Origin of the sequence: Bradyrhizobium sp. WSM2254 (genome assembly GCF_000472645.1) — a bacterium.
GTDB lineage: Bacteria > Pseudomonadota > Alphaproteobacteria > Rhizobiales > Xanthobacteraceae > Bradyrhizobium > Bradyrhizobium niftali.
This window is the reverse complement of record NZ_AXAB01000049.1, coordinates 1-56,998: the sequence shown is the minus strand read 5'-3', so window position 1 is coordinate 56,998 and position 56,998 is coordinate 1. Positions and strand designations below refer to the sequence as shown.

The window sequence follows — 56,998 nt, the reverse complement described above, 5'->3', positions numbered from 1 at the left end:
GCGCTGTCGCCCGCGGATCGGCGAGTGCGGCCGCAATCGCTTCCGCCATCGCCTCGGCGTTGCTTGCCGCGAACAGGGCCGGGCTCTCCGTGCCGAAGATCTCTGGAATGCCGCCGACGCGCGCGGCGATCATGGGAATGCCGGCCGCGCCCGCCTCGATCACCACATAGGGCATGGAATCGCCGCGCGAGGGAACGACCAGCAGCCGCCCCTTGGAGAAGCCGTAGCGTGCCTTGACGTGGCCGATGAAGCGGATCGCGCTGGAGAGGCCGAGCCTATCGACCTGCGCCTTCAGCGCGGCCGTCTCCTCGCCGTCGCCGCCGAGCGTGAGGGTGACCTTCTTGCCGCCTTCGTGCAGGCGCGCCACGGCATCGACCAGCAGATCCGCGCCCTTGATGTGCCTGAACTCGCCGACATAGCAGAGGTCAGTGGCATCCTCGGTGGTGACAACAGGCTCGAATTCCTCCGGCGTCACGCCATTGAAGACGCAATGCACCACGCCCTTGGGCGTGCCGACGATGCGCTGATAGGTGTCGCGGGCAAAGGCGCTCTCGAACAGGAACAGGTCGGTCGCGCCCATCAACGACCGTTCGAGCCGCGCGTAGAATTCGCCTTTCACGGTGTTGAGTGGATAGTGCAGCGAGCCGCCATGCGGGGTGTAGATGCGGATGGTGTCGTCGGTGCGCCGCCGCATGCGGATGAAGGCGCCGGCCTTGGCGCCGTGGCCGTGCATGACGTCCGGCTTGAGCTTTGCGATCAGTCGCCGCATCCGCAGCCACACCAGGACATCGTCGGGCGACGGCTCGCGGCGGATCGCCATGCGGTGCATGCCGAGCTTCAGCCGCGGCGCGAGCTCGGTCAGCGTCTTGTCGGCGCGCTCGCCGCCGGTGAGGCTGTCGGCGAGAATCCCGACATGATGGCCGCGATCGACCTGGCCGTTGGCGACGTCGAGGATGTGGCGAAAGATGCCGCCCACGGGTGCGCGCACGGCGTGCAGGATGCGGAGCGGCCGGTCGGGAGAGGGGGGCATGATCTGAACCAGCGCTCGACGGCAAATGCCGAACAATTGTCGAAATATCGAGACGGATTAAGAGGCCTCGTGGTTAACAAACGGTGACGAGCGCGCGTGCGCTGATCGCGGGATTGCCCGATTAACCCAGCGGCAACCTTAATGGAGTGTAATCGCTCCGGTTGAGGTAGCTTGGCGGCGTTGCCCTGCGGGAGTATTCGATGCGTTTAGCGTTCTGGCGTGCCGGCAAGGTCAAGGCGGTGGTCGAACGGGCTGTTTCGAAGTCCAAAGCCGAAGCCAAGCCCGAAGCCAAGTCCAAGGTTGAAGCAAGGCCTGCGCCTGTTGTCACCCGGCAGGCGTCCGGCGAATCCGGCGACATCGATCTTCACGCGCTCGGTGCCGCGCTTGCGCGCAAGCGCGGCTGGATCATCGTGCCGACGGTGCTGGCGCTCGTCGCCTCCGTCGCCGTCGTCAATCTCGTGACGCCGCGCTACAAATCCGAGTCGCGTATCCTGATCGATGGCCGCGAGAACGTGTTCCTGCGTCCGAACAGCGACCGCAGCAACGAGGAGCGGCAGGCGCTCGACCCCGAGGCCGTCACCAGCCAGGTCCAGCTCGTGCTGTCGCGCGATCTCGCGCGCGAGATCATCAAGAAGAACAAGCTTGCGGAGCGGCCCGAATTCGATCCGGTGCTGCAAGGCATTTCACCGCTGAAGTCGCTTGCCGCGCTGATCGGCATCGGCCGCGATCCGTTCTCGATGACGCCGGAAGAGCGCGTGCTGGATGCTTATTACGAGCGTCTCCAGGCCTATGCCGTCGACAAGTCGCGCGTGATCGTGATCGAATTCCAGTCGGCTGACCCGGATCTCGCCGTGCGCGTCGCCAATTCGATCGCCGACGGCTATCTCGTGCTCCAGCAGAATGCGCGCCAGGACCAGGCGCGCAATGCCAGCCAATGGCTCGCGGGCGAGATCGAGAATCTGCGCAAGAAGGTTTCCGACGCCGAAGCCAAGGTCGAGGACTTCCGCTCCAAGTCGTCACTCTTCGTCGGCACCAACAACACCACGCTGTCGAACCAGCAGATGGGCGAGGTCAACACCCAGCTCAACAACGCGCGCTCGATGAGGGCAGATGCGGAATCCAAGGCGCGGCTGATCAAGGAGATGCTCCAGAGCGGCAAGCCGATCGAGGCGTCCGAGGTGGTGAACTCCGAGCTGATGCGGCGACTGTCCGAGCAGCGGGTCACGCTGCGGGCCCAGCTCGCCGAACAGTCGTCCACGCTGCTCGGCAATCACCCGCGGATCAAGGAGCTGAAGGCGCAGCTCGGCGACCTCGACAACCAGATTCGCGACGAGGCGGCCAAGATCTCCCGCTCGCTCGAAAGCGATGCGCGCATCGCCGGTGGCCGGGTCGATGGCCTGACCACGAGCCTCGAGCAGCTCAAGAAGCAGGCGACGTCGACCAACGGCCAGGACGTGCAGCTCCGCGCGCTCGAGCGTGAGGCCAAGGCGCAGCGCGACCTGCTGGAGACGTATCTTGGCAAGTATCGCGAGGCCAGCACCCGCGAGACCATCGACACAGCACCGGCGGAAGGCCGCATCATCTCGCGCGCCGTCGTCTCGAACACGCCGGCCTATCCGAAGAAACTTCCGATCGTGCTGATCGCGACGATCGCGACGCTGCTGCTCTCGTCCGGCGTCGTCGTTACCGGCGAGCTGTTGCGCCAGACCGCGCCGCGCGCCGTGGCTGTCTTTGCTCCGGCGCAGGCGCAAACGCAGGCGGCGGTTCGCCAGGAACCGTTCGTCCAGCCTGTGATCGAGCCGGTCGTCGAACCGGTCATGGAAGAGCCCGCGCCGCTTCAGCCGGAGATGACGGCCGATGCCGGTGTCACCGAGTTTGCCGAGATCGGGCATCTGGCCGACAGCCTGCGCGCCGCGTCGGCAAAAAAGATCACCGTGCTCGGCACCGCGTCAGGCGAAGCCGTCACGCTGTCGGCGCTGACGCTGGCCCGCCACCTGGCGCGCGATGCGCGGGTGGTCGTGGTCGATCTCGCCGCGTCCTCGCCGACGATTGCCGCGGTGTCCGTCGATGCCTCGGCGCCTGGCCTTGCCGAACTGATGCAGGGCGAAGCCTCGTTCGCCCAGGTGATCACCCGGGACAAGCTGTCGCGGCTGCATCTGGTGATGGCCGGCCGTCCCGGCTTCGACCGCAGCCTGCTGCAATCGCCGCGCGTGACGCTCGCGATCGACGCGCTGCTGCGGGCCTACGACCACGTGCTGCTCGATGCCGGCAGCGCCTCCGACCTTCCGGCGGAGCTGCTGACCGCCAATGCCCGCGCCGTCGTGGTGCCCGATGCGTCGATGGAGCCGGATGCGCGCACGCTGATGTGCGACCAGCTCAAGGCCGTCGGCTTCAGCGAGGTGACGATGCTGAGCAGGCCGGTGCAGCCATCGGATGCAATGGACACGCCGCGCGTGGTGGCGGCGTAGGCCTTTTACTCTCTCCCGCTTGTGGGAGAGGGTGCCGAGCGAAGCTCGGCGGGTGAGGGCTCACTCTTCGCGAGTTCGGAATCGTAGGGTGGGCTAAGGCGCACTTGCGCCGTGCCCACCACCTTTCAACGATTGCGGCAGAGGCGGTGGGCACGCTTCGCTTTGCCCACCCTACGCTACTACGAAGTCTACCCGAACGCCTGCCGCAGCCGTCGCGCCAGATCGAACAGCATCTGGTTCTGCTTCACCAGCCGCTTGCCGTGGCTGACCGAGGACATCGCCATTGCCGCAAGCTTGCCGCGCGAGGTCAGCGGCACGAAGCTGTCGAAAATGTCCTCGTCGTCCTTGCAGAACATCCGCTTGTACTCGTCCGAGCCGATGCCGAGGTCGAGTGAGCGGTAGCCGCGCTCGGCGTAGCGGTCGATGATGTAGCGCATCAGGATCAGGCCCGGGCTGTAGCGGGCGTGCTCGGACATGGTGTAGGTGTTGAACATCATCGAGAAGCGCTGGCCGTCGGCGACGCCGGCGAAGATCGCGATCACCTCGTCGTCGCATTCGAGCGCGTGGATGTCGATGACACGGCCTTCGCCGCGCGGCGACAGGCAGGCGCTGCGAACGAACTGCTCGACGCCCGGCTCGGCGAAGACGTCGGGCAGTTTCTGTTCGGCCATCCGCACCGGCTTGACGCGGAAGAACCAGTCGAGCAGGCGGGTGACGTCGGCGTCGGTGGTGGCGAGGTGATAACGATAGCCGGCGAGCGCCTGGAGCTTCTTCTCCTTGCTCTTGAGGCGGCGGCGGAACGAGTTGCTGATCCGCGATGCGGGCGGGCCGCCCGGCTCCATCACCAGCAGCGGGCAGCCGTTGATCGCACTCTGCCGCGGCAGCAGCGCGAACGGGTTCCGCTGCTCGTCCCAGCGCAGCGGCTGCTGCGTCAGCGAGAGCACGTCGACATGCTCGCGCAGCGGCGCAAGCAGCGCGTCGAGATCGGCGGCGACGGCCTGTGCCGCGAACTCGGCGTTCCACAGCCCCATGTTGTAGGTCGTATGCTTGCCGCCCATGAAGCAGGCCGTGCGCACCCCGTGGCCTTGGCGCAAGGAGAGCGGCAACAGCACCAGCGGCCTGCGCTCGGCGTCGCGGGCGATCACGATGAAGGGGCGGGCGCCATCGCGGCCGCCGACCAGCCGCTGCCAGGGACTGAGCAGGTCGAAGCGCTGGTAGGGCGTGAAGAGGTGGCCGCTCTCCTCGAAGGCGCGCCAGACCGGCTCGGCCTCGCCGGGATCCCGGACGATATCGACATGCGCGATACGGCTCGCTTTCGACCGCGCTGGCGCTTCTGCCGTCCGGCTTTGCATCGCCGCAGCCATGGTCATTCGCGAAACCTGTCGAGAAATCAAAAATGTACGTATTTCGGCCTGTGGCCGACCTTTGCAAAGAAATGTCAACAAAGGGTAATGACAATGGACGAGGGAACGGGCCGCCGGCGAGCGCGAAGGTGGGATATTGGCATCCGACGACAGATGGCTGGAACGGCTGCGCCTCGAGCTGACCTGGTTCACCGGCCAGGCTGCGCTGCGCAGTCGTGGGGCCGGCGCCATCCTGCGCTTTGCGCACGTGCGGCCGCGGCGGCGCGGCGGGTTTCAGCCGCTGCGCGAGGACGAGATCACGCCGCAATTCCTCGACCGTGCCATTCGGGCGCTGAAGCGCTGGAACTACGACATTCTCGGCATGGACGAGGTCTGCCGGCGTGCGGTGACGCTGCCGGAGAAGCGGCGCTTCGTGGCGCTCACCTTCGACGGCGCGCCTAAGGATCTCATCACGTTCGCCTATCCGGTGCTGACCCGCCACGCCGTGCCGTTCACGATCTATGTGCCCACCGCGTTTCCCGATGGCGTCGGGGAAGCCTGGTGGCTCGGGCTCGAGCAGGTGATCGCGCGCGAGAGCCGCATCAGCCTGATGATGGGCGAGAAGGAGCAGCGCTTCACCGTCACTGATAATGCCGAGAAGCGGGCGTTGTTCTCGCATCTCGAGAGCTGGCTGCGCTCGCTGCCGCCGGCGGATGTGTCGGCTGCGATCGCCGATCTCTGCACGCGCTACCGGATCGATCTCGTCAGGCTTTCGCGCGAGGCGTCGATGGATTGGGAGGATTTGGCGAAGCTTGCGGCCGATCCACTCGTCACGATCGGCAGCGCGACCGTGAACTATCCCGCTCTCGCCAACATGAAGGACACGGCGGCGCTGCGCGAGATGACGATGGGCAGGGTGGTTGCGGAAGCGGCCTTTCACCGCGAGATCAGGCATCTCGCCTTTCCGTTCGGCGATCGCGCCTCGTTCCGGCGCAGCCACGTGGTGATGGCGGAGGAGGCGGGCTTTGCCAGCGCGGTGTCGACCATACCGGGCATCGTGGATGCGGAAGGGCGAACCAATCTGCGCGCGCTGCCGCGGATTTCCTGGGACGGCCGGGTGCGCTCGCTGCGCATGCTGCGCGTGCTGGTGTCGGGAATTGCCTTTGCGCCGGTGAAACCGACGGGCAGCGCGACGTAGCAGCGTTACGTCGACTTGGCGCGATCAGGCCGCTGCATCCAGCTCACGATCGGCATCGCCGGCAGCACCCAGCCCATGCCGACCACCACGTAGTAGATCGCCTGCCGCCAGCCGGATTCGGCGATCCACGGCATCTGCGCCAGCGCCATGCCGAGCAGGGCCCAGACCGTGGCCAGCACCAGGAGCAGGATGGCGCCGAGGAACTTGCGGGTGCGGATCGTCATGACGGAATGCTGCGGCTTTCGCGTAACTTGCGCTGCGGGAGCGGGGGACTATAAGGGGCACGCAATCCGGTTCAAGCCTCTTGGTTCAAGTCTCTTTGGCACAAGGTTTGGTTTCGCCCTGAAATGACGACGAATTCCGCCCCGTCCGAGCCGTATCGCGCAGTGCGCTGGTGGCTGATTTCCGTGGCCGCGCTGATCGCGCTGATGGTGCTGGTCGGCGGCGCGACGCGGCTGACGGAATCCGGTCTCTCGATCGTCGAATGGAAGCCGGTGACGGGCAGCCTGCCGCCGCTCTCGGAGGTGCAGTGGGCCGAGGCGTTCGAGGCCTACAAGAAGATCCCGCAATATCGCGAGCTCAACGCGGGCATGAGCCTGTCCGAGTTCAAGGAGATTTTCTGGTGGGAGTGGAGCCACCGGCTGCTCGGCCGCTTGATCGGCGTCGCGTATCTCTTGCCGTTCCTGTTCTTCCTGTGGCGCGGTGGCCTGTCCGGTGAGTTGAAGCGCAGGCTGTGGCTGCTGTTCGCGCTCGGCGGGCTGCAAGGAGCGGTCGGCTGGTGGATGGTGGCCTCGGGTCTCACGGAGCGGGTCGAGGTGTCGCAATATCGGCTGGCGACGCATCTGGTGCTCGCGCTTCTGATCTTCGCCGGCATCGTCTGGACGGTACGGCGACTGGCCGACCGGCCGAAGATCGCAGGTCCCGCGCGGCTGCGGTTCACAAGTGCGCTGCTGCTCGTCGCGACCTTCGTGCAGATCTATTTCGGTGCGCTGGTCGCCGGCCTGCGCGCCGGGCGCGCCTACAACACCTGGCCGCAGATCGACGGTGCGCTCATTCCCTCTGCCGAGCGGCTGTGGTTCGAGACGCCGTGGTGGCGCAACATGTTCGACAATGTGCTGACGGTGCAGTTCGAGCACCGCATGACGGCCTATGCGCTGTTCGTGCTGGCGGCGCTGCACGCGTTCGATGCGGTGCGCTCGCGCGCAGGTTCAGCTGCGAGCGGCGCGCTGTGGCTGTTCGCGGCGGTGAGCCTGCAAGCGCTGCTCGGCATCCTCACGCTGCTCAACCAGGTGCCGATCGGGCTCGCGCTCGCGCACCAGGCGGTTGCGATCGTGGTGCTCACGCTTGCGGTGATGCAGGTGGAACGGCTGGCCTCGCGGCAGTCTGCGCAAGCCCAGCCGCGCGCGTTCCCGGTCAGTCAGCCCGGCTGACCACCATCGGCCCGGCTGATCAGCAATAGCCGTAGACGCCGCACGCGTAGGGCAGGCGCCAGAAATAGTCGACCTGCTTGCCGCCGTAATACGAGCCCTGATAGTCGTAGTCCCAGGGGCGGCCGTAATAGCCCGGCAGCGTGTGAGAGCCGGGCAGGAGCGGTGTGCCCGGCAGATTGCGGATGTAGCTGCCGATGCCATAGGCCGGCGAGATCAGGGCATCCGGATCGGTCTCCACGTAGACCTGTGGCGCCTCCTGCGGCGGCGCGGCGGCCTGCCGCTTCGGCGTGGCGCGAAGATCGGCGGCGAGCGCGCTTGAGAGCGTCAGCATCGCCGCAAGGGCAGGCAGCATCCAGCGCAGCATCGTCGGCTCCGAATCAAAGGGCGATCCAAAGACGATGTATGCGGCAGATGTGGTTAATGACTGTTAACCGGATCTGTGCGGCGCCTGGACAAATCTCACCGGCCGTCATTCCGGGGCGGCTCGCAGAGCCGAACCCGGAATCCAGAGATGAGCATATGACGTCGAGGTTCCGGGTTCGGTGCTTCGCACCGCCCCGGAACGACGAGGAAGACTACCCGCCCAGCGCCTGCTCCAGGTCCGCGATCAGGTCTTCCTTGTCCTCGATGCCGATCGAGAGCCGCACCACGTCGGGGCCGGCGCCGGACTTCACCTTGGCGGCGTCGTCGAGCTGGCTGTGCGTGGTCGAGGCCGGATGGATCACCAGCGAGCGGGTGTCGCCGACATTGGCCAGATGCGAGAACAGCTGCAGCTTCGACACCAGGCTGACGCCTGCGTCATAGCCGCCCTTGAGGCTGAAGGTGAACACGGCGCCTGCGCCCTTGGGCGCGTATTTGCGCGCTAGCTGGTTGTACTTGTCGCTGGCAAGGCCCGCATAGCTCACCGAGGCCACCGCCGGATGGCCGGCGAGGAATTCGGCGACCGCCTTGGCGTTGTCGCAGTGCTTCTGCATGCGCAGCGGCAGCGTCTCGATGCCGGTGAGGATCATGAAGGCGTTGAACGGCGACAGCGCCGGCCCGAGGTCGCGCAAGCCGAGCACGCGGCAGGCGATCGCGAAGGCGAAATTGCCAAAGGTCTCCTGGAGGCGGATGCCGTGATATTCCGGCCGCGGCTCCGACAGCATCGGATATTTGCCGCCCGCCGACCAGTCGAACGTGCCGGCATCGACGATGATGCCGCCGAGCGAATTGCCGTGGCCGCCCAGAAATTTCGTCAGCGAGTGCACGACGATGTCGGCGCCGTGGTCGATCGGGCGGATCAGGTAGGGCGAGGCCAGCGTGTTGTCGACGATCAGCGGCACGCCCGCCTTGCGCGCGACCGTCGAGATCGCCTCGATGTCGGTGATGCTGCCGCCGGGATTGGCGATGGACTCGATGAAGATCGCCTTGGTGCGCGGGGTGATTGCGCGCTCGAAGCTGGCGATGTCATCGGAATCGGCCCACACCACGTTCCAGCCGAAGCTCTTGAACGCATGCGTGAACTGGTTGATCGAGCCGCCATAGAGCTTTCGTGCGGCGATGAACTCGTCGCCGGGCTGGAGCAATTGCTGCAACACCACGACCTGCGCGGCGTGGCCGGAGGCAACGGCCAGCGCGGCCGTGCCGCCTTCGAGCGCCGCAACGCGCTCTTCCAGCACCGCGTTGGTGGGGTTGCCGATGCGGGTATAGATGTTGCCGAACGCCTGCAATCCGAACAGCGAGGCGGCGTGGTCGGCGTCGTTGAAGACGAAAGAGGTCGTTTGATAAATCGGAGTCGCGCGCGCACCGGTCGTCGGGTCGGGCTGTGCACCGGCATGCACGGCGAGGGTTGAAAATCCCGGAAGGCGATCGCTCATTGAGGGCGTCCTGTTCTTGTGGTCTGAAATCGCGCGGCATGCTGATCGGCGCCGCTGCTGGCGTCAAGGCGCGACTTCACAACGGAATGATCGTGCTGCGTATTGTCGCGTTCGCGAAACGAATCCTTCGCAGTTGCGTCAGCTTTGCTCGCTCTTGTTTTTGGCGGCACGATCGGATGCCGCGGTATCGCCACCGCCGACGCTCATCCGATTGAGGGATAGCCGCATGCCTTGCGTCGGCGCCGGCGCGCGCTTGGAGCTGAGCGTGCGCGAATTGACGCCCATCCAGGAGATCTCGGACGACAGGCGGCCATATTCGATCTTGGGGCAGCGGTTCATCACGACCTTGATGCCGGCCGCTTCCGCCTTCGCCGCCGCAACGTCGTCACGCGCGCCGAGCTGCATCCAGATCACCTTCGGCAGCGGATCGAGCCTCAGGGCTTCCTCGACCACGGGCATGATGTGGCTGGAGTTGCGGAAGATGTCGATCATGTCGACGGGACGGCCGATGTCGGACAGCGAGGCGACGAAGGGCTTTCCGAGCAGCTCCTTGCCGACATGGCCGGGATTGACCGGAATCATGTCGTAGCCACGCTGCGCCAGATATTTGAACGCGAAATAGCTCGGCCTCACATTGACCGGCGAGGCGCCGACCATCGCGATCGTCTTCACGCTGTTGAGGATGGCGCGGATGTAATTGTCGGGATAGGCGTCGTGGTTCATCTTTTTCTTTCTCTGACCCTCATGGTGAGGAGCGCGGCACGCGCGTCTCGAACCATGAAGCCACAGTCGGGCCTCTATCCTTCGAGACGCCGCGTTCCGCGGCTCCTCAGGATGAGGAGTTGACTATTCATCCCGCCATGTCGGCGCACGCTTCTCGATGAAGGCGCCGATGCCTTCCTCGGCGTCGCGCGCCATCATGTTCTCGGTCATCACCTCTGCCGCATAGCGATAGGCGTCCGCAAGGCTCATCTCGGCCTGGCGATAGAACGCCTCCTTGCCGAGCTTGACCGTGTAGGCGGATTTCAGCGCGACCTGTTCCGCCAGCGCAATCGCGGCGCCGCGCTCGGTACCGGCTGCCACGACGCGATTGACGAGCCCGATCTCGCGGGCGCGGTCGGCCGGGATCGGCTCGCCCGTCAGCAGCATCTCCATCGCTTGCTTGCGCGGCACGTTGCGTGACAGCGCCACCATCGGCGTCGAGCAGAACAGGCCGATGTCGACGCCCGGCGTGGCGAAGCTCGCCTCTTCCGAGGCGATCGCGAGATCGCAGCTTGCGACGAGCTGGCAGCCGGCGGCGGTCGCGATGCCCTGGACCGCGGCGACCACGGGCTTTGGCAGATGCACGATCGCCTGCATCATCGCGCTACAGGCGTGCATCATCTCGGCGAAGAAGGCGCGGCCGCGATCGGGATCGGCCCGGCGCGCGGTCAATTCCTTCATGTCGTGGCCGGCGGAGAAGGCCGGACCGTTGGCGGCGATGACGGCGGCACGGATGCGCTTGTCCTCGGCAATTGCGTTGAAGCTCGCATGCAGCTGGCCGATCATCGCCTCCGACAGGCTGTTGCGCGCGGCGGGGCGGTTCAGCGTGAGCACGGCGACGGTGCCGACGATCTCGCGCAGCAGGATCGGCGGTTCCGGGGAGGGGGTGCGGGCGGGCTGGACGGACATTGAAGCGTTTCCAGTTGGATTATTGCAATTGGATGATGCAGATAACCTAATGTAACAGCGGACGTGAAGCGAGGGCGAGGCGGAGCATGGCGTTAGCGAAAATGAGCGTGGCGGAGGTCGAGCAGTTTCTCCGCGGCGAGTTTCCCCAGGCCTTCAGCGGCGACGACATCACGATCGAGAGCGCGGACGGCCAGACCTGCCTGCTGCGCCAGCGCTACAGCGAAAGGATGCTGCGGCCGGGCGGAACCGTGTCCGGCCCGACGCTGATGGCGCTCGCCGATTTCGCGATGTACGTGGTGCTTTTGTCCGCGATCGGGCCGATCGGGCTCGCGGTCACCACCAATCTCAACATCAACTTCCTGCGCAAGGGCCAGCCCGGGCAGGACGTCCTGGCCGAGGCTCGGCTCCTCAAGCTCGGCAAGCGGCTGGCGGTCGGGGAGGTGAACCTGCTGTCGGGCACCTCGCCCGATCCGATCGCCCATGTCACCTCGACCTATTCCATTCCAAATGTTTGAGCTTTTAGCAGGTAATATAGCACCATATTTTTAAGCTATTGATTTTACGTATGTAATTTCCGTCTTCGGGCATTGACCGTTGCGCGTCTCTTCTCTAGAAAACCGCGCAGTCCGGTGCGGTGTTCGCGCCGATATCTCCCGTCCACGGAAACTCCGATATGAAAACCTTTTCGGCAAAGCCGGCTGAGGTGACGAAGAAGTGGGTGCTGATCGACGCCAAGGGTCTGGTCGTCGGCCGTCTCGCCACCATCGTCGCCATGCGCCTGCGCGGCAAGCACCTCCCGACCTACACCCCCCACGTTGATTGCGGCGACAACGTCATCATCATCAACGCGCAGCATGCGGTCCTCACCGGTCGCAAGCGCGAGCAGAAGACCTACTACAAGCACACCGGCTATGTTGGCCACGTCAAGGAGCGCACCGCGCGCCAGATCCTCGAGGGCAAGCATCCCGAGCGCGTGCTCGAGAAGGCCGTCGAGCGCATGATCCCGCGTGGTCCGCTCGGTCGCGTGCAGATGGGCAATCTCCGTGTCTACGGCGGTGCCGATCATCCGCACGAGGCGCAGACGCCCGAGAAGCTCGACATCGCCAAGTTGAACCGCAAGAACACGAGGGCCGCATAACATGGCCGAATCCATTCAGTCGCTCGACCAGCTCTCGCAGCTCAAGACGGCGGCGGCGCCCGACGCGCCGAAGCACGAGAAGAAGGTCGACAAGTTCAACCGCGCCTATGCCACCGGCAAGCGCAAGGACGCGGTCGCCCGCGTCTGGATCAGGCCGGGTGCCGGCAAGGTCACGGTCAATTCGCGTGAGGTCGAGGTCTATTTCGCCCGTCCCGTGCTGCGCATGATGATCGAGCAGCCGTTCTCCGTGGCCCAGCGTTCCGGCCAGTACGACGTGATCTGCACCGTCGCTGGCGGCGGTCTGTCCGGCCAGGCCGGCGCCGTCCGTCACGGCATCTCCAAGGCGCTCACCTATTTCGAGCCGGAGCTGCGCACCGTGCTCAAGAAGGGCGGCTTCCTCACCCGCGACTCCCGCGTGGTCGAGCGCAAGAAGTACGGCAAGGCCAAGGCCCGCCGGTCCTTCCAGTTCTCGAAGCGTTAATCGCTTCGATCACATTCGCCGCGAAAGCGGCTTCAATGAGATGCAAAAGGGTGCTGATTTCAGCGCCCTTTTTGTTGTTCGTTTGTATGCAAATTGACGACGTGTTTCCCGAAAACTTGCGGCCGCGTGAAAACCTGAATGGAACCCGCGGGAACCTAGCGTCGCATTCGGAAGGGCGCGCAAATCGGCTGGGCCGATCGCGTAACTGCTATGTTTTCAAGGGGGCCGACATGATGTCGCTCGATAGCATCACGCTCTATTTGGTTGCCACCATGGTCGCCGCACTGCTCGGCGCCATGATGGTGTTCTTCGGTAAGCAGGAGAACAGTCCTGCGCTGAAATGGTGGGGCACCGCCTATCTCCTCGGCGCGGCCTCGGTCGCATTGTGGACGGCGGCAGGCGACAGGCTGGGGCCGCATCTCTATCTGGCATTAAATGCCGTCGGCTTCGTTGCCTGCGGCATGGTGTGGAATGCGGCGCGCGTCTTCCACGGCCGCAAGCCGAACTGGCCCGGCCTCGTGCTCGGCGCGCTCGCCTGGGCCGCTGCCGCGACGCTGCTCGATCCCGCGGCGTCGATGCTGCGCATGATCATCGGCGCCGGCATCGTCTCGGTCTACGCCGCGCTGACCGCGAGCGAGCTCTGGGTCGAGCGGCGCAAGAGCCTGCAACGGCGCTGGCCGGCCTTCGTGGTGCCGGTGATGCACGGCTGCGTGCTGATGCTGCCGATCCTGCTCGGCAGCTTCCTGCGCCCGCACGATGCCGGCTTCTCCTCGAGCATCTGGGTCACCGTGTTCGCGGTCGAGCTCGTGCTCTACGCGGTCGGTACCGTGTTCGTGATCTTCATGCTGGTGTCGGAGCGTACCGTCACTGCGCACCGGACCGCCGCGTCGACCGATCCCCTGACCGGCATGCTCAACCGCCGCGGCTTCTCGGAAGCCTGCGGCCGCGTGATCGACCGCGAGGCCAAGGCCGGGCGTCCCGTGACCGTGATGATCTTCGACATCGACCACTTCAAGTCGATCAACGACCGCTTCGGCCATCCCGCCGGCGACGAGATGCTGAAACTGTTCTCGACCGTGGTGGTCAGCAATCTGCGCATGACCGACCTTTCCGGCCGCATCGGCGGTGAGGAATTCGCGGCGCTGCTGCCGTGTTCGCTGGAGGAGGGCGTGCTGGTTGCCGAGCGCGTGCGCGAGGCGTTCGAGACCTCCGGCATCGTGGTCGATGAAGGCCCGGTGGACACCACCGTCAGCATCGGCGTGGCCGGTGGTCCGGCCGGCACCGAGCTCGAGGTGCTGCTGGCCTCGGCCGACACGGCGCTCTACCAGGCCAAGCGCGGTGGCCGTAACCGCGTCGAGGCGGCGGAGGAGCTGCCGCTGTCGCTGGAGAACTGGCGCCGCCAGAGCGCCGCGCGGATCGGCGCGCCGCAGGCGCGTCCGGCCACGGCTTGAGGCAAAGGGCCCTGCGGTAACCCTCTGTTTACCATTCGATCCCTACCATTCCGGTCATGGAATCGATCCGTCGACAGACCCCGCAGACCGCCCTGATGTCGCTCGAAGCCCAAGCCGCCTCGGCGCGAGGCGGCTTCGCTTGTCTGTTCTCGACCGCAGAGGAATACGAGACGGCGCTGATCACCGAGCGCCGCGCCCAGGGACGCTACACGCAGAGCCGCAGCTATTGGCCGCTCGTGCTGTTCGTCGGTTGCGCGCTCGTCGTGGCAGGCATCGTTCTGCTGTTCGCCTGACAGACCTGCAGTTTCCGGCCAGCCAGGGCGCCGTTTCGGCGCCTTTTTCTTTTGGGCGGGGTGCGGTAGACACGCCCATCAAGCAAGAAGGGTGGAAACTGATGATCACCGAGATCGCGCAAATCGACGTCAAGCCGGGCAGCGAGAAGGATTTCGAGGCCGCCGTGGCCAAGGCCAAGGCCGCGTTCGGCCGCTCCAAGGGCTTTCACGGCTTCGAGCTGCACAAGTCGATCGAGAAGCCGCAGCGCTATCGTCTGATGGTGAAGTGGGCGACGCTGGAGAACCACACCGTCGATTTCCGTGGCTCCGAGAACTTCACCGAATGGCGCGGCCTCGTCGGCCAGTATTTTGCCGCGCCCCCCGAGGTCGAGCACACGGAGACCGTGCTGGCGACCTGAGGGGCCTCTATTTCAGGCGCATGATCTCCGCGCAAACGCGTTCAGCGTTTGTCGCGAGGGAAAACCGCGGCACACTTTGCGCTAACGCGGCCCTTCGGGTCCGGATCATGCTCTAAGCCGCCCCTGCCAGAGGCGGCGCCTCATATGTCTTGAAATGGTCGATCATGACCTTGGCGATGGCGACCAGTGGCAGCGCCAGCGCCAGGCCCCAGATCCCAAAGACGACGCCGAGCAGGATCTGGAACGCGAACAGCGTGGCCGGCGGGATGTCCAGTGCCTGCCGCTGCAGGATTGGCGTCAGTACATAGCTCTCCATCGCGTGCACGCCCATGAACAGGAGGAAGGCCGACAGTGCCGGAATCCAGCCCGAGGCGAGGCTCGCGAGCACCACGACGACGCCGGCAATGATGGCGCCGACGGTCGGAATGAAGGCGAGGAGGCCCGCCTGAATCCCCAGGATGAACGAGCCCGGGATGCCGATGATGGCAAGCCCGATCCAGGTCACGACGCCAACCGCAATCATCACGACGATCTGCGCGATCAGCCAGCGTTCCAGCGTCTCGCTGATGCGGTCGATGATCAGGGTGACGCGGGTGCGATGCCTCGCCGGCGCGAGGAACAACAGGCCGTCGTGATAGACGCTGGGCTGGGCGGCGAAGGACAGCCCCAGGAACAGCACGATGAAGATGTTTCCCACGCCGTGGATGGTGCCGAGCAGCAGCTTGAAGGTCTGGCTCACGATCGCTCCACCGCTGGAGGCCAGCGCGCCGGCGCCGGGCAAGGGACCGCGCGGGGGCGCTGCGGGTGAGGATGTCGAGTCCGATGCCGGATTGGCCGAGGCGTCAGACGCAGCGTTGCCGAGATCGAAGAAGCTGGTGTCGATCCCGTGGTTTTCCAGGAAGGTCTTCACGTTGCCGATCTGCGACTTGATGGTCTTGCTCAGCAGCGAGGCCTGCTCGGCGATGGTGGCGCCGCCGAGATAGGCGACGCCTGCGAGCAGCACCGCAAGCACGACGCAGACGATCGCGAGCCGGACCGGATGCGGCAGGTGCACGCGGCGGCCGAGCGCGTTGGTCAGTGCGTTGAGGGCGACACCGAGCAGCATGCCGGTGAAGATCAGCAGCAGGGTGGTCGCAAAATACCAGGTGAAGACCAGCATCGCCGTGAACAGCACGACGCCGATGCCGCCGACCGAAATTGCCCAAGCCAGATCGGTGCGGGTCGTGGAGCGTTGGTCTGCGAGGATGGTCACATCATGTCCTTTTCGGCGGCTGCGGGCGGGGCACTCTTTCGAGAAAAGCGCTTCCGATCAAGACCGCGTCAACGCGCTGGTTTGACGCTGCCGCGCGAACGGTGCAGAGCGATGAGGACAGAACAGGTGGGGGGCGCTTGAGTTTCATTAGCAAGTGGGTCGGTCTGCTCGGGCTTCTGGCGGTGATCGTGATCGGCGACCAGATCCGGATCAGCCGGCCCGGCCACAAATATCGCCTCACGGTCGAGGCGACGACGCCTGACGGGATCAAGACGGGGTCCGGCGTTCTGGCTGTCGTGCCTGACCGCAACTATAACCGCGGCGGCCGCACCACGATGCGCGGGGAGGCTGTGTTCGTCGACCTCGGCCGAGGAAAGAACCTGGTGGCTTTGCTGGCGCATCAGCAGGGCGGCAAGCTCGACCTCGACGACATCAACTACGTCGCACTGCGTGCTTATGGCGCTGCGCGCGGCAACCGCGTCTCGTTCAACGATATCAGCCGGCAGGCCGGCATTGTCCCGGTGCAGGGGGAGCTGATCCCGGTGCTCGTCAGCTTTGGCGATCCCCGAGATCCCCAGACCGCGCGCCCTGTCGCCGGCGACCATGCGGATACGGTTCTGGGCGACGGCTACGCCGTCCGCGGCCTCACCGCCGAGGTGGTGCCCAACGGCTTTTGGCCGATCGATTTCGGTGGCGTGCTCGGGGAGCCCGTGACGCGCGGAATCGAGGCGAAATTGCCCTGGTTGGGCGTGCCCGGTGAGGCGGCGGCGACTGCGCTGAAGGCGGCCGGCCTGCCCGTCGTGGGGACAACCGAGGCCCGGGAGGCATTTGCGCGAAAATAGCATTGCCGTCCCGCGATCCCTTCTGTTGAATTTGTTCCACCCCAAGGGCATGTTTGGAGAATCTTCTCACGCGGGAGGTCGGAACGGGAGATGAGAAAGCCGGTCGTCGGCGTGATCGGGAACGCCCATCGCGTCGAAAATCGATTTCAGGTCCAGATGGTCGGCGAGCGCAATTTGCGCGCTGTGGCCGAGGTTTCCGGCGGCCTGCCGATGATGTTTGCGGGAGCGCCCGACATCACCGATATCGGCGCGCTGCTCGACGTGGTCGACGGGATCGTGCTCACCGGCGCCCGCGCCAACGTGCATCCGACCCGTTTCAATGTCGACCCGTGCGAGCGGCACGAGCCCTACGACATCCACCGCGACGAGGTGGCACTGGCGCTCTCCGTTGCCTGCGTGTCCCGCGGCATTCCGCTGTTCGGGATCTGCCGCGGCCTGCAGGAGATGAACGTCGCCTTCGGCGGCTCGCTGCATCCGGAGATCCGCGAAATCCCCGGCCGCATGAATCACCGCATGCCCAGGCTCGAGAACGGCGAGATTCATCCCGATCCGACCGTGGTGTTCGCCGACCGTCACGACGTCGACCTGACGCCCGGAGGCGCCTTCGCACAGCTGCTCGGCTGCGAGAAGATCAGGGTCAATTCGCTGCACGGCCAGGGCATTCTCGATCCCGGCAAGCGCGTGCTGATCGAAGGCGTCGCCGAAGACGGCACCATCGAGGCGATCCGCATCGCGGAAGCCCCGACCTTCGCGCTCGGTGTGCAATGGCACGCCGAATACGACCCCCAGCGCAATCCGATCAACCGCAAGCTGTTCGAGGCGTTTGGTGAGGCGATGGTCGTACGCCAGCGTGCGACCGCGTAGCGCGCATCGTGCGGCGGGGAAGGCGTGCCCCGTTTGATGAGCAGGCGGGATCGTTCGAACCGCTCTTGAGGTTGCGATCCCTGGCGGTTGACCGCGCGTCAGCCGTGCGTGAAGTCGCCGGGTCTTAGTCCGAGCGCTTTAACGGCGACTTCCGGAAGCGGTCCATATGCTTCGACCCGCTCATTCGGGGCCATTATGGCTGCGATGATCGCGGTGGCCCTTGCCGGATCTCCTTCGGCCACAAAGAAAACCGAGCGGACGGGCGCGCCGCCGCCCAAAGGTTCAGTTGTCACCAGCACAACCTGACCATTTGCCATTGTCTCCTATACCTCCGTTACGACCTCGTTTCCATGATCGTATGGATCGACCGCCACCAAAGTGGCGGTGCAGCAGCGATCGGCGCGCCGGAGCTAATCCTCCAGTGGTATTGCATCGTGTCGGCACAAACGCCACCTGACTGAGTTGTAGAAGGCACAATCGCTCCGGGAGTGAGAGCGTGGCCAGCCGAAGGGTAAACCTGGACCTTCCCGTCATCGCGCGCTTCGAGGTACGTCGTCGCAACTACCTTGCGCCGGACGGCTCGATCCAGCGGCCGCTGCCTGCCTTCGCCTCCGACGCCAAGCGTCTGGTTGCGCTTTACCGGTCGATGGTGCTGCTGCGCCTGTTCGACCGAAAGGCTGTTGCATTGCAGCGCACCGGCCGGCTTGGGACTTACGCCGTTTCGCTCGGTCAGGAGGCTGTGTCGGTCGGGATTGCCAGTGCGATGCGGGAGGACGACGTGCTGTTGCCGTCCTATCGCGACAATGGTGCGCTGCTCTGGCGTGGCGTCAAACTGGAGGAGATCCTCCTGTTCTGGGGCGGCGACGAGCGCGGCAATCAGTTTTCAGGACCGGTTCACGATTTCCCATTTTGCGTTCCGGTCGGCTCCCAGGCGCCGCATGCCGCCGGCGTCGCCTATGCCCTCAAGCTTCGCAAGGAATCGCGCGTCGCCGTCTGCCTGTTCGGCGATGGCGCCACCTCGAAAGGTGACGTCTACGAAGCGATGAACTTTGCCGGCGTGCATAGATTGCCGCTCGTTTTTGTGGTGGCCAACAATCAATGGGCCATCTCGGTACCACTACGTCTGCAGACGGCTTGCGAAACGCTGGCCCAAAAGGCGATCGCCGCAGGCTTCACCGGTGAGCAGGTCGACGGGAATGACGTGGTGGCGGTGCGCGCCGCGGCTGAAGAGGCCATTGCCGCCGCCCGTGACGGCAATGGTCCTCGCTTCATCGAGGCGGTCACCTACCGGCTCGGTGACCATACGACCTCCGACGACGCAGCGCGCTACCGTTCGGCCGAGGAAGTCCAGGCGCGTTGGAAGGAAGAGCCGATCGCGCGGCTGCGGGCCTATCTCGTCGCCCAGAAGATGTGGGGCAAGGCAGAGGAGGAGCAACTCGCCGCCGAATGCCATGAGCACGTCGAGGCGGCGGCCGAACGCTATCTGGCAACCGCACCGCGCCGCCCGGAAACGATGTTCGATCACCTCTATGCCGATCTGCCCGAGGTCTATGCCGCGCAGCGCCGCGAACTCGCGGGAGAGCACGATGCCTGAGGCGACGTTGGTGGAAGCCATCAATCTGGCGCTCGGACGCGCGATGCAGGATGATCCCGACGTTGTCGTGCTTGGCGAAGATGTGGGCGTCAATGGAGGCGTATTCCGCGCCACTGCAGGCCTGCAAAAGCGCTTTGGACCGGAGCGCGTCCTCGATACGCCACTTGCCGAGCTACTGATCAGCGGGCTCTGCGTCGGCATGGCGGCGCAGGGGCTGAAGCCCGTGGGCGAGATCCAGTTCATGGGGTTCATTTACCCTTGCCTCGACCAGTTGGTGAATCACGCCTCGCGATTGCGCAACCGGACTCAGGGACGGCTCACCTGTCCAATGGTACTGCGCACGCCGCACGGGGCCGGCATCCGCGCGCCCGAGCATCATTCCGAAAGCACCGAGGCGATGCTCGCCCATATTCCCGGCTTGCGCGTCGTCATGCCGTCGTCGCCGGAACGCGCCTATGGACTTCTCCTTGCCGCCATCCGCGACCCCGATCCCGTGGTGTTTCTGGAGCCGACGCGCCTCTACCGCGCGGCCAAGGGCGAGGTCGAGGACAATGGCGAAGCCTTGCCGCTGGATGTCGCCTTTGTCTTGAGGGAGGGGCGCGACCTCACGCTGATCAGCTGGGGCGCCATGCTGAAGGAGACCATGGCTGCAGCCGATGCGCTGTCGACTGACGGGATCGCCGCCGAGGTCATCGATCTCGCCACGCTAAAACCCTATGATGAAGACACCGTGCTCGGTTCGGTCGCAAAGACCGGCCGCTGCGTGATCGTGCACGAGGCGGCGCGCACCGGCGGATTCGGCGCCGAGATCGCCGCGACGATCGCCGAGCGCCGCCTGTCGTCGCTGCTTGCGCCAGTCACCCGCGTCACCGGCTACGACACGATCGTCCCCATGGCACGCCTTGAGCAATATTATATGCCTTCGGTCGAACGCATCGTGACTGCCGCCCGCAAGGTCTGCCAGTTCAGCTAGATTGCAATGGAATCTTGGCCCATGCGCCAGTTCACGCTGCCGGATCTTGGAGAGGGGCTTGAGGAGGCGGAGATCGTCAGCTGGTATGTCGGCGAAGGCGATCACGTCGTCACCGATCAGCCGCTCGTTTCCGTCGAAACCGACAAAGCGGTCGTCGAGATCCCGTCGCCGTCGAGCGGGCGCATCGCGCGCGTGTTTGGCACCAAGGGCGATATCGTGAAGGTCGGCATGCCGCTCGTCGAATTTGCCGAGGGCGCCGAACAGGACACGGGCACCATCGTTGGCGAACTCGGCGGCGACGAGGCCGCGCGGGCGGCAACGATCGCTACTGCACAACCGGCCGGACCGCAGGTGTTCCCCGCGGTCCGCGCGCTCGCGCAAAAGCTCGGCGTCGCGCTCGAGCTCGTCGAGGGCACTGGTCCCGGCGGTACCGTTACGCGGGCCGATGTCGAGCGGGCTGCCAAGGGCACGTCCGACACGGGGCCTGCCGAGCCGCTGCGCGGGATGCGGCGCGCGATGGCGCAACGCATGGCGGCATCCCATGCCGAGATCGTCCCCGCCACCGTCACCGACGAAGCCGACATCGACGATTGGCGGCAGGGCGAGGACGTGACGATCCGCCTCGCGCGGGCGATCGCTGCCGCCTGCAAAGCCGCCCCAGCGCTCAATGCCTGGTACAATTCAGGTACGGGAGAACGGCGGCTGATCGACCGCGTCGATCTCGGGATCGCCGTCGATACCGAGGGTGGCCTGATTGTTCCCGTGCTGCGCAATGTTGCCGCGCGCGAGGTATCCGACTTGCGGGCTGGCCTCGATCGCCTGCGGGCGGACGCCATCGCGCGCGCGATACCTCCGGAAGAACTGCGCGGCGCCACGATCACGCTGTCGAATTTCGGAATGATTGGAGGCCGGTTTGCCAATCTGATCATCGTGCCGCCGCAGGCGGCAATCGTAGGTGCTGGCCGAATCTCGGAACGGGCGGTCGCGCATCGGGGCCAGCTCGCGGTCAGGCGCCTTTTGCCGTTGTCGCTCACCTTCGACCATCGTGTTGTGATGGGCGGCGAAGCCGCGCGTTTCCTGGTTGCACTCAAGTCGGATCTCGAGCGGGCTTCATGAACCGCGCGACTGCACCGCAGGCAGCAAAAGTCTCTCGACCGACCTGCACCATTGCACTGCACAACGACGCGCGTGATCCCTCATCCCGATCCGGGCATTGAGGTTCCGAAGCGGAACACCATATCTTCGGCAAGGGAGCCCTTGCCGTGCAGATCATAAAGGCGGCCCTCGTTGCGGCGATCGGCATCGTCGCTTTGTCCTGTCTCCTTCCCGGCTCAGCGGAGGAGAATCGCCGTCTTGCACTCACTGTCACGATCGATGGAGCCATTGGCCCGGCGTCGGCGAGTTACGCGAAGGAGGCCTTGGTCAAGGCAGGCGAACGACACGCCGAGATCGTGATTCTGAGAATGAATACGCCCGGTGGTCTCAACTCCAGCATGCGCGAGATCATCGCGGATGTGCTGGCCTCGCCGATCCCTGTCGTCGGCTACGTCGCCCCCTCCGGCGCCCACGCGGCGAGCGCGGGGACCTATATCCTTTATGCGACCCACATCGCGGTGATGGCGCCGGGCACCAATATTGGCGCCGCGACGCCGGTGCAGATTGGCGGGCCGCTGCCGGGACTTCCGAGCGGACCAGCGGACAAGGATGGCAAAGACAAGAAGGACGAGCCGAAGGACGCGATGACGGCGAAGGTGACGAACGATGCCGTCGCCCTCATCCGCAGCCTCGCCGAGCTGCGTGGCCGCAACGCGGACTGGGCCGAGAAGGCGGTCCGTGAGGCCGCCACGCTCTCCGCCAACGCCGCGCTGGAGGCTCATGCCATCGATCTCGTCGCGCGCGATCAGGCCGAATTGCTGAGACAGCTCGATGGTCGCGTGGTCGAAGTTGCAGGCGGCAAGACGCAACGGCTGGTGACGAAGGATGCCGTCGTTGAAGCCATCGATCCCGGACCGATATCCCGCTTCCTGGCGGTGATTACCGATCCGAACGTGGCGTTCATTCTCCTGATGGTCGGCATCTACGGCTTGATCTTCGAGTTCATGTCTCCCGGTGCCGTCGCCCCCGGAGTCGTCGGCGCGATCTGCCTGCTGATCGGCCTCTATGCGCTCAATCTGCTGCCGATCAATTATGCCGGTCTCGCCCTGATGTTGGTTGGACTCGTGCTTCTCACCATCGAAGCCTTCAACCCGACCGTGGTGATCGGGCTCGGAGGGATCGTCGCTTTCGTGCTGGGCGCGCTGATGCTTTTCAGGGGCGAGGCGCCGGGCTACCACCTGTCGTGGTGGGTGATCGGCATCACTGCGGCTGTGTTCGTTGGCTTTGCGCTCGTCGTGCTTGGTTCGCTCCGGCGCGTCGGTAGGGCTCCTGCACGGGTCGGCGCGCAGGCCATGCGCGGCTTGCCCGCCGAGGTTCTCGACTGGAATGGGAACGAAGGTCATGTCTTCGCCCATGGTGAGCGCTGGCAGGCGCGCGGCGCCGAAACGTTCAAGCCCGGAGAGAGGGTCGAAGTCGCCAACATCATCGACCTGACGCTGCTGATACGGCGCGCACCAACAGGCGAGGGAGGTACGTCATGATGCTGGAATATCTGACTTATGCGGCGCTCGCGTTGCTTGTCATCATGTTCCTGTCCCAGGCTATTCGAATCCTGCGCGAATACGAGCGTGGCGTCATCTTCACGCTCGGCCGCTTTACCGGCGTGAAGGGCCCGGGCCTCATCATCCTGATTCCGATCGTGCAGCAACTCGTGAAGGTGGATCTGCGGGTGATGGTGCAGGTCGTGCCGCCGCAGGACGTGATTTCGCGGGACAACGTCTCCGTCAAGGTCAACGCCGTTCTGTACTTCCGCATCGTCGACCCCGAACGGGCCATCATCAAGGTCGGCGATTACATGGCCGCCACCAGCCAGCTCGCCCAGACCACCTTGCGCTCGGTGCTCGGCAAGCACGAACTCGACGAGATGCTGGCCGAGCGCGACAGGTTGAACGCGGACATCCAGGAGATCCTCGACAAGCAGACCGACGTCTGGGGCATCAAGGTCACCGGGATCGAGATCAAGGACATCGATCTCAACGAAACCATGGTGCGCGCGATTGCCAAGCAGGCCGAGGCGGAGCGGTTGCGGCGGGCCAAGGTGATCAATGCGATGGGCGAGCAGCAGGCTGCCGAAAAGCTCGTCGAGGCCGGCCGGATTCTCGCGCAGGAGCCTCAGGCGATGCAGCTACGTTATTTCGCGGCCCTGCATGACATCGCGGGCGAACGGTCGTCGACCGTCGTCTTCCCGCTGCCGATGGGCCTGCTCGACCATTTCTTGCCGCGGCGGGACAACCCGTAGCCATAAGCGGCGGGATGACCCATCTTCGGCCTCAATGGGCGTATCGAATGTCGATCCCTACTTAAACGGAGAACAATTCGATGACGAAGCCTACCGCCAGTCCGGCCGGCCGCCGCCAATGTCGGACATTCATGCTCACCGTTCCGTTGGTCGCCCTCGCACTTTGGTCGTGGGGGATCGGTGCGGCGCAGGCCGCGGAGCCGGGCAAGGACGCTTCGGCTGCCAGTCTGCCACGCATTCTCGTGCTTGCGACGGGCGGCACCATCGCAGGCCAGGCCGACCCGCGTGCGACCGGCGCGTACAAATCCGGCCAGATCACCGGCGAACAGCTGATGCAGTCGGTGCCAGGGCTGGACAAGCTCGCAAAGCTGAACGCCGAACAGATTTCGTCGATCGGGTCCCAGGACATGAACGACAAGGTCTGGTTTGCGCTGGCCCGCCGCATTCAGGAGGCCTTCGACAAGAACGAGGCCGACGGCGTCATCATCACCCACGGCACGGATACGCTGGAGGAGACCGCGTTCTTCCTCGACAACGTGGTGCGCGGCGACAAGCCGGTGGTGATCGTCGGCTCGATGCGGCCGGCCACTGCGGTCAGCGCTGATGGCCCAGGCAATCTCTACGAGGCGGCGCAGGTCGCCGCCGATCCGCGCTCGCGCGGCCGCGGCGTGATGGCCGTGCTGAACGACAAGATTCAGGGCGCGCGCTCGGTCACCAAGACCAACACCACGAGCATCGAGACCTTCAGCTCCCCCAATGACGGCCCGATCGGCTATGTCGACACCGCGGGCGGCATCCGTTTCATGGGCCAGGCTGCCGGTCTCAAGCGCGCGACCTATCAGCTTCCGGCGGGCGAGCAATTGCCCCGCGTCGAGATCGTCTACTCGCACGCCAACATGGACGCCGTTCCGATCGAGGACGCCATTTCCCACGGCGCCAAAGGCATCGTGCTGGCCGGTGTCGGTGACGGCAATACGTCGAAACCGGCCCTCGATGCGCTCGAAGCGGCCGCCAAGAAGGGCATCCTCATCATCCGCTCCACGCGGGTTCGGTCCGGCTTCGTCACGCGGAACGTCGAGGTCGACGATGACAAAAATGGTTTCGTCGTCTCCGAGGACCTCAATCCCCAGAAGGCGCGCGTTCTCGCCCAATTGCTGATCGCGAGCGGCGTGACGGGTCCGGCCGAGCTCCAGCGGGCCTTTACGGCGACGTGGTGATCGGACCCATGTGGGTCCTGCTGATTCCGGCAAGGGCCGATCACAAACGAAAAGGCGCTCCTCGCGGAGCGCCTTTTGCCTGTCGCATTCAGTTCGGGCCGCTTAGCCCGAATAGTACATGTCGAACTCGACCGGGTGCGGGGTCATTTCGAAGCGCTCGACTTCGGTCATCTTCAGCTCGATGTAGCTGTCGATGAAGTCGTCGTCGAACACGCCGCCGGCCTTGAGGAAGGCGCGGTCCTTGTCGAGGTTCTCGAGCGCCTCGCGCAGTGAGCCGCACACCGTCGGGATCTGCTTCAGCTCTTCCTTCGGCAGATCGTAGAGATCCTTGTCCATCGCCGGACCCGGATCGATCTTGTTCTTGATGCCGTCGAGGCCGGCCATCAGCATCGCGGCGAAGCCGAGATAGGGATTGGCGAGCGGATCGGGGAAGCGCACCTCGACACGCTTGGCCTTCGGCGAAGCGGTGTAGGGGATGCGGCAGGAGGCCGAACGGTTGCGCGCGGAGTAGGCGAGCAGCACGGGAGCCTCATAGCCCGGGACCAGACGCTTGTAGGAGTTGGTCGACGGGTTGGTGAAGGCGTTGATCGCCTTGGCGTGCTTGATGATGCCGCCGATGTAGTGGAGGCAGGTCTCCGACAGGTCGGCGTATTTGTTGCCGGCGAACACCGGCTTGCCGTCCTTCCAGATCGACTGGTGCACGTGCATGCCCGAGCCGTTGTCGCCATAGACCGGCTTCGGCATGAAGGTGGCGGTCTTGCCGTAGATGTGGGCGACCTGGTGGATGCAGTATTTGTAGATCTGCAGATGGTCGGCCATCAGCGTCAGCGTGTCGAACTTCATGCCGAGCTCGTGCTGGGCGGAAGCGACCTCGTGGTGATGCTTCTCGACCTTGACGCCCATCTTGGCCATGGCGCCGAGCATTTCCGAGCGCATGTCCTGCACGGAATCCTGCGGCGGCACCGGGAAGTAGCCGCCCTTGGTGCGGACGCGGTGGCCGAGATTGCCACCTTCATATTCGGTGTCGGTGTTGGTCGGCAGCTCCGAGGAGTCGAGGCGGAAGCCGGTGTTGTAGGGGCTGGAGGAGAAGCGCACGTCGTCGAACACGAAGAACTCGGCTTCGGGACCGACGAAGACGGTGTCGCCCACGCCCATCGACTTCACCATCGCCTCGGCCTTCTTGGCGATGCCGCGGGGGTCGCGGTTGTAGGGCTCGCCCGTGGTCGGCTCGAGCACGTCGCAGGTGATGACCATGGTGGTCTCTGCGAAGAACGGATCGATCGTCGCGGTCACCGGATCCGGCATCAGGCACATGTCGGACTCGTTGATCGCCTTCCAGCCGGCGATCGAGGAGCCGTCGAACATCGTCCCTTCGGCAAATATGTCTTCATCGATCATGCTGACGTCGAACGTCACATGCTGCCACTTGCCGCGCGGATCGGTGAAGCGCAGGTCGACGTACTTGACGTCGTTGTCCTTGATCGATTTCAGGACGTCTTTGGCGGTCTTCATGCATACCCCTTTTGGCTCTGCGGGTCGGTTTCCAGATGAGCAGGATTATTCTCGCTTTTGGCGAGTTCGCGCGCGACCGCACAAACGAATTCAGGCCGCCGAAGCAGCCTTATTTCTTGTCAGAGTGTCGCAAAATGCGGGATAGCACCCGGCTCAGATAGCGTCCAGCCCGGATTCGCCGGTTCGGATGCGGATCGCCTCTTCGATGTTGGAGACGAAAATCTTGCCGTCACCGATGCGACCGGTCTGCGCGGCGCGGCGGATCGCGTCGATGGCGCGCTCGACCAGATCGTCGCCGATCACGATCTCGATCTTCACCTTCGGCAGGAAGTCGACGATGTATTCTGCGCCGCGGTAGAGTTCGGCGTGGCCCTTCTGCCGGCCAAAGCCCTTGGCTTCGGTGACAGTGATGCCCTGAAGGCCGACTTCCTGAAGCGCTTCCTTCACCTCGTCGAGCTTGAACGGCTTGATGATGGCTTCGATTTTCTTCACTGCGCGCCTCCCGGCATTTCGATCAAATAGCAACGTCTCGTCAGGATGCGCTTTTCTCACGCACGATCTTGTCCTCGCTATGCCGGGATCCCTGACCAGTCCGGCACCAACGGCCGGTCACACCCTGATAGACGTCAGTGAGCACGACGAACCGAAGCGGCTTCCTCGAAAGCAGGGTCTATGCCAAGTTGCAAATGCCCTGATTATTGGAGCGTTATCAGCCTTTTAACGAGCATCTCTGATAGGTGGAGCCGACCGGCCCAAAATACCGAAGACTACGAAATAGGCAAACGGTTCAATCTATGTGCAAATCGACGTTCCGCCGGTCGGATCGGCACGGAAGATGCCTGCTGAAGAGGCGTTTGTACAGGGAAGTGGCATGGAAGTTCTGACCAACGCCGAAATGCAGCGCGCCGACCAGCTCTCGATCGCGGCCGGCACGCCCGGCTTCAAGCTGATGCTGAGCGCGGGCCAGGCGGTCGCTGAGGCCGCCCATGCGCTGGTGGAGGAGGGGCCGATCCTGATCGTGGCCGGCCCCGGCAACAATGGCGGCGACGGTTTTGTCGCAGCCGCCGAGCTCGCCGCCCAGGGCCGCGAGGTCTCGGTGATCCTGATGTGCGAGCGCGACCAGCTCCAGGGCGATGCGGCCTCCGCCGCGCGCGGCTGGAAACACCCGGTGCTCCCGTTCAATCCACAGGCGATCGGAAAGCCGGCGCTGATCATCGATGCGCTGTTCGGTGCGGGCCTCAGCCGCACCGTCGACGGCGAGGCGCGCGCGATGATCGAGGCGATCAACGCCAACGGTGCCTTGGTGCTTGCGGTCGATCTGCCGAGCGGCATCAACGGCACCAGCGCCGCCGTGCTGGGCGCTGCAGTCAACGCCACCGAGACCGTCACCTTCTTCCGCAAGAAGGCGGCGCACCTGCTGCTGCCGGGGCGGATGCATTGCGGTCGCGTGCGCGTTGCCGACATCGGTATCGATGCACAGGTGCTGGACGAGATCAGGCCGCAGACCTTCGAGAACGATCCGGATTTCTGGGGCGCGGCCTTTCCGGTGCCGCGGATCGACGGCCACAAATATGCGCGAGGGCATGTGCTGGCGGTCTCGGGCGACGCAGCCGCGACCGGTGCGGCGCGGCTCGCCGCGCGCGGCGCGTTGCGGGCCGGTGCCGGCTTGGTGACGCTGGCGAGCCCGCGCGATGCGCTCGCGATCAATGCGGCGGCGCTGACTGCGGTGATGGTTCGCCCCGTCGACACCGCGATCGAGTTTGGCGAGCTGCTCGGCGACAAGCGCTACAACACCTGCATCATTGGCCCCGGCACGGGCGTCGGCGATCGCACCTGCGATTTCGTCCACACGGCGCTTACCGCGCAACGACACCTGGTGCTGGACGCGGATGCGCTGACGAGCTTTGCCGCGAATCCCGAGCGCCTGTTTGAATCGATCAAGTCCTCGCAGGACAGTGCGGTGGTGCTGACGCCGCACGAGGGTGAATTCCCGCGCCTGTTCTCCGATCTCAGCAACAAGCATCCCGGCCGCTCCAAGCTCGAGCGCGTCCGCGCCGCCGCCGAACGTTCCGGCGCCGTGGTGCTGCTGAAGGGGCCGGATACCACCATCGCCGCGCCCGACGGCCGTGCCACCATCGCCGCCAACGCGCCGCCCTGGCTGGCCACAGCGGGCGCCGGCGACGTGCTCTCCGGCGTCATCGCAGGGCTTTTGGCGCAGGGTGTGCCGGCCTTCGAAGCCGCCAGCATCGGCGTGTGGATGCATGGCGAGGCGGCAAGCGAGGCGGGGCCGGGGCTGATCGCGGAAGATCTCACCGAGACGCTGCCGGCCGTGCACCGGCGGATCTATAATGCGCTGGGGATCGAGTACTAGTGCTGAGGCAGCTCGCGCTGACCGACATGGGCGCGGCCGCGCAGGTCCATCGGATCGCGTTTGACCAGGCGATGCCCCGGCTCGTCGGGCTGCACACGCCGGAGGAGGATCGCTGGTTCTATCGCGAGCATATTTTCAAAACGTGCCGCGTGTGGGGCCGCTTCGACCAGGACGCACTCAGCGGGCTCATTGCCTTCCGCGATGGCTGGGTCGAGCAGCTCTATGTCCTTCCCGCTGCCCAGGGCCGCGGTGTTGGCACCGAGCTCCTCGATGTGGCCAAGCGTGCCTGCGAACGGCTGGAGCTCTGGACCTTCCAGTGCAACGAATGCGCGCGACGCTTCTACGAGGCCCGTGGATTCGCGTTGGTCGAGCAGACGGACGGGGCGCGGAACGAGGAGAAGGAGCCCGACGCCCGCTACGTCTGGGCGCGCGCATAGCTCACTCCACCGCGTACCAGCGCACCAGCCGCGGCGCGGCCCAGTCGGTCACGACGGATTCGATCAGCCAGCGTCCGGGTGAGGTCGCCGCGAACGCGATCCGCTGGGTCTGGCCGGGCTCGACCGCGAGCGTGTCGAGCCAGTAGGGCTTCCAGCCATCGTCGAGGCGGTCGAGCAGGCGGAAGTGGTGGCCGTGCAGATGGAAGACGGCGGTGAGGGGCGCGGGGTTCTTGAGGGCCAGCACGACGGTGCGGCCGGTCCTGGCGCGGAAGGCGGGCGCCGAGGCGGCCGAGAAATTCGCAGGCCGCGCCCAGCCAGTATCGGCTGCACCGAGCGCGACATCGAACCGCAGGGCGCCTCTGAGATCGAGCTGGTCGGGCAGGGCATTCGCAGGGAGCGGCTGTGGCGGCGACAGCGGCGCGCGCCGCTCCATCGTGCCGGAGATCGTGAGGTTTCCGATCGGGCGGGCCTCCTTGCCGTCATGCAGCTGAAAGGGGGCCGATGTGGCTGCATCAACAAAGGCGTCGGCACGCGCGCCGGGAGCCAGCACCAGGGCGCCATTGCGCGCCGGGAACGGTTCGGCCGGCTGTCCGTCCAGAGCCATCACGCGGACGTCGTGACTTTCCAATTTGATTGCCAGAACAGTGCGTTGGGAGCCATTGATAAAGCGCAACCGCAGCCGCTCATTGGCCGCGGCTGAGAGTTCGCATGAAGTCTGCCCGTTGATCGTATAGAGCGGGGTCGTGTCCTTCGGGTCACGGCCCGGGGGCAGCGCTGTCCCGTCCGGCCGCAGGCGCCATTCCTCGATCAGCAGAACCTCGTCACGATCGACGGCGATGCGGCTCGTCTCCTCCGCGATGATCGGAAGTGGGCGCGCCGGTTGCTTCAGGCCGTCCTCGAAGAGACGAAAGTCGGTCAGCAGGGTACCGGCGTTTGGTATTGAAATAATTGAAGTTTCAGTCGCATCCGGCGCGGTCGGCGCGCGCCCCCGCAGCGGGTCGGCCGCAGCCGGGCCGTTGATGCCGTACCAGACTGGCGCAAGTGGCACAGGCAGGTCGTTACGGAACACCACCTCGCAGCGGTCGCCACGCTTGAGATGGACGCTCCTGGTATGGCTTACGGCGGCCAGCTCCCAGACGGGTGTAGGCGGCTGACCCGGCCTCAAGGCCAAGGTCGCCAGGCGGGCCTGGAGGGCGAGCTGGGCAGTCACGGGTGGGGCTGCGCCACCGGCCATCAACCCGGCCGCCGAGGCTCCGAGGCCGCCAAGAAGGCCGGCCAAAACCTCACGCCGATTGGGGTCAATGATCCGCGGTTTCATGGCCCGATCCGGACCACGCCGCGCTGGATAAGTCCAGCCATCGTGCCTACTTGAAGCCTGCCGCCATCAGGCCATTTTTTTGCTGCGAACAGTCAGGCGCATGCTATAAGCCCGGCCGCCCGCGGCATCGCGGCCGGTCTTGATGCAAATTCACGCGGGCGTGGCGGAACTGGTAGACGCGCTGGATTTAGGTTCCAGTGACGAAAGTTGTGGGGGTTCGAGTCCCTCCGCCCGCACCAAGCGCTTTCAGCGTTTGCACGGATTACCGAAGGGCCTCGCTTCGTGCGGATGTTTTCCGTCGGGAGCAGGGCTCTGATGAACCACCGGCATTGAGGCGTTTGCCTCGCGCCGGATCGATTAATGACAGCGTCCCGACGCATGCGTGCCGGGACCGAACGAGAAGAAGATTGGACGCCATGCAGGTCACAGAAACCCTCTCGGAAGGTTTGAAGCACGAGTTCAAGATCAGCGTTCCCGCGTCTGATCTCGACGCCAAGGCCGGCGCCAAGCTCGTCGACCTCAAGGACAAGGTTCGCATCAACGGCTTCCGTCCCGGCAAGGTGCCGGTCACCCATCTCAAGAAGGTCTATGGCCGCTCGGTGATGGCCGAGACCATCGACCAGACCATCCGCGACACCAACACGCAGCTGTTCTCCGAGCGCGGCTTCCGCCTCGCGACCGAGCCGAAGATCACGATGCCGAGCGAGCAGGCCGAGGTCGAGGAGCTGCTGAGCGGCAAGACCGATCTGACCTACACGGTCGCGATCGAGGTGGTGCCGTCGATCGCGCTCGCCGACTTCAAGACGTTCCAGGTCGAGAAGCCCGTGGCTGACGTTACCGACTCCGACGTCGACGAGGCGATCAAGCGCATCGCCGACAGCAACCGCGGCTATACCGCGAAGGCCGAGGGCGCCAAGGCCGAGTCCGGCGACCGCGTCACCGTCAGCTTCAAGGGCACCATCAACGGCGAAGCCTTCGAGGGCGGCACCGGCGAGGGTATCCAGGTCGTGATCGGCTCCAACACCTTCATCCCCGGCTTCGAGGAGCAGCTCACCGGCATCGGCGCGGGCGAGACGCGCACGCTGAAGGTGTCGTTCCCCAAGAACTACATGAACGACAAGCTCGCCGGCCAGCCGGCCGAGTTCGAGACCACCGCAACCTCGATCGAAGCGCCGCAGGACATTGCGATCGACGACGAGTTCGCCAAGACGCTCGGCCTCGAATCGCTGGACAAGCTGAAGGAAGCCGCGCGCGAGCGTCTGGTTGCCGAGTTCGCGGGTGCGACGCGCCAGCGCGTCAAGCGTGCGCTGCTCGACCGTCTCGACGAGGCGCATCGCTTCGAGGCGCCGCCCTCGCTCGTCGACGAGGAGTTCAATCTGATGTGGAACTCGGTCAAGGCCGAGATGGACTCGGCCGGCAAGACCTTTGCCGACGAGGACACCACTGAAGACAAGGCGAAGGAAGAGTACCGCAAGATCGCCGACCGCCGGGTGCGGCTCGGCCTCGTGCTCTCCGAGATCGGCGAGAAGAACAAGATCACCGTGACCGACGACGAGGTCGGCCGCGCCGTGATCGAGCGCGCTCGTTCGATGCCCGGCCGTGAGAAGGAAGTCTGGGACTATTACCGCAGCAACGCCCAGGCGCTGGCCCAGCTCCGTGCACCGATCTACGAGGACAAGGTCGTCGACTTCATCCTCGAGCTCGCCAACGTGACCGAGAAGAAGGTCTCGCGCGAGGACCTCTACAAGGACGACGAGGCGGAAAAGACCGCGGCCTGAAGGCTTTGAGACAGTCTTCTATTAAGGATGATCAGCGGAAGGGCCCGGCTAGCCATGTGGCTGGCTGGGCCTTTTTGCGAGAATCAGCTTCAAGTGCCCGGCGGATTAAGCCTTAATTCGCTCCGCACTTGTCTGGCGCGAATTGGGCTATATCTGTCGGTACACACTGTACCCAAATTACTACGCTACCAACTTCCTGCATCACGGGCGTCCATCGGCCTTCCGGCAAATCCAGCCAAACTGGCAGCCAAGAGTGGCGATGTCCGCCTCCGAAAACCCTAGGTGACTCATGCGCGATCCGGTTGAAACCTACATGAACCTCGTGCCCATGGTGGTCGAGCAGACCAACCGTGGCGAGCGCGCCTACGACATTTTCTCGCGCCTGCTGAAAGAGCGCATCATTTTCCTGACCGGTCCGGTCGAGGACGGCATGTCGACGCTGGTTGTCGCGCAGCTGCTGTTCCTTGAAGCGGAAAATCCGAAGAAGGAAATCTCGATGTACATCAACTCGCCGGGCGGCGTGGTGACGTCGGGCCTTGCGATCTACGACACCATGCAGTTCATCCGCCCGCCGGTCTCGACGCTGTGCACGGGGCAGGCGGCTTCGATGGGCTCGCTGCTGCTCGCCGCCGGCGAGAAGGACATGCGCTTCTCGCTGCCGAACGCGCGCATCATGGTGCACCAGCCGTCTGGCGGCTTCCAGGGTCAGGCCACCGACATCATGCTGCACGCGCAGGAAATCCTGAACCTGAAGAAGCGGCTCAACGAGATCTACGTGAAGCACACCGGCCAGACCTACAAGACGATCGAGGATGCGCTGGAACGCGACAAGTTCCTGACCGCCAACGACGCCAAGGAGTTCGGCCTGGTCGACAGGGTCATCGACAAGCGCGCCGAAGAGCCGGCAGCAGCGAAGACCCAGTAGCACTACTGGTCGGCAACGGCGATCCCTCGGGGTCGCCGGGGACCTCCAGGGGAGCGTTCACGTTTAGAACTCGTGTGCGCATCGCAAAACGCCGTTTTGTGCCCTGCGACAGGCTGAAAGTTCCGCTTTCGTGCTTGTTTTTCGTGGCAATCCAGCAACGCCGGGGTGATTTCGATCACTTCGCCCGTGCCAAGACCTGAAATCACGGTATTGTCACGGGTAGCCGGCGAGCCCCGATTAGCGAATTCTTGATAGTCGGGTGACAGCATGGTTGGCTACGAATGATCCGCTATGATCGCGGAAGAATCGAGTGACCGCGATTCGCACGGGATGTAACGCGTAGGGTCTTTTTTGGTACGGAATTTGCTCTATTTGAGCTTCATACCGACCGGTGTGTCGGGATGGAGCGATCGAGCGGAACGGGATCGAACCGCGGACGGAGACATGAATGAGTAAGGTCGGCACGAGCGACTCCAAGAACACGCTATATTGCTCGTTCTGCGGCAAGAGCCAGCACGAAGTCCGCAAACTGATCGCGGGTCCCACGGTCTTCATTTGCGACGAGTGCGTCGAGCTTTGCATGGACATCATCCGCGAGGAGAACAAGTCCTCGCTGGTCAAGTCGCGCGACGGCATTCCGACGCCGAAGGAAATCTGCAAGGTGCTGGACGATTACGTGATCGGCCAGAGCCATGCGAAGAAGGTCCTGTCGGTCGCGGTGCACAACCACTACAAGCGCCTCAACCACCAGACCAAGCACAACGACGTCGAGCTCGCGAAGTCGAACATCCTGCTGATCGGTCCGACCGGTTCGGGCAAGACGCTGCTCGCGCAGACGCTCGCCCGCATTCTGGACGTGCCGTTCACGATGGCGGACGCGACGACGCTGACCGAAGCCGGCTATGTCGGTGAGGACGTCGAGAACATCATCCTGAAGCTGCTCCAGGCCGCCGACTACAATGTCGAGCGCGCCCAGCGCGGCATCGTCTACATCGACGAAATCGACAAGATTAGCCGCAAGTCCGACAATCCCTCGATCACGCGCGACGTGTCGGGTGAGGGCGTGCAGCAGGCGCTGCTCAAGATCATGGAAGGCACGGTGGCTTCGGTCCCGCCGCAGGGCGGCCGGAAGCATCCGCAGCAGGAATTCCTGCAGGTGGATACCACCAACATCCTGTTCATCTGCGGCGGCGCCTTCGCGGGCCTCGAGAAGATCATCTCGGCGCGCGGTCGGTCGACCTCGATCGGCTTTGGCGCCCAGGTGCTCGCGCCGGAGGACCGCCGTACCGGCGAGATCTTCCGTCACGTCGAGCCTGAGGATCTGCTGAAGTACGGCCTCATCCCCGAGTTCGTCGGCCGTCTGCCTGTCGTGGCGACGCTCGAGGATCTGGACGAGACCTCGCTGAAGAAGATCCTGACCGAGCCGAAGAACGCGCTGGTGAAGCAGTATCAGCGCCTGTTCGAGATGGAGAACATCGAGCTGACCTTCGCCGACGAGGCGCTTGGCGCGGTCGCCCGCAAGGCGATCGAGCGCAAGACCGGCGCGCGAGGCCTGCGTTCGATCCTCGAGGCGATCCTGCTCGAGACCATGTTCGACCTGCCGGGTCTGGAAGGTGTGGAAGAAGTTGTGATTTCGCGCGAAGTCGTGGAAGGCACGGCCCGTCCGCTCTACATCTACGCCGATCGATCCGATCGTGCCGTCGAGAACGCCAGCGCCTGATTTGCGGCGCTGGAACGCTCCAATCGTCCTGAGAGGTGACGGCTGCGGAATGCATCTCCGCAGCCGAGTTTGCGTCGCTTACCCGTGTGCGTAAGCGCCTGATGGCGCGCGTTTTTCAATGACTTGACACCCCCCGGGTCGATAGCCACCTAATGTCGGCGGCGAGCGTGAATTCTCTTCAAGATTCGCCTCAGTTCCGATCCGGCAAGCCCGGTCCGCCCTTCGAATGGTAGACCGGTTTTGTGGATCACCTCGGCACCTTGTGGCGGTTGCGCATGAGCATGGCGGGCTGCGTGCAAGGGGGCAAAGCAAAAGGAAAAGGCCATGACTAATCCAAAACCCCGGCCAACCATCGTCCATGGCGAGACGCACGCTTATCCCGTGCTTCCCTTGCGCGACATCGTCGTCTTCCCGCACATGATCGTGCCGCTCTTCGTCGGCCGCGAGAAGTCGATCCGCGCGCTCGAAGAGGTGATGAAGAACGACGCGCTGATCATGCTCGCAACGCAGAAGAACGCGTCCGACGATGATCCGGCGCCCGATGCGATTTACGAGACCGGTACGCTTGCCAGCGTGCTCCAGCTCTTGAAGCTTCCCGACGGCACCGTGAAGGTGCTGGTCGAAGGGCTCGAGCGTGCGCGCGTGCAGAAATACACCGATCGCGCCGACTACTATGAAGCGACCGCCATTGCGCTGGCCGACACCGATGCGAAGTCGGTCGAGGCGGAGGCGCTGGCGCGCTCGGTCGTGTCCGACTTCGAGAGCTATGTGAAGCTCAACAAGAAGATCTCGGCCGAGGTCGTCGGCGTCGTGCAGGCGATCACCGATTTCGCCAAGCTCGCCGACACCGTCGCCTCCCATCTCGCCGTCAAGATCGCGGATCGCCAGGGCATCCTGGAGACGCTGTCGGTCACCACGCGCCTCGAGAAGGTGCTGGGCCTGATGGAGAGCGAGATCTCGGTGCTCCAGGTCGAGAAGCGCATCCGCTCGCGCGTCAAGCGCCAGATGGAGAAGACCCAGCGCGAGTATTATCTCAACGAGCAGATGAAGGCGATCCAGAAGGAACTCGGCGACGACGACGGTCGCGACGAGCTCGCCGATCTCGAAGAGAAGATCTCCAAGACCAAGCTCTCCAAGGAAGCGCGCGAGAAGGCGCAGCACGAATTGAAGAAGCTGCGCCAGATGTCGCCGATGTCCGCGGAAGCGACCGTCGTGCGCAACTATCTGGATTGGCTGCTGTCGATCCCGTGGAACAAGAAGTCCAAGGTCAAGAAGGACCTGGAATCGGCGCAGGCCATCCTGGACTCCGATCACTACGGTCTGGAGAAGGTCAAGGAACGCATCGTCGAGTATCTCGCGGTGCAGTCGCGCGCCAACAAGCTGACGGGACCGATCCTGTGCCTCGTCGGACCTCCCGGCGTCGGCAAGACCTCGCTCGGCAAGTCGATCGCGAAGGCGACCGGGCGCGAGTTCGTGCGCGTCTCGCTCGGCGGCGTGCGCGACGAGGCCGAGATCCGCGGTCACCGCCGCACCTATATCGGCTCCATGCCCGGCAAGATCATCCAGTCGATGCGGAAAGCCAAGTCGTCCAATCCGCTGTTCCTGCTGGACGAAATCGACAAGATGGGCGCCGACTTCCGCGGCGATCCGTCCTCGGCTTTGCTCGAGGTCCTCGACCCCGAGCAGAACGGGACCTTCAACGACCACTATCTCGAGGTCGACTACGATCTGTCCAACGTGATGTTCATCACAACCGCGAATACGCTCAATATTCCCGGCCCGCTGATGGACCGCATGGAGATCATCCGGATCGCGGGCTACACCGAGAACGAGAAGGTCGAGATCGCGCGCAAGCATCTGATCCCGAACGCGGTGTCCAAGCACGGCCTGGACTCCAAGGAGTTCTCGATCGACGACGACGCGCTGCTGCTGCTGATCCGTCGCTACACCCGCGAAGCGGGCGTGCGTAACCTGGAGCGTGAGCTCTCCACACTCGCCCGCAAGGCGGTGAAGGAGCTGATGATCTCCAAGAAGAAGTCGGTCAAGGTCACCGAGAAGTCTCTCGAAGAGCTGCTGGGTGTGCCGAAGTACCGCTTCGGCGAGATCGAGAGCGAGCCGCAGGTCGGCATCGTCACCGGCCTTGCCTGGACCGATGTCGGCGGCGAGCTGCTGACGATCGAAGGCGTCATGATGCCCGGCAAGGGCAAGATGACGGTCACGGGCAACCTGCGCGACGTGATGAAGGAATCGATCTCGGCGGCGGCGTCCTACGTCCGCTCGCGCGCGATCGTCTACGGCATCGAGCCGCCGCTGTTCGACCGGCGCGACATCCACGTGCACGTGCCGGAAGGCGCGACGCCGAAGGACGGTCCGTCGGCGGGCGTGGCGATGGCCACCGCGATCATCTCGGTGATGACCGGAATCCCGGTCCGCCACGACGTCGCGATGACCGGCGAGATCACGCTGCGCGGCCGCGTGCTGCCGATCGGCGGTCTGAAGGAGAAGCTGCTGGCTGCTGCCCGCGGCGGCATCAAGACGGTGCTGATCCCGGAGGACAACGCTAAGGATCTCACGGAGATTTCCGATGCGATCAAGGGCGGCATGGAGATCATCCCGGTCTCGCGGCTGGATGACGTCGTCGCCAAGGCCCTGGTGAAGAAGCCGGTGCCGATCGTCTGGGAAGAGGACACCAAGGTGACGGTGAAGCCGGACGGCGACGAAGCCGCCGGCGGCCTGACCGCTCACTGATCTCCAGCGAAAGATGATAAAACGGCGCCTTCGGGCGCCGTTTTTGTTTTGAGGCAAGGGAACGATGGCGATGCAGATCGACGGGCAATGCCATTGCGGGCAGATCACCTTTGAAGCCGAGATCGACCCCGAGGCGGTCTCGATCTGCCATTGCCGGGACTGCCAGACGCTGACGGGATCGCCGTTCCGGGTCACCGCGATCTGTTCCGCCGGCGACGTCAGGCTCACCGGCGGCACGCCGAAAATCTACGGCAAGCGGGGCGACAACGGCCGGATGCGCTTCCAGCATTTTTGCGCCGATTGCGGTTCCCCGCTGTTCACCAGCGGCGAGGGCGACCAGGCCGATGATTGGGGCATCCGCTGGGGCAGCATCCGCCAGCGCGACGCTCTGAGGCCCAGCCGGCAGATCTGGTGCCAGTCGGCGGCGGTCTGGATCGACGCCGTGCCGGCGCTGCCGGGGAGGCCGGGGGATTGATGTTCCGTACTTGCCCACCGAGGGCGGGTAGGGATAAAGAGGCGGCGAGGGGCGGTTAGCTCAGCTGGTTAGAGCATCTCGTTTACACCGAGAGGGTCCGCGGTTCGAATCCGTGACCGCCCACCAGATACGCTTGCTGATGCGGTCTATCCGGCCATCCGCGTCGGGTTATGTGATCCCTGGTCAAGGGAATGCTTCCAGGAGCGAAGGTGTCGTGATGGCCTACATGATGACGAAGACATCCCGTGGCTAAGGCATATATCTTCGGTGCGGGTGGCCATGCGCGCGTGATCGCCTCGTTCCTCGATGTAGCGCCGGTCTTTGTCGTTCGCAGCCTGGACGGCCAGGCGGCGCTGCCGGGAAGCATGATGTCCGAGGACGAGTATTTCCGTGAGCTCCCGCTCGGGGATGCCTACCTCGGAATAGGAGCCAACGCGGCGCGCGAACTCTGTGCATCGCGCTTGCGGGCAGCCAAGGTGAATATGCCGCCGTGCATCGCTCCGACAGCCTTTGTCGCGAAGGATGCCGAAATCGAGAGCGGCGCCGTGATCGGGGCCGGTGCTGTCATCGGCTCCAGAGCCCTGATCGGGCGCGACACGATCGTCAACACCCTTTCCAGCGTCGACCACGATTGTGCTCTCGGTGCGCTGTCCCAGGTGACGGTCGGCGTGACGTTCGGCGGCGGGGTCAGGGTTGGCGCCAATTGCTTCTTTGGCATGAAGAGCGGCGTCCTTCCGAACAGGATCATCGGCGACAATGTTCAGGTCATGGCTGGCAGCCTGATCAGTACCGATGTCGAGCCGAATGTCATGATGGGCGGAAATCCGGCGCAGCTCGTCAAGCGCATCGCTTGAGGCCCCGCGATCGGCGCGGGCCGCCGGCTTGCGGAATATGCACCATTACGAAGCGTAAACGGCGCGCGAGTGCGTGCGATGAGGTTCCGATGCAACAGCCCAGCGGTGACGCGCAGAACGCCGACCAGATCGCCTATTGGAACGGACCGAGCGGGCAGCGCTGGGCCGACCGCCACGCGGCGCAGGAGCGGCTACTCGGACCGATCGCCGATGTCCTGATCGCACGGGCCAAGCCGAAGCCGGGCGAGCGCGTCATCGACGTCGGCTGCGGCTCCGGTGCGACGACGGTTGCGTTTGCAAAGGAGGTGACGCCGAACGGATTTGCGCTCGGGCTCGACGTCTCCGATCCGATGCTGTCGCAGGCACGTGCGCTGGCGCCGAATGGCCTTCCGCTCGAGTTCGTGTTGGCGGATGCGACGGTCCATCCGTTCGAGCCGGCGAGCTTTGATCTGCTCGCATCGCGGTTCGGCGTCATGTTCTTCGCCGATCCCATCGCGTCCTTCACCAATCTTCGTCGTGCGCTGAAGCCGTCCGGGCGGCTTGCCTTTGCCTGCTGGCGCGAGCCGAAGGAAAATCCCTGGATGATGGCGCCGCTGATGGCGGTCTACAAACACGTGCCGAAGATGCCGCCGGTCGGGCCGGAGGAGCCGGGCCCGTTCGCCTTTGCATCGGAGGAGCGCGTGACGCGCATCCTGAAAGGTGCAGGCTTCGTCGATGTGGCAATGGAGCCGCACAATCTCGCGATGGATGTCGCGATCGGCGGCGGTCTCGATGCGGCCGTCGAGGGCTCGCTCCAGATCGGGCCCGCCAGCCGTGCGCTGCAAGGGCATCCGCCGGAGACGTATGAGGCCGCAAAAGCCTCGATCCGCGAGATGCTGGCGCCGTTTTTGAAGGGACAGTCGGTGGCGCTGCAGGGCGCGATCTGGATCGTGACGGCGAAGGCGGCGTAGGCGCGCTGTTCAAACGCCGCTGTAGCGCAAGCTGCGCGACCACATACTCAGCGTCGTCCCGGCGAAGGCCGGGACCCATAACCACAGGGAGAAGTTGTAGCGCGACGCTGACAACTCCAAGTCTTCGCCAAACTTCTCCCTGTGGTTATGGGTCCCGGATCTGCGCGCGCTTGAGGCGCGCTTGTCCGGGACGACATCGGCAGTTGAAGCTGAGCAAATGCCGCCTCACACCACATCATCCGGCGCCAGCGCACAGCCATTGTCCGGATGCGTCTCGATCTGAAGCGTGGTGTGGCCGATGCGGAAGGACGCCTTCAGCAGTTGCGCCGTCTCCATCAGGAACGCATCGCCGCTACCTGCGGGCATGACGAGGTGGCAGGTCAGGGCCGTCTCGGTGGTCGAGATCGGCCAGACGTGAAGATCGTGGATGGCGGTGACGCCGGGCCGTTCCTGTAGAAAGGCCCTGATGGCGGCAAGGTCGGTGCCCTTGGGGGCGGCCGCCATCGACATGTCGATGGAGCCGCGGAGCAGGCTGGTCGTGCTCCAGAGGATGGTGGCGCAGATGACGAGGCTGGTGACGGGATCGAGCCAGAGCCAGCCGGTCCAGATGATCAGCGCCGCCGAGACCACGACGCCGAGCGAGACGGCGGCGTCGGCGGCCATGTGCAGATAGGCGCCTTCGATGTTGATGTCGTCCTTGCGGCCGCGCGCGAACAGCATGGCGGTGAAGCCGTTGACGAGGATGCCGATGCCGGCGACCACCATCACGGTCACCCCCGCGACCGGCTCCGGCTCGCGCAGGCGCAAAATCGCCTCCCAGCCGATCGCGCCGGTCGCGACCAGCAGGAACACCGCGTTGGCCAGTGCCGCCAGGATGGTCGAGGCACGCAGGCCATAGGTGAAGCGGCCGCGCGGCGCGCGCCGCGCCGCGATCGAGGCGCCCCACGCCACGACCAGGCCGAGGACGTCGGAAAGATTGTGCCCGGCGTCCGCAAGCAGCGCGGTGGAGTTGCCGATATAGCCGTAGACCGCCTCGGCCACGACCAGCGCGACGTTGAGCGAAATGCCGATCGCGAACGCCTTGCCGAAACTGGCGGGGGCATGGACATGCGCGTGGCCAAGACCGTGATCATGGCCGTGGTCGTGACCATGGCCATGATCATGGGCATGGCCGGCATGGTCATGATGATGGCCGTGATGGTCGTGGCTGCCCAAATCTAGCGCTCCCCGGAAGCTGCCAAATCAGGCGCCATTGTAGGCGTTTCGGTAGCCCCGTCACGCCGGAACAGCACGTAGAGCGCCGGCAGCACCAGGAGCGTCAGCACGGTCGAGGAGATGATGCCGCCGATCACCACGGTCGCAAGCGGCCGCTGCACCTCGGCGCCGGGGCCTGTGGCGAGCGCCATCGGCACGAAGCCGAGGGAGGCGACGAGCGCGGTCATCAACACCGGGCGCAGGCGGGTCAGCGCGCCCTCGCGCACGGCCTCCGCAATGGGACGTCCCTCGCTGCGCAGCCGCTCGATAAAGGCGATGATGACGAGGCCGTTGAGCACGGCGACGCCCGACAGCGCGATGAAGCCGACGCCGGCGCTGATCGACAAGGGAATACCGCGCAGCAGGAGCGCGGCGACGCCGCCGGTCAGCGCCAGCGGCACGCCGGAGAACACCAGCGCCGCATCCGCCGCCGATCCCATGCCCATGAAAAGCAGCAGGAACACCAGCAGCAGCGCCACCGGTACGACGATGGTCAGTCGCTTGGTGGCGGAGACCAGCTGCTCGAACTGTCCGCCCCAGCCGATCCAGTAGCCGGGCGGCAGCTTGACCTTCTCCGCAACGACGGCCTGGGTCTCGGCGACGAAGGAGCGCAAATCGCGTCCCCTGACATTGGCCATCACGACGACGCGGCGCTTGCCGTTCTCGCGGCTGATCTGGTTCGGGCCGGGTGCGATCTCGATTGCCGCAACGGAGGACAGGGGGACGTAGCGCAGTGCCGTTCCCGATGCCCCCGGCCAGGCGGTCTTGGTGACGGCCGCGGTATCCTCGCCCGGCGGCAGCGGGATCGGCAGCGACTTGATCGTGTCGGGGTTGGCGCGCAGGCTCTCCGGCAGCCGCACCACGATGTCGAAGCGGCGATCTCCCTCGAACAGCTTTCCGACCGGCTTGCCGCCGATCGCGATCTCGACCAGGTTTTGCACCTCGCTGAGGCTGAGGCCATAGCGCGACAGCGCCTGACGGTCGAGCCTGACGGTGAGGATCGGCAGGCCCGCGACCTGTTCGGTCTTGACGTCCGCGGCGCCCTCGATGCCGCGGACCACGCCGTTGACCTGCTGGGCGATGCCGGCGAGCACGTCGAGATCGTCGCCGAAGATCTTGACGCCGACGTCGCTGCGAATGCCGGCGATGAGCTCGTTGAAGCGCATCTGGATCGGCTGGGTCATGCCGTAAGCCGAGCCGGGCAGGGTGTTGGCGGCGCGCTCGATCTCCTCGATCACTTCGTTCTTCGGCTTGGCGGGATCGGGCCATTCCTCGCGCGGCTTCAGCGTGACGTAGGTGTCGGCGACGTTCGGCGGCATCGGGTCGTTGGCGATCTCGGCGGTACCGATCTTGGAGAAGATGGTGGCGACCTCCGGAACCTGCTTGACCGCCGTCTCCAGCCGGAGCTGCATGTCGACGCTCTGGGTCAGGCTGGTGCCGGGAATCCGGATGGTCTCGATGGTAATATCGCCTTCATCGAGGCTCGGAATGAATTCGCCGCCCATGCGCGTCGCGGCGAAGACGCTGCCGGCGACGATCAGCAGCGCGCCGAGTGCGACGCTGCTGCGGTAGCGGACGGCGCGGTCGAGCAGGGGGACGTAGAGCCGCTTGGCCGCCCGCATGAAGATGTTTTCCTGCTCCGAGACCTTGCCGGTGACGAAGATCGCCACCGCGGCCGGGACGAAGGTGATCGACAACAGCGCCGCGCCCGCGAGCGCCATCAGCACGGTCAGGGCCATCGGCGTGAACATCTTGCCTTCGGTCCCCGTCAAGGTCAGGACCGGCAGGTAGACCACGGCAATGATGAGCGTGCCGAACAGGCTCGGCTTGATGACCTCGCTGGCACCAGTGCGGATCGTCGCCATCCGTTCCTCGAGCGACAGCAGCCGGCCACGCCGGTGCTGCTCGGCGGCGAGCAGCCGCAGGCAGTTTTCGACGATGATGACCGCGCCGTCGACGATGATGCCGAAGTCGATGGCGCCCAGACTCATCAGATTGGCGCTGACCTTGCTCTCGACCATGCCTGATATCGTGAACAGCATCGACAGCGGGATGACGCAGGCCGTGATCAGCGCGGCGCGGATGTTGCCGAGGATCAGGAACAGCACCGCGATCACCAGCGCCGCGCCCTCGACGAGGTTCTTCTCGACGGTCTGGATGGTGGCTTCCACGAGATGCGTGCGGTCGTAGACGGCGCGCGCGACCACGCCGTCGGGAAGCGATTTCGCGATCTCCGTGAGCCTCGCCTTCACGCGCTGGGCCACGGTGCGGCTGTTCTCGCCGATCAGCAGCATGGCGGTGCCGAGGACGGTCTCGCTGCCGTTCGTGGTCGCAGCGCCCGAGCGCAGGTCCTGGCCTTCCTGGACGTCGGCGACGTCGCGGATACGCACCGGCACGCCGCCGCGCGAGCCGATCACGACGTCGCGGATCTCCTCGATATTGGCGACCTGGCCGGGCGCGCGGACGAGATATTGCTCGCCGTTGCGCTCGATATAGCCGGCGCCGACATTGGCGTTGTTGGCGGCCAGCGCCGTCATGATGTCGCGGAAGCCGAGCTTGTAGGCCATCAGCCGGCCGGGGATCGGCAGGACGTGGAATTGCCGCTCATGACCGCCGATCGAGTTGACCTCGATCACGCCGGGGATGGTGCGCAGTTGCGGCTTGATGATCCAGTCCTGGATGGTGCGCAGTTCCGTCGGCGTGAACTCGGCGCCGGACGGCGACTTCGCGCCGGCCTTGGCCTCGACCGAGTAGACATAGATCTCGCCGAGCCCAGTCGAGATCGGCCCCATCGCGACCTCGGTGCCTGCAGGCAGTTGGTCCCTTGCCTGCTGGATGCGCTCGTTGACGAGCTGGCGCGCAAAATAGATGTCGGTGCCGTCCTGGAATACGACGGTGACCTGACTCAGACCGTAGCGCGAGATCGAGCGGGTGTAGTCGAGCCTGGGCAGGCCGCCCATCGCGGTCTCGATCGGGAAGGTGATGCGCTGCTCGGCTTCGAGCGGCGACAGGCCCGGCGCCCGCGTGTTGATCTGGACCTGGACGTTGGTGACGTCGGGCACCGCGTCGATCGGCAGGCGGGTGAAATTCCAGGCGCCGAAGGCGCCGGCCGCGAGCGCGAACAGGACCACGAGCCATCGTTGACGAATGGAGAAGGCGAGGAGGGCGTCAATCATGGTCGGCGTCTCCCTTGCCCATCTCCGCCTTGACCACAAAACTGTTCTCGGCGACGTAGCGCTCGCCGACGGAGAGCCCTGCGCGGATCTCCACGAATTTCGGATCGGAGTCGCCGAGCTCCACGGGGCGCGCCTCGATCTTGTCGCCGTCCTCGCGGACGAACACGATGGTCCTGTTCTCCAGCGTCTGGATCGCACTTCGGCGCACGGCAACTGCGACGTTGCGGGCGGCGAGGATCAGCCGCGCCGTGACGAACAGGCCGGGGCGAAGCCGGCCATCGGGATTCGGCAGCACCACGCGCGCCAGCGCGGTCTGGGTCTCGCTCGAGCCGATCGGCGCCATGTAGGAGATCGCGCCCTTGATCTCGCCGCGGCCATCGTCGGGATCGATCAGCACCTCGTCGCCCAGGCGGACGCGCCGGAGGTCCTGCCGGTAGATCGACAGATCGACCCAGATGCTGGAGAGGTCGGCGACGACGAAGGCCGGTTTCTGCTCGGAGGCGTATTCGCCGAGCGAGATCTGCCGCTCGATGACGGTGCCGGCGATCGGCGCCTTCAGCTCATAGACGGTGAGGCTCTGGTTGCTCTCGATCGCAGCGAGCAGGTCGTCCCTTGCGACCCTGTCGCCGATGCGCTTCTGGATCGATTTTGCAATTCCGGGAAAGCGGGGTGTGACCTGAACGACCGCCTCCTGGTTGGCGCGCAGGATGCCGTTGAAGGCCAGCGTGTCGGTCAGCGTGGCGCCCGCGGCCTCCGCCAGCGTCACGCCGGCGGCGGCCAGCTTGACGTCGGATATGCGGATGCGGTCGGCGCCGTGCTCGTCCTGCTCGACATGGTCGTTCGGTTTCTCCGGCTTCTTGTCGGCGGCATGCTCGGTCGGTGCGACCCTGACCGGTGCAAGCATGGCGTAGCCATAGGCACCGAGCGCTGCGGTGACGATCGCGACGAGGATGGTGGAGGATGTCTTCATCGTGCGCCCTCCCGGGCCAGTGCAAAGGGATTGCCGACGAGACCTTCGATGGTCGCCACCCCGGCATGGAAATTCTGCAGCGCCTCCTGCTCGCGCAGCCGCGCCTGCGCGACGCTGGCCTGGGCATCGAGCACTTCGAGCAGGGTGAAGCGGCCCTGGCCGTAACCTTGCGCGATCGCGTCCGCAGCCTCGGTGGCCTTGGGGATGGCGGTCTCGCGCAGCACGGCGAGCTCGCGCAGCGAGCCCTGGAGCGAGTCATAGGCGCGGCCCGCAATCACGATCAGCGTGTTGCGGTTGGCCTCGCGCTCGGCCCTGGTCTTGGCGAGGCTTTCCTGCGCGGAGAGGATGTTGCCCTGGTTCTGGTCGAACACGGGGATCGGCACCGAGACGGTGAGGCGCGCCGCATCGTCATTGGTCTCGTTGAAATGGCGCCAGCCTGCCGCGATCCGCACGTCCGGATAGGGCTTGAGCCGCGCCATCAACAGTTCGGCATTGCGCTGGGCAAAGACCGCCGTCCAGCGCACCAGTTGAGGATTGGCATCGATGGCGGCGATCACCGCCTGGAAGGAGGGCGGGCGTCCCGTGGTGTCGAGCCGGCCGGAGACCTCGCCGAATTTCGCCGCTGGATCGCCCATCAGCACCGCCAGCTCGCGCCGGGCACTCGCCAGCGTCGCCTTGAGGCGTTCGCGATCGGCCTTGACCAGCGCGGAGGCGACCTCGGCGCGGCCGGTCTCGGCCGGGGAGGAGGCGCCGGCCTCGACGCGGCGGCGGAGCAGCGGCGTCAGCCGGTCGATCGCGACAATTTGCTCGTCGAGGATCTGGATGCGCCGCTGCGCGCCGAGCACGCTCAGGAATGCGATCGCGGTCTCCGACAGCACCTCCAACCTGACAGCTTTGCGCTGGATCGCGGCGACCTCGATGCCGGCCTGTCCGGCCGCGATCCTGGCGTCGCGCTTGCCGAACAGCTCGAAGGCCTGGCTGATCTGGAGCGTGGTCTCGGCCGATCGCGTGCCGCGATAGATGCCCGACCCGAATGAATTGTCCTGTTCATAGGACAGTTCCGGATTGAGAAGGGCGCCGGCCTGGATGCGTTGTCCCGTGGCAATGCCGACGTCGCGCTCCGCCGCCGTCAGGCGCGGGCTCGCGGCCAGCGCGCGCGAGAGCGCTGCGCGCATCGTCAGCGTCTGGGCGTGTGACGTCAGCACCAGGGGTGGGCTGATGAGAATAGCCGTCGCGCACGCGATGCGCGCGGCCAGTCGCCTGCAAAACATGAACCGAACCTGTGAAGGAGAACCGGTGGGCGCGATGGGCGCCCGGCTGATCCGTTCAGGTCAGGTGCTTGGGGGGAGGAGAGTCCGTATCGGGCGCGATGCCGGCGAGCGCCGGCTGCCGCTGTGGGACCGGCGCGGCCATCACTTCGGCCGCGGCTTCCGGTTGCACCGGTTGCACGACGGCGAGGGAGAAGCAACCGTGGCAGTGATGGCCGGCAAGCGCCTTGTGATCGCCATGGCCGGCCGCGCCGTCTTCGAGCATCGAGGCGATCTCCGAGCCGCCGGACGGGCTGGTCACGTCGATGTCATGCGCGCCGTGGAGCGCGCCCGAGAGCAGATACATGACCGCGACGAACACAGCCACGAGCCCACGCCAGTTGCGCGTGTAGCTCCGTCTGAAGGGCCGGCGGTTCAGGACCACGAATTCATTCTCGCTGTCGGTTCGGCTGGCCTAACATGGCGGCGGGAACAGTGTCGACCCGCAATAATGTTACGTGTGGGGAACTCAACGTCGCAGCCGCAGCCGCAGCTCACGATGCGAACTGCGACCGGCTCGCAACATGCGGCGGTGACACGTTCATTCGGCGGCCTCCGGAAGCTGCTCCGACGCGATAACCCCATCGCTGGTACGCAGCCCAAAGCCCTTCACCAGACCGAAGATTGCGGGGATCACGATCAGCGTCAGCAGCGTCGACGAGATCATTCCGCCGATCATGGGCACGGCAATCCGCTGCATGATCTCCGATCCCGTTCCGCTGCTCCACATGATCGGCAACAGGCCGGCCATGATCGCAACCACCGTCATCATCTTCGGGCGAACGCGCTCGACCGCGCCTTCCATGATCGCCTTGTCGAGATCGTCGCGGGTCAGGGCGCGGCCCGCGCGTGCGCAGCGCGCTTTGGCCTCGGCGAGCGCCTGGTTGAGGTAGATCAGCATCACCACGCCGGTCTCTGCCGCCACGCCCGCGAGTGCGATGAAGCCGACCGCGACCGCGACCGAGAGATTGAAGCCGAGCCACCACATCAGCCACAGTCCGCCGACGAGCGCGAAGGGCAGGGAGAGCATCACGATCAGGGTCTCGGTGATCGAGCGGAAGTTGAGATAGAGCAGCAGGAAGATGATCAGCAGCGTCACCGGCACCACGATCTTCAGCCGCGCGGTGGCGCGCTCCAGATATTCGTATTGTCCGCTCCAGACCACATAATAGCCTGATGGGAACTGAATGCTCGCCTGCACCGCGGCCCGCGCATCGGCGACATAGCCGCCGAGATCGCGGTCGCGGATGTCGACATAGATGTAGGTGGCGAGCTGTCCGTTCTCGGTCCGGATCGAGGTCGGCCCGCGCGCCGGCGTGACGCTCGCGACCTCGCCGAGCGGAACGGCGCCGCCGCCCGGCATCGGCACCAGGATGTCGCTGGCGATCGCCTTCGGATTGTCGCGCAGGTCGCGCGGATAGCGCATGTTGACGGTGAAGCGCTGCCGGCCCTCGACGGTCGTCGTCACCGTCTGGCCGCCGAGCGCGGTCGCGATCGTGTCCTGAACGTCCTGCACCATGATGCCGTAGCGCGACAGCGCCTCGCGGTCCGGCGTGATCTCGAGATAGTAGCCGCCGAGGCTCCGCTCGGCATAGGCCGAGGAGGTGCCGGGCACCGCCTTGATCACCTGCTCGATCTGCCGGGCCAGTCTGTCGATCCCGGCGAGATCGGTGCCCATGACCTTGATGCCAACGGGGGTGCGGATGCCGGTCGAGAGCATGTCGATGCGGGCCTTGATCGGCATCGTCCAGGCGTTGGAGACGCCCGGAAACTGCAGCGCCTTGTCCATCTCGGCGATCAGGCTGTCGATGGTCACGCCGGCGCGCCACTCGTTCTTCGGCTTGAGGTCGACGATGGTCTCGAACATCTCCGACGGCGCCGGATCGGTCGCGGTGGCCGCGCGACCGGCCTTGCCGTAGACCGAGGCGACTTCGGGAAACGAGCGGATGATGCGGTCCTGGGTCTGCATCAGCTCGGCCGCCTTGGTCACGGAAATGCCGGGAAGCGTCGTCGGCATGTAGAGCAGGGTGCCTTCGTTGAGGTTCGGCATGAACTCGGAGCCGAGCCGGCCGGCCGGCCAGATCGAGGCTGCGAGCACGCCGAGCGCGAGCAGGATTACCGGGATTCTCGCCCGCAGCACGCCTGATATGACCGGCCGGTAGATCCAGATCAGGACGCGGTTGATCGGGTTCTTGTGCTCCGGGATGATCCTGCCGCGGACGAAGATCACCATCAGCGCCGGCACCAGCGTGACCGACAGCAGCGCCGCCGCCGCCATCGCAAAAGTCTTGGTGAAGGCGAGCGGGCTGAACAGCCGGCCCTCCTGCGATTCCAGCGTGAAGATCGGCATGAAGGAGACGGTGATGATCAGCAGGCTGAAGAACAGCGCCGGGCCGACCTCGGCGGCGGCCTCGATCAGGATCGCCACCCGCGAATGGCCGGGCTCGGCGCGCTCGAGATGCTTGTGCGCGTTCTCGATCATGACGATCGCGGCGTCGATCATGGCGCCGATCGCGATCGCGATGCCGCCGAGGCTCATGATGTTGGAGCCGATCCCGAGCAGCTTCATCGCCCCGAACGCCATCAGCACCCCGACGGGGAGCATCAGGATGGCGACCAGCGCGCTGCGGACATGCAGCAGGAACACGATGCAGACCAGCGCCACCACGATGCTCTCCTCGAGCAGCGTGTGCCTGAGCGTCTCGATCGCGGCCTTGATCAGGTTGGAGCGGTCGTAGACCGGAACGATCTCGACCGATTTCGGCAGACTGGTTGCGATCTCCCTGAACCGCTTCTTGACGCTCTCGATCACGTCGAGCGCGTTCATGCCGAAGCGCTGCAGCACGATTCCGCTTGCCACCTCGCCCTCGCCGTTGAGTTCGGCGATGCCGCGCCGCTCGTCCGGCCCGAGCTCGACGCGGGCGACGTCGCGCAGCTTGACCGGCGTTCCGTTGCTCGTCTTCAGCACGATGCTGCCGAGGTCGTCGACGCTTTTCAGATAGCCCTTGCCGCGGATGACATATTCGAACTCGGAGAGCTCGACGGTGCGGCCGCCGACGTCGGCATTGCTGGCCCGGATGGCGTCGCGCATCTTCTGCATGGTGATGCCGAGGTCGCGCATGCGCTGCGGATCGAGGATGACGTTGTACTGCCTGACGAAGCCGCCGACGCTGGCGACCTCCGCGACGCCTTCGGCCTTGGCGAGGGCGAATTTCAGGTTCCAGTCCTGGATTGTCCGTGTCTCGGCGAGGTTCAGCTCCTTGGACATCACGGCGTATTGGTAGACCCAGCCGACGCCGGTGGCGTCAGGGCCGATCGTTGGCGTGACGCCGGCCGGCAGCCGTGCCGCGGCGCCGTTGAGGAATTCGAGCACGCGCGAGCGGGCCCAGTAGATGTCGGTGCCGTCCTCGAAGATGATGTAGACGAAGGAGACGCCGAAGAAGGAGAAGCCGCGCACCACCTTCGACTTCGGCACCGTCAGCATGGCGGTGGTGAGGGGATAGGTGACCTGGTCCTCGATCACCTGGGGCGCCTGACCCTGATATTCGGTGTAGACGATGACCTGGGTGTCGGAGAGATCAGGAATGGCGTCCAGCGGCAGATGGAGCAAGGCATAGAGGCCGGCAGCAGCAGCAAAGCCGGTGCCGAACAGCACCAGCAGCAGATTGCGGGCCGACCAGGCGATCAGGCGGGCGATCATTGCTGGGCTCCTTCGGCAAAACCCTTGAGCGCCGCCTTCAGGTTGCTCTCCGCGTCGATCAGGAAGTTGGCGGACACGACGACGGGCTCGCCATCGGCGACACCCTGCCTGACCTCCACGTATCCCGAGCCGCGATGGCCGGTCTTGACCTCGCGCGGCTCGAACCGGCCCTCTCCTTTGTCGACGAAGACGGCCTGCCGACTGCCGGTATCCATCACCGCACTCTCTGGGACGGTCAGGACCGGTTCGCCCGTCCCGGTGTCGATCCCGGCGTCGACGTACATGTCGTGCAGCAGCGCGAGGTCTGGGTTCGGCAATTCGACGCGGATGCGCGCGGTTCGGGTCTCCTTGTTGATCTCGGGATAGATCACTTCGACCCTCCCCGAGAATTCGCGGCCCGGAAAACTCCGGGCCCGCACGGTAGCCAACTGACCTTTGGAGATCATGCCCAGATCGCGTTCCGCTACGTCGATCAACGCCCACATCACCGAGTGATCCGCGATCCGGAACAGCACGCCGCCCGGCTGCACGCGCATTCCCTCGATCGCGCTACGCTCCAGGACGATGCCATCGCGTGGCGCAGTCCACTCGACGGAGGTCGGCACGTTCCGGCTTTTCTCGATCGCCGCTATGGCGACTTCCGGTACGTCGAGGTTGATCAGTCGCTGACGGGAGCCGCGGCCGTAGGCCTGGTCACCGCCCGTCGTCCTGGACGTGATGGTGGCGAGATATTCGGCGGCCGCCGACACGACGGCGGGGCTGTAGACCTCCATCAAAGGCTGCCCCTTCACGACGTGGGAGCCGGTCGTCACGTTGGCGACTTTCAGGATGAAGCTTTCGGACCGCATCGAGATGACGGAGACTCGCCGCTCGTCGAGTTGAATGACGCCGGGGGCACGGACCATCGTGCGGATCGTGCGGAGCGCAGCGGGCTCGGACCTGACGCCCGTACGCTGGATCCTGCCCGGAGATAGCCGGACGGAACCGTCGTCGCTATCGTCGCCTTCGTAGACAGGGATATAGTCCATCCCCATGGAGTCCTTCTTCGGCACCGGCGAGGTGTCGGGCAGACCCATTGGGTTGCGGTAGTATTTGACCTTGCGATCGCCCTTGGCCTCGGCCGCAGCCATCACCGCGGGCTGCTCGGGCTCATCAAAGCTTATGTCCGCGCCCGCAGGCACGGCACGATAGTCGCGGCCGTCCGCCGTCTTCTTCGACGTCAGCGAATAGAGCGGCTTGCCGTCCGGGTCCTGATAATAGATGGGCGTGCCCGTATCCGCCGCGTTCGCGGCGGATACGAGTTGGCCGACGTCGGGCTGTGGCCGCAGGACGCCGGCGGCGAACAGCGCGAGACCTGCCGCTGCGACGATCGCAGCGGCAGTGCCGATGAGGCGGGTGCGGGTCATTTCTCGGCCGTGACGACGAGCTTGTTTTCAACGGTGCCGGTTTCGCCCTGCACCTTGGCGCCGAGCGAGAGTTGCCAGCGGCCAGCCATTCCGAAGGTCGCCTTGAACCGGTATGTCCCGGGCTCCGTGCCCGGCATCGCGGTGACTTTGGTGGCCATCTCCTGCATGCCGTCCGGGGCCATGTCGAGCCGGCTGGCAAAGATCACCGCGTCGGACACCGCCTTGCCGGTGGTCTTGTCGACCAATCGCACCGTCACGATGCGATCGGCGCCGGCCTTGACGGTCGGCTGCACGAGCTGGAACTCGTAGTTCTTGATTTCGGCGCGTGCGGCACCCGCAAACGCGGCGGCGATCAGCACGGCCATGGCGGCACGCGCGACGTTGGACACTGTCATGATTTCAATTCCTCGATGGATCGGTTGGTACCGCCATGACCGCGCGCCCCAGGGGACAAGCAACAAGACGGCAGGCAGCGATGCGCGCGCCGTTATCGACGCGCACATTCATCCGGCGCTTGGGCGCCGGTCAGACGATCGATCGAGGTGGATGATCCGGAGGTGGACGGGTAAGGCCGTCGGCAATGGTATCATCGAGCGGCCGGAGCAGCTCGAGCGCACGCGGATCGAGAGTTGCCGTCACGACCGCCGGCCCAGCCTGCAACACCTTCAACATGCAGATCGCGAGGAGAGGGCAGTCCTGGCATTGCTTGCTGTCTTGCTGATCGGGACAGCAAGGCATGTCGGCCGACATGTCTTGCGCGTCGGTCATCTGCATGTCGCTGGCCGTCGACTGTCCTGCCGCCGCTGGCGTCACCAGCGGCGCAACCATCAGCCCCGCGGTCACGAGGACCGCGAGCACGAGCTTGAGGGTGCGACGCGCAATCATGGTGCGACACTCTCACAGGGGGGCAACGCTGGAAAGCCCCCCGGTTCACAAGTGTGCGAGCGGGGCAGTCCGGTGGTTAACCGTCTCAAACGATCACGGAGTACCATGTTATTCGGCAATCCTAGCGGGATTTCGGCCCTCCCTGATAGCGCCATCCGGATGCGCCGGCGGTCGGCGCAGTCGAGGGCAGGGATTCGCGATCATAGGCGAACGCGGAGGTCGGGCCGCGCAGGACAGCCGCTCCGGATTGCGTGGTTTGCCTGGCCTCATTCGGCCAGTAGCTCCTGTCGGAAATCGTCGAGCCCGCTTGGGCGGTGGCGGACGCGGCCGCGAGAAGCGTGAGTGCGAGAAGGCTCTTCGTCAACATAATTCCGGCTCCATCATTTTGCGGAAGCGCCTCTGTTGCGCTTCTACTGAGGAGTTCGGAGCCATCCCCGCGATGGTTACAGGCTCACGCCGACGTGAGTGCGGCCCTACCATCGCAACAGCCGGGGTCCCAACAATGCGCCAGCGAGAGTGCACAGCACGATCGTACCGCCATACCAGAGCGCGACGAAGGGCAGCGAGTCGTCGGTGCAGTGAAGTGCATAGGCCATCGCGCTCACGCCACCTGCGACGAGCCCGCTGAAGGCGCCCGTACGGACCAGATTGGTCGGAGCCGCCTGCCGCACGGCCCAGATGACGACGGCAAAGGGGACGACCGCGATGATCGGAATCGAGATGAGGCATTCGAGCCATTGATCGCCCATCACCATCCTGTCCCAGTGTGAGCTCGGCGCCTGCCCGAGGCTGACGCCTGCAAGCACCAGGATCGCCACAAATGGCAGAGCGGCGAGGCCCGGGGATACTTTTCGTTCCCCACCAGGCCGCGCCAGCCGCGCCAGATAGACCGACGCGGCGCCTGCGGTGCCGATCGCGAACGCAAACTTCAGGAGCAGGAAAATCAGGGGGCGTGGCGCGGTCAGGTCGGTGCGGACACCGAATGCAAAAAACGTCAGCCCGATCGCAACGGCCATTCCAACCACAAGCGCAATGCCGACGCTGCGGTTGACCAGCCTCCGGTTGACCGGTTCGACACCCGCGCTGAGCGCGGTGATCAGCTCGTCCGTCTTCATGTTTGCGTCCTCTGTGCGATCAACGCTGCCAGGGCTTTCAGCCCGCGGTGAATATTGACCTTCACGCCCGATTCCGAGATGCGGCACCGCTGCGCAGCTTCAGCAACGCTCAGCCCATCGAGTTTCACGGCCTCGATCGCGCATTGCATCTTTTCCGGAAGGTGCTTGAGCAACCGCCTGAGATCAAAGTTGCTCTCGGCGCTAAGGTGATCGTCATTCGCGATGACGTCGCCCGCCTCATCGATCGGCACATCGGCAACCGAGGCCCGGTTTCGGCGCAGGAAATCGATCAGCTTGTAGCGCGCGATCGCGTGCACCCAGGGTGTCAACGGTTCTGCGGGATCGTAGGTGTGACGCTGGATGTGGATCGCCAGTACCGCCTCCTGAACCAGATCCTCGGCTTCCGTGGCACCTCGGCCTATTCTCGCGAGCTTACCTTTGTAATAGGCGCGCAAATGGCGGCTCAACCGCTCCAACAGCAGCCGATGCGCAGCCGCATCGCCGTCCTGGCTGGCAAGCATCAGTGCCTTCAGCTCTGTTTCCGGAGACGTCATACTCACATGGCTATAGTTCGGTCGTATTGCCGACTCGGTTACAGTCGGTTTGCAAGATTCTCATTTTTCTCCTCCAAGGGAGACGGTGCGAGGGGCCGATCGCGTGGTCCGCAACGCGGACTGAGATGGCTTGTCGGACTAGAGGTCTAGGCAGTTGTGGAACCACGCCTAGAAGTTCGCCATCGTTGCGGGCTCGTGGTAAAATCGCACGCCCGAGAGGAGCCTGGAATGCCTGAAGAGACTTGCTGCTCACACGACGCGTGCTGCGAGAAGGCCGCCAAGCCCCGGGTAGAGGAAGTCGCCACGTCGGGCTGCGCCGACTGCTGCTCGGAAGGCGTTCCGGTCTTCGACGGGCTTGATCCGCGATACAAGCGCGTGCTGTGGACCGTCATCGCCATCAACGCGACGATGTTCGTGAGCGAAATGGCGGCGGGCCATTTGGCCGGCTCGCAGGCTCTCAAGGCCGACGCTCTCGACTTCCTGGCCGATACAGTCACCTACGGCTTGAGCCTTTCGGTCATCGGTGCAAGCCTCAAGACACGGGCCACCGCCGCACTGTTCAAGGGGTTGTCGCTCAGCGCGATGGCAGCCTGGGTGTTCGGGTCAACGGTCTATCAGACCGTGGTCCTGGGGCTTCCCCGTGCGGAGCTGATGGGAGCGATGAGCTTGGCCGCGCTGGCGGCGAATCTGACCTCGGTTCTCTTGCTCGCGCGCTACAAGGACGGCGATGCCAACGTGCGGTCGGTATGGCTCTGCTCGCGCAACGACGCGGTCGGCAATGTCATCGTGATGATTGCTGCCGTTGGCGTGTTCGGTACCGGGACGGCATGGCCTGATCTGGCGGTTGCCGCCGTGATGGCGGGAATCTTCCTCACTTCGTCTCTGCAAATCCTGCGGCAAGCGTGGGCGGAGTATCGCGGCGGCCCAGCTGCCGCGACTGCCTGAGGGTAAGCCAGTCCCGGGAGCAATCCAGACGCGGAAAGGCCCCAGCCCGGGGCTGACCGGCTGAGGCCTTTGTGCTCACAATCTTCATCCTTGGGACTTGCATCACCAACGCGCCCCGCGCCGGCTCGTTCCGTGGGGCATGGAATTAATTTGCGCCCGTCATCGGGTCGTCCGTGAAGAATGCAGATCGACCTGAGAGATAGGCAGAAGTTGTCTCGATAAAGTATTCGATTTTGCAGGAAAGCTGGGTGTTGGGCCGCGCTTTCTTGCGTTTTGGGATTTTGGTTTCGAGCGATTCGTGATTCCCTGATGACGGGTCATCGGCATTAGGGAAGGCGATGAGCAAACCGCGGGATGATCGCCAGAAAGACCTGTTGCTTCCGGCCCTCGATCAAATCATCGACATGGGCCACCCGCTGGTGCGGTTGGCGGCGCTGATCGACTGGAAGTTTCTGGATGACCGCTTTGGTTCGGTGTGCCAAACCGGTCCGGGGCAGCCTGGCCTGCCGACGCGGCTTGTCGCCGGCCTGTTCATCCTGAAGCACATGCACAATCTCTCGGATGAGGTGCTGTGCGCCCGCTGGATCGAGAACCCCTATTACCAATACTTCTGCGGCGAGTTGAGCTTCTGCCACCGGCTGCCGTTCGATCGATCGTCGATGACGCGCTGGCGCCAGCGGCTCGGCGAGGAGCAGCTCGTCGCGTTGATCCAGGAAAGTCTGTCGGTGGCGCACAAGACTGGCGCCATTGGTCCCAAGGACCTGGAGCGAGTGGCGGTCGATACCACGGTGCAGCCAAAGGCCGTTGCGCATCCGACCGACGCGCGGCTGATGCATCGGGCCATCACCAAGCTCGTCGGGCTCGCCAAGCGCAACCGTGTGCCGCTGCGCCAGAGCTATCTGCGCCTGGCGAAGCGCGCCGCCATCATGGTCGGCCGCTATACCCACGCTCATCAGTTCAAGCGCGCCCGGCGCCAACTCAAGTTCCTGCGGACGCGGCTTGGCCGGATCATCCGCGACATCCGCCGCAAGATTGATGGCGATGCGGCGCTGGAAGCTCGCTTCGGCCCGCTGCTCGCTCTGGCGCAGCGGGTGCGCACCCAGGATCAGCATCAGCGCGGCCCCAAGGTCTATGCGTTACATGCCCCGGAGGTCGAGTGCATCGGCAAGGGGAAAGCCCGTGCGCCTTACGAGTTCGGCTGCAAGGTCAGTATCGCCACCCCCGTGACGTCCCCGAAGGGCGGACAGTTCGTGCTCCATGCCAAAGCGCTGCACGGCAATCCGTTCGACGGGCACACGCTCGGCCCCGTGGTCGCCGACATGGAGAAGCTCACCGGCGTGGAGGCTCGCCGCATCCATGTCGACAAAGGGTACCGCGGCCACAACCACCCGCACCGGCTCAGGGTCTGGATCTCGGGGCAGGTCCGCCGCGTCACGGCTTCCATCAGGCGCGAGATGAAGCGTCGTGCGGCCGTCGAGCCCGTCATCGGCCACGTCAAGGCCGAGCACCGCATGGACCGCAACTATCTCAAAGGCCGCGTCGGCGACCGCATCAACGCCGTCCTCGCCGCGGCCGGCTACAACTTCGGCCTGCTCCTGCGGTGGCTCGCAGAACTCTTGCGTGCCATCATCCGGGCCTTCGCCGAAACTGTCCCGGCTCAAAAGATCGCTTAAATCAGCGGTCGTCCGCGTTCTTCACGGAGGAC

General features: G+C 65.0%; 52 protein-coding genes and 2 tRNA genes (1 of these 54 cut by a window edge). 30 read left to right on the top strand and 24 right to left on the bottom strand.

Going from position 1 to position 56,998, the window contains the following annotated elements; translation table 11 throughout:
* Positions 1-1,030, bottom strand: the 5' portion of a protein-coding gene (locus tag A3M7_RS0130845) for a glycosyltransferase family 4 protein (protein WP_027547387.1). 104 nt of this gene lie to the left of the window's left edge; only the first 1,030 of its 1,134 coding nucleotides appear in the window; its start codon is at positions 1,028-1,030; its stop codon lies beyond the left edge, outside the window.
* A 200-nt stretch (positions 1,031-1,230) separates the two neighbouring features.
* On the opposite strand from A3M7_RS0130845, the gene A3M7_RS0130840 reads away from it, so the two are divergent.
* Positions 1,231-3,498: an exopolysaccharide transport family protein gene (locus A3M7_RS0130840; RefSeq protein ID WP_027547386.1), complete on the top strand. Its 2,268-nt coding sequence runs from the start codon at positions 1,231-1,233 to the stop codon at positions 3,496-3,498.
* A 188-nt stretch (positions 3,499-3,686) separates the two neighbouring features.
* On the opposite strand, the gene A3M7_RS0130835 is transcribed toward A3M7_RS0130840, so the two are convergent.
* Positions 3,687-4,868, bottom strand: coding sequence for a GNAT family N-acetyltransferase (locus tag A3M7_RS0130835; RefSeq protein ID WP_027547385.1), 1,182 nt, complete (start codon positions 4,866-4,868; stop codon positions 3,687-3,689).
* Between the two features lie 130 nt (positions 4,869-4,998).
* On the opposite strand from A3M7_RS0130835, the gene A3M7_RS0130830 reads away from it, so the two are divergent.
* Entirely contained in the window at positions 4,999-6,039 is a 1,041-nt protein-coding gene (locus A3M7_RS0130830; protein WP_027547384.1) for a polysaccharide deacetylase family protein, read from the top strand.
* A 5-nt stretch (positions 6,040-6,044) separates the two neighbouring features.
* Here A3M7_RS0130830 and A3M7_RS0130825 read toward each other — a convergent pair whose 3' ends face one another.
* Positions 6,045-6,263, bottom strand: coding sequence for a DUF2842 domain-containing protein (locus tag A3M7_RS0130825; RefSeq protein WP_027547383.1), 219 nt, complete (start codon positions 6,261-6,263; stop codon positions 6,045-6,047).
* Between the two features lie 123 nt (positions 6,264-6,386).
* Here A3M7_RS0130825 and A3M7_RS0130820 point away from each other — a divergent pair, with 123 nt between their 5' ends.
* Positions 6,387-7,469: a COX15/CtaA family protein gene (locus A3M7_RS0130820; RefSeq protein WP_027547382.1), complete on the top strand. Its 1,083-nt coding sequence runs from the start codon at positions 6,387-6,389 to the stop codon at positions 7,467-7,469.
* Between the two features lie 19 nt (positions 7,470-7,488).
* On the opposite strand, the gene A3M7_RS0130815 is transcribed toward A3M7_RS0130820, so the two are convergent.
* The 4 genes from A3M7_RS0130815 to A3M7_RS0130800 form a co-directional block, all read right to left on the bottom strand.
* The gene (locus A3M7_RS0130815) at positions 7,489-7,833 is read right to left on the bottom strand and encodes a hypothetical protein (protein WP_027547381.1); all 345 of its coding nucleotides are present in this window, start codon (positions 7,831-7,833) and stop codon (positions 7,489-7,491) included.
* 211 nt (positions 7,834-8,044) lie between these two features.
* Positions 8,045-9,325: an O-acetylhomoserine aminocarboxypropyltransferase gene (locus A3M7_RS0130810; protein WP_027547380.1), complete on the bottom strand. Its 1,281-nt coding sequence runs from the start codon at positions 9,323-9,325 to the stop codon at positions 8,045-8,047.
* 138 nt (positions 9,326-9,463) lie between these two features.
* Positions 9,464-10,048 (bottom strand): CoA-binding protein, encoded by a 585-nt coding sequence (locus tag A3M7_RS0130805; protein ID WP_027547379.1) that lies wholly within the window; start codon positions 10,046-10,048, stop codon positions 9,464-9,466.
* Positions 10,049-10,171: 123 nt separating this feature from the next.
* Complete coding sequence (locus A3M7_RS0130800) at positions 10,172-10,996, bottom strand: enoyl-CoA hydratase (protein ID WP_027547378.1); 825 nt, start codon at positions 10,994-10,996, stop codon at positions 10,172-10,174.
* An 86-nt stretch (positions 10,997-11,082) separates the two neighbouring features.
* On the opposite strand from A3M7_RS0130800, the gene A3M7_RS0130795 reads away from it, so the two are divergent.
* The 6 genes from A3M7_RS0130795 (at position 11,083) to A3M7_RS0130770 (ending at position 14,757) form a co-directional block, all read left to right on the top strand.
* On the top strand, positions 11,083-11,511 hold the full coding sequence (locus A3M7_RS0130795) for a PaaI family thioesterase (protein ID WP_027547377.1): 429 nt from the start codon (positions 11,083-11,085) through the stop codon (positions 11,509-11,511).
* A 158-nt stretch (positions 11,512-11,669) separates the two neighbouring features.
* Entirely contained in the window at positions 11,670-12,134 is a 465-nt protein-coding gene (gene rplM, locus A3M7_RS0130790; protein WP_015685724.1) for a 50S ribosomal protein L13, read from the top strand.
* Position 12,135: 1 nt separating this feature from the next.
* A complete protein-coding gene (gene rpsI, locus A3M7_RS0130785) occupies positions 12,136-12,615 on the top strand; it encodes a 30S ribosomal protein S9 (protein WP_027547376.1) in 480 nt (159 codons plus the stop codon).
* Between the two features lie 230 nt (positions 12,616-12,845).
* Positions 12,846-14,066 (top strand): GGDEF domain-containing protein, encoded by a 1,221-nt coding sequence (locus tag A3M7_RS0130780; RefSeq protein ID WP_027547375.1) that lies wholly within the window; start codon positions 12,846-12,848, stop codon positions 14,064-14,066.
* A 56-nt stretch (positions 14,067-14,122) separates the two neighbouring features.
* A complete protein-coding gene (locus tag A3M7_RS0130775) occupies positions 14,123-14,359 on the top strand; it encodes a hypothetical protein (RefSeq protein WP_027547374.1) in 237 nt (78 codons plus the stop codon).
* A 101-nt stretch (positions 14,360-14,460) separates the two neighbouring features.
* The gene (locus A3M7_RS0130770; protein WP_027547373.1) at positions 14,461-14,757 is read left to right on the top strand and encodes an antibiotic biosynthesis monooxygenase; all 297 of its coding nucleotides are present in this window, start codon (positions 14,461-14,463) and stop codon (positions 14,755-14,757) included.
* 112 nt (positions 14,758-14,869) lie between these two features.
* On the opposite strand, the gene A3M7_RS0130765 is transcribed toward A3M7_RS0130770, so the two are convergent.
* Entirely contained in the window at positions 14,870-16,009 is a 1,140-nt protein-coding gene (locus tag A3M7_RS0130765; RefSeq protein ID WP_027547372.1) for an AI-2E family transporter, read from the bottom strand.
* Between the two features lie 137 nt (positions 16,010-16,146).
* On the opposite strand from A3M7_RS0130765, the gene A3M7_RS0130760 reads away from it, so the two are divergent.
* Both A3M7_RS0130760 and A3M7_RS0130755 read left to right on the top strand, forming a co-directional pair.
* Positions 16,147-16,851, top strand: coding sequence for a hypothetical protein (locus A3M7_RS0130760; RefSeq protein WP_027547371.1), 705 nt, complete (start codon positions 16,147-16,149; stop codon positions 16,849-16,851).
* A 90-nt stretch (positions 16,852-16,941) separates the two neighbouring features.
* Positions 16,942-17,715 carry a gamma-glutamyl-gamma-aminobutyrate hydrolase family protein gene (locus A3M7_RS0130755; RefSeq protein WP_027547370.1) on the top strand — a complete coding sequence of 258 codons (774 nt, stop codon included), beginning with the start codon at positions 16,942-16,944 and terminating at the stop codon, positions 17,713-17,715.
* A gap of 98 nt (positions 17,716-17,813) precedes the next feature.
* Here the strand turns inward: A3M7_RS0130755 and A3M7_RS47385 are convergent, their stop codons facing one another.
* Positions 17,814-18,032 carry a hypothetical protein gene (locus tag A3M7_RS47385; RefSeq protein WP_084302658.1) on the bottom strand — a complete coding sequence of 73 codons (219 nt, stop codon included), beginning with the start codon at positions 18,030-18,032 and terminating at the stop codon, positions 17,814-17,816.
* A 179-nt stretch (positions 18,033-18,211) separates the two neighbouring features.
* On the opposite strand from A3M7_RS47385, the gene pdhA reads away from it, so the two are divergent.
* From pdhA to A3M7_RS0130725, 6 genes are all read left to right on the top strand, one after another.
* Positions 18,212-19,309, top strand: coding sequence for a pyruvate dehydrogenase (acetyl-transferring) E1 component subunit alpha (gene pdhA / locus A3M7_RS0130750; RefSeq protein WP_084302657.1), 1,098 nt, complete (start codon positions 18,212-18,214; stop codon positions 19,307-19,309).
* A complete protein-coding gene (locus tag A3M7_RS0130745; protein WP_027547368.1) occupies positions 19,302-20,282 on the top strand; it encodes an alpha-ketoacid dehydrogenase subunit beta in 981 nt (326 codons plus the stop codon). Before pdhA ends, A3M7_RS0130745 begins: the two co-directional genes overlap by 8 nt.
* A gap of 21 nt (positions 20,283-20,303) precedes the next feature.
* The gene (locus tag A3M7_RS0130740; RefSeq protein WP_027547367.1) at positions 20,304-21,398 is read left to right on the top strand and encodes a dihydrolipoamide acetyltransferase family protein; all 1,095 of its coding nucleotides are present in this window, start codon (positions 20,304-20,306) and stop codon (positions 21,396-21,398) included.
* Positions 21,399-21,544: 146 nt separating this feature from the next.
* Positions 21,545-22,918: a nodulation protein NfeD gene (locus A3M7_RS0130735; RefSeq protein WP_027547366.1), complete on the top strand. Its 1,374-nt coding sequence runs from the start codon at positions 21,545-21,547 to the stop codon at positions 22,916-22,918.
* The gene (locus tag A3M7_RS0130730; protein ID WP_027547365.1) at positions 22,915-23,676 is read left to right on the top strand and encodes a slipin family protein; all 762 of its coding nucleotides are present in this window, start codon (positions 22,915-22,917) and stop codon (positions 23,674-23,676) included. Before A3M7_RS0130735 ends, A3M7_RS0130730 begins: the two co-directional genes overlap by 4 nt.
* 80 nt (positions 23,677-23,756) lie before the next feature.
* Positions 23,757-24,893, top strand: a complete 1,137-nt coding sequence (locus A3M7_RS0130725; protein ID WP_027547364.1) for an asparaginase — start codon at positions 23,757-23,759, stop codon at positions 24,891-24,893.
* 102 nt (positions 24,894-24,995) lie between these two features.
* Here the strand turns inward: A3M7_RS0130725 and glnA are convergent, their stop codons facing one another.
* Both glnA and A3M7_RS0130715 read right to left on the bottom strand, forming a co-directional pair.
* On the bottom strand, positions 24,996-26,405 hold the full coding sequence (gene glnA, locus A3M7_RS0130720; RefSeq protein WP_011087712.1) for a type I glutamate--ammonia ligase: 1,410 nt from the start codon (positions 26,403-26,405) through the stop codon (positions 24,996-24,998).
* Positions 26,406-26,558: 153 nt separating this feature from the next.
* Positions 26,559-26,897, bottom strand: coding sequence for a P-II family nitrogen regulator (locus tag A3M7_RS0130715; RefSeq protein WP_007603495.1), 339 nt, complete (start codon positions 26,895-26,897; stop codon positions 26,559-26,561).
* A 379-nt stretch (positions 26,898-27,276) separates the two neighbouring features.
* Between A3M7_RS0130715 and A3M7_RS0130710 the strand changes: the two genes are divergently transcribed.
* Together A3M7_RS0130710 and A3M7_RS0130705 are read left to right on the top strand one after the other, a co-directional pair.
* Positions 27,277-28,776, top strand: a complete 1,500-nt coding sequence (locus tag A3M7_RS0130710) for a bifunctional ADP-dependent NAD(P)H-hydrate dehydratase/NAD(P)H-hydrate epimerase (RefSeq protein WP_027547363.1) — start codon at positions 27,277-27,279, stop codon at positions 28,774-28,776.
* Complete coding sequence (locus A3M7_RS0130705) at positions 28,776-29,213, top strand: GNAT family N-acetyltransferase (RefSeq protein WP_027547362.1); 438 nt, start codon at positions 28,776-28,778, stop codon at positions 29,211-29,213. The genes A3M7_RS0130710 and A3M7_RS0130705 overlap by 1 nt, the downstream gene beginning before the upstream one ends.
* A 1-nt stretch (position 29,214) precedes the next feature.
* Here A3M7_RS0130705 and A3M7_RS0130700 read toward each other — a convergent pair whose 3' ends face one another.
* Complete coding sequence (locus tag A3M7_RS0130700; protein WP_027547361.1) at positions 29,215-30,531, bottom strand: multicopper oxidase family protein; 1,317 nt, start codon at positions 30,529-30,531, stop codon at positions 29,215-29,217.
* A 154-nt stretch (positions 30,532-30,685) separates the two neighbouring features.
* Between A3M7_RS0130700 and A3M7_RS0130695 the strand changes: the two genes are divergently transcribed.
* From A3M7_RS0130695 to A3M7_RS0130655, 9 genes are all read left to right on the top strand, one after another.
* Positions 30,686-30,770 (top strand) — tRNA-Leu (locus A3M7_RS0130695).
* Between the two features lie 177 nt (positions 30,771-30,947).
* A complete protein-coding gene (gene tig / locus A3M7_RS0130690) occupies positions 30,948-32,309 on the top strand; it encodes a trigger factor (RefSeq protein ID WP_027547360.1) in 1,362 nt (453 codons plus the stop codon).
* 289 nt (positions 32,310-32,598) lie between these two features.
* Entirely contained in the window at positions 32,599-33,234 is a 636-nt protein-coding gene (locus A3M7_RS0130685) for an ATP-dependent Clp protease proteolytic subunit (RefSeq protein ID WP_011087708.1), read from the top strand.
* Positions 33,235-33,682: 448 nt separating this feature from the next.
* Positions 33,683-34,954 (top strand): ATP-dependent Clp protease ATP-binding subunit ClpX, encoded by a 1,272-nt coding sequence (gene clpX / locus A3M7_RS0130680; protein WP_008547851.1) that lies wholly within the window; start codon positions 33,683-33,685, stop codon positions 34,952-34,954.
* Between the two features lie 324 nt (positions 34,955-35,278).
* Positions 35,279-37,702, top strand: coding sequence for an endopeptidase La (gene lon / locus A3M7_RS0130675; protein WP_027547359.1), 2,424 nt, complete (start codon positions 35,279-35,281; stop codon positions 37,700-37,702).
* A 70-nt stretch (positions 37,703-37,772) separates the two neighbouring features.
* Positions 37,773-38,177, top strand: a complete 405-nt coding sequence (locus tag A3M7_RS0130670) for a GFA family protein (RefSeq protein ID WP_027547358.1) — start codon at positions 37,773-37,775, stop codon at positions 38,175-38,177.
* Between the two features lie 49 nt (positions 38,178-38,226).
* Positions 38,227-38,303, top strand: a tRNA-Val gene (locus A3M7_RS0130665).
* Between the two features lie 161 nt (positions 38,304-38,464).
* On the top strand, positions 38,465-39,031 hold the full coding sequence (locus tag A3M7_RS0130660) for a hypothetical protein (protein ID WP_156937019.1): 567 nt from the start codon (positions 38,465-38,467) through the stop codon (positions 39,029-39,031).
* 89 nt (positions 39,032-39,120) lie between these two features.
* A complete protein-coding gene (locus A3M7_RS0130655; protein WP_027547356.1) occupies positions 39,121-39,981 on the top strand; it encodes a class I SAM-dependent methyltransferase in 861 nt (286 codons plus the stop codon).
* A gap of 225 nt (positions 39,982-40,206) precedes the next feature.
* Here A3M7_RS0130655 and A3M7_RS0130650 read toward each other — a convergent pair whose 3' ends face one another.
* From A3M7_RS0130650 to A3M7_RS0130595, 12 genes are all read right to left on the bottom strand, one after another.
* Entirely contained in the window at positions 40,207-41,196 is a 990-nt protein-coding gene (locus A3M7_RS0130650) for a cation diffusion facilitator family transporter (protein WP_027547355.1), read from the bottom strand.
* Positions 41,197-41,198: 2 nt separating this feature from the next.
* Positions 41,199-44,411 (bottom strand): divalent metal ion exporter subunit IhpC, encoded by a 3,213-nt coding sequence (gene ihpC / locus A3M7_RS0130645; RefSeq protein WP_027547354.1) that lies wholly within the window; start codon positions 44,409-44,411, stop codon positions 41,199-41,201.
* Positions 44,404-45,381 carry a divalent metal ion exporter adaptor subunit IhpB gene (gene ihpB / locus A3M7_RS0130640; protein WP_027547353.1) on the bottom strand — a complete coding sequence of 326 codons (978 nt, stop codon included), beginning with the start codon at positions 45,379-45,381 and terminating at the stop codon, positions 44,404-44,406. Before ihpB ends, ihpC begins: the two co-directional genes overlap by 8 nt.
* Positions 45,378-46,652 carry a divalent metal ion exporter subunit IhpA gene (gene ihpA, locus A3M7_RS0130635; protein WP_027547352.1) on the bottom strand — a complete coding sequence of 425 codons (1,275 nt, stop codon included), beginning with the start codon at positions 46,650-46,652 and terminating at the stop codon, positions 45,378-45,380. Before ihpA ends, ihpB begins: the two co-directional genes overlap by 4 nt.
* Before the next feature lie 55 nt (positions 46,653-46,707).
* A complete protein-coding gene (locus tag A3M7_RS0130630) occupies positions 46,708-47,073 on the bottom strand; it encodes a hypothetical protein (RefSeq protein WP_027547351.1) in 366 nt (121 codons plus the stop codon).
* A gap of 156 nt (positions 47,074-47,229) precedes the next feature.
* The gene (locus A3M7_RS0130625; RefSeq protein WP_027547350.1) at positions 47,230-50,388 is read right to left on the bottom strand and encodes an efflux RND transporter permease subunit; all 3,159 of its coding nucleotides are present in this window, start codon (positions 50,386-50,388) and stop codon (positions 47,230-47,232) included.
* Positions 50,385-51,794, bottom strand: a complete 1,410-nt coding sequence (locus A3M7_RS0130620) for an efflux RND transporter periplasmic adaptor subunit (protein WP_027547349.1) — start codon at positions 51,792-51,794, stop codon at positions 50,385-50,387. Before A3M7_RS0130620 ends, A3M7_RS0130625 begins: the two co-directional genes overlap by 4 nt.
* Entirely contained in the window at positions 51,791-52,189 is a 399-nt protein-coding gene (locus A3M7_RS0130615) for a FixH family protein (RefSeq protein ID WP_027547348.1), read from the bottom strand. Before A3M7_RS0130615 ends, A3M7_RS0130620 begins: the two co-directional genes overlap by 4 nt.
* Positions 52,190-52,319: 130 nt before the next feature.
* A complete protein-coding gene (locus A3M7_RS0130610; RefSeq protein WP_027547347.1) occupies positions 52,320-52,679 on the bottom strand; it encodes a hypothetical protein in 360 nt (119 codons plus the stop codon).
* A 121-nt stretch (positions 52,680-52,800) separates the two neighbouring features.
* A complete protein-coding gene (locus A3M7_RS0130605; RefSeq protein ID WP_027547346.1) occupies positions 52,801-53,046 on the bottom strand; it encodes a hypothetical protein in 246 nt (81 codons plus the stop codon).
* Between the two features lie 106 nt (positions 53,047-53,152).
* Positions 53,153-53,794, bottom strand: a complete 642-nt coding sequence (locus A3M7_RS0130600; protein WP_027547345.1) for an NrsF family protein — start codon at positions 53,792-53,794, stop codon at positions 53,153-53,155.
* Positions 53,791-54,348, bottom strand: a complete 558-nt coding sequence (locus A3M7_RS0130595) for a sigma-70 family RNA polymerase sigma factor (protein WP_027547344.1) — start codon at positions 54,346-54,348, stop codon at positions 53,791-53,793. Before A3M7_RS0130595 ends, A3M7_RS0130600 begins: the two co-directional genes overlap by 4 nt.
* A gap of 228 nt (positions 54,349-54,576) precedes the next feature.
* Here A3M7_RS0130595 and A3M7_RS0130590 point away from each other — a divergent pair, with 228 nt between their 5' ends.
* Both A3M7_RS0130590 and A3M7_RS0130585 read left to right on the top strand, forming a co-directional pair.
* Positions 54,577-55,293: a cation transporter gene (locus tag A3M7_RS0130590; protein WP_027547343.1), complete on the top strand. Its 717-nt coding sequence runs from the start codon at positions 54,577-54,579 to the stop codon at positions 55,291-55,293.
* A 338-nt stretch (positions 55,294-55,631) separates the two neighbouring features.
* The gene (locus A3M7_RS0130585; RefSeq protein WP_027545743.1) at positions 55,632-56,966 is read left to right on the top strand and encodes an IS5 family transposase; all 1,335 of its coding nucleotides are present in this window, start codon (positions 55,632-55,634) and stop codon (positions 56,964-56,966) included.
* Positions 56,967-56,998 lie beyond the last annotated feature (32 nt).

Coding starts and splice junctions, on each gene's coding strand:
- A3M7_RS0130840 (WP_027547386.1), top strand. CDS start 1,231: ATGCGTTTAGCGTTCTGGCGTGCCGGCAAGGTCAAGGCGGTGGTCGAA.
- A3M7_RS0130835 (WP_027547385.1), bottom strand. CDS start 4,868: ATGACCATGGCTGCGGCGATGCAAAGCCGGACGGCAGAAGCGCCAGCG.
- A3M7_RS0130825 (WP_027547383.1), bottom strand. CDS start 6,263: ATGACGATCCGCACCCGCAAGTTCCTCGGCGCCATCCTGCTCCTGGTG.
- A3M7_RS0130820 (WP_027547382.1), top strand. CDS start 6,387: ATGACGACGAATTCCGCCCCGTCCGAGCCGTATCGCGCAGTGCGCTGG.
- A3M7_RS0130815 (WP_027547381.1), bottom strand. CDS start 7,833: ATGCTGCGCTGGATGCTGCCTGCCCTTGCGGCGATGCTGACGCTCTCA.
- A3M7_RS0130810 (WP_027547380.1), bottom strand. CDS start 9,325: ATGAGCGATCGCCTTCCGGGATTTTCAACCCTCGCCGTGCATGCCGGT.
- A3M7_RS0130805 (WP_027547379.1), bottom strand. CDS start 10,048: ATGAACCACGACGCCTATCCCGACAATTACATCCGCGCCATCCTCAAC.
- A3M7_RS0130800 (WP_027547378.1), bottom strand. CDS start 10,996: ATGTCCGTCCAGCCCGCCCGCACCCCCTCCCCGGAACCGCCGATCCTG.
- A3M7_RS0130795 (WP_027547377.1), top strand. CDS start 11,083: ATGGCGTTAGCGAAAATGAGCGTGGCGGAGGTCGAGCAGTTTCTCCGC.
- rplM (WP_015685724.1), top strand. CDS start 11,670: ATGAAAACCTTTTCGGCAAAGCCGGCTGAGGTGACGAAGAAGTGGGTG.
- rpsI (WP_027547376.1), top strand. CDS start 12,136: ATGGCCGAATCCATTCAGTCGCTCGACCAGCTCTCGCAGCTCAAGACG.
- A3M7_RS0130780 (WP_027547375.1), top strand. CDS start 12,846: ATGATGTCGCTCGATAGCATCACGCTCTATTTGGTTGCCACCATGGTC.
- A3M7_RS0130775 (WP_027547374.1), top strand. CDS start 14,123: ATGGAATCGATCCGTCGACAGACCCCGCAGACCGCCCTGATGTCGCTC.
- A3M7_RS0130770 (WP_027547373.1), top strand. CDS start 14,461: ATGATCACCGAGATCGCGCAAATCGACGTCAAGCCGGGCAGCGAGAAG.
- A3M7_RS0130755 (WP_027547370.1), top strand. CDS start 16,942: ATGAGAAAGCCGGTCGTCGGCGTGATCGGGAACGCCCATCGCGTCGAA.
- A3M7_RS47385 (WP_084302658.1), bottom strand. CDS start 18,032: ATGGCAAATGGTCAGGTTGTGCTGGTGACAACTGAACCTTTGGGCGGC.
- A3M7_RS0130745 (WP_027547368.1), top strand. CDS start 19,302: ATGCCTGAGGCGACGTTGGTGGAAGCCATCAATCTGGCGCTCGGACGC.
- A3M7_RS0130740 (WP_027547367.1), top strand. CDS start 20,304: ATGCGCCAGTTCACGCTGCCGGATCTTGGAGAGGGGCTTGAGGAGGCG.
- A3M7_RS0130730 (WP_027547365.1), top strand. CDS start 22,915: ATGATGCTGGAATATCTGACTTATGCGGCGCTCGCGTTGCTTGTCATC.
- A3M7_RS0130725 (WP_027547364.1), top strand. CDS start 23,757: ATGACGAAGCCTACCGCCAGTCCGGCCGGCCGCCGCCAATGTCGGACA.
- glnA (WP_011087712.1), bottom strand. CDS start 26,405: ATGAAGACCGCCAAAGACGTCCTGAAATCGATCAAGGACAACGACGTC.
- A3M7_RS0130710 (WP_027547363.1), top strand. CDS start 27,277: ATGGAAGTTCTGACCAACGCCGAAATGCAGCGCGCCGACCAGCTCTCG.
- A3M7_RS0130700 (WP_027547361.1), bottom strand. CDS start 30,531: ATGAAACCGCGGATCATTGACCCCAATCGGCGTGAGGTTTTGGCCGGC.
- tig (WP_027547360.1), top strand. CDS start 30,948: ATGCAGGTCACAGAAACCCTCTCGGAAGGTTTGAAGCACGAGTTCAAG.
- A3M7_RS0130685 (WP_011087708.1), top strand. CDS start 32,599: ATGCGCGATCCGGTTGAAACCTACATGAACCTCGTGCCCATGGTGGTC.
- clpX (WP_008547851.1), top strand. CDS start 33,683: ATGAGTAAGGTCGGCACGAGCGACTCCAAGAACACGCTATATTGCTCG.
- lon (WP_027547359.1), top strand. CDS start 35,279: ATGACTAATCCAAAACCCCGGCCAACCATCGTCCATGGCGAGACGCAC.
- A3M7_RS0130670 (WP_027547358.1), top strand. CDS start 37,773: ATGCAGATCGACGGGCAATGCCATTGCGGGCAGATCACCTTTGAAGCC.
- A3M7_RS0130655 (WP_027547356.1), top strand. CDS start 39,121: ATGCAACAGCCCAGCGGTGACGCGCAGAACGCCGACCAGATCGCCTAT.
- ihpC (WP_027547354.1), bottom strand. CDS start 44,411: ATGATTGACGCCCTCCTCGCCTTCTCCATTCGTCAACGATGGCTCGTG.
- ihpB (WP_027547353.1), bottom strand. CDS start 45,381: ATGAAGACATCCTCCACCATCCTCGTCGCGATCGTCACCGCAGCGCTC.
- ihpA (WP_027547352.1), bottom strand. CDS start 46,652: ATGTTTTGCAGGCGACTGGCCGCGCGCATCGCGTGCGCGACGGCTATT.
- A3M7_RS0130625 (WP_027547350.1), bottom strand. CDS start 50,388: ATGATCGCCCGCCTGATCGCCTGGTCGGCCCGCAATCTGCTGCTGGTG.
- A3M7_RS0130620 (WP_027547349.1), bottom strand. CDS start 51,794: ATGACCCGCACCCGCCTCATCGGCACTGCCGCTGCGATCGTCGCAGCG.
- A3M7_RS0130615 (WP_027547348.1), bottom strand. CDS start 52,189: ATGACAGTGTCCAACGTCGCGCGTGCCGCCATGGCCGTGCTGATCGCC.
- A3M7_RS0130610 (WP_027547347.1), bottom strand. CDS start 52,679: ATGATTGCGCGTCGCACCCTCAAGCTCGTGCTCGCGGTCCTCGTGACC.
- A3M7_RS0130605 (WP_027547346.1), bottom strand. CDS start 53,046: ATGTTGACGAAGAGCCTTCTCGCACTCACGCTTCTCGCGGCCGCGTCC.
- A3M7_RS0130600 (WP_027547345.1), bottom strand. CDS start 53,794: ATGAAGACGGACGAGCTGATCACCGCGCTCAGCGCGGGTGTCGAACCG.
- A3M7_RS0130595 (WP_027547344.1), bottom strand. CDS start 54,348: ATGACGTCTCCGGAAACAGAGCTGAAGGCACTGATGCTTGCCAGCCAG.
- A3M7_RS0130590 (WP_027547343.1), top strand. CDS start 54,577: ATGCCTGAAGAGACTTGCTGCTCACACGACGCGTGCTGCGAGAAGGCC.
- A3M7_RS0130585 (WP_027545743.1), top strand. CDS start 55,632: ATGAGCAAACCGCGGGATGATCGCCAGAAAGACCTGTTGCTTCCGGCC.